The sequence below is a fragment of the Plebeiibacterium marinum genome (assembly GCF_026013615.1).
Taxonomy (GTDB): Bacteria; Bacteroidota; Bacteroidia; order Bacteroidales; family Marinilabiliaceae; genus Saccharicrinis; species Saccharicrinis marinus_A.
Window position 1 is genome coordinate 1 of record NZ_JAPDPI010000047.1, and the last position, 42,073, is coordinate 42,073.

The window sequence follows — 42,073 nt, forward strand, 5'->3', positions numbered from 1 at the left end:
TAAGATCGGATCCGTAAGTAATAGCTGTTAGCCAATAGCTGATAGGACGGCTGCGCCTTTAGGACGCTACGCTTTAGCTTAAATGCATGCTACTAATACACCTTTTTACTCAGGAAAAACATTCCCGGATCCGTTCTTTATAAGCACCTTGTAATTAAGATCGGATCCGTAAGTAATAGCTGTTAGCCAATAGCCAATAGGACGGCTGCGCCTTTAGGACGCAACGCTTTAGCTTGATTGCTTGCTACTAAAACATCTTTTTTACACAGGAACAACATTCCCGGATCCGATCTTTATAAGCGCTTTGTAAATAAGATCGGATCCGTAAGTAATAGCTGTTAGCCAATAGGACGGCTACGCCTTTAGGACGCTGCGCTTTAGCTTGAATGTTTATACTACAGCATTTTTTGCACAGGAACAACATTCTCGGATCCGATCTTTATAAGCTTCTTGTAAATAAGATCGGATCCGTAAGTAATAGCTGTTGGCCAATAGGACGGCTGCGCCTTTAGGACGATACGCTTTTGCTTGATTGCTTGCTACTAATACACCTTTTTGCACAAGAATAGTATTTCCCCCTTGCCTCAGGGCAAAGAGGAAGATTGGTTTTCGTAGGGGAAGCTACTATCTGCTCTCAACCCTCAGCTCTTTGCACTCTGCACTTCGCCATCTTAATACTTGGTTCTTTTTATAAGCACCTTTAATTAAGATCGGATCTTTTTTACTAAAAACTATATGCTATTTGCTATTTGCCATAAGCCATAAGCTATTTGCTACAGGCTATAAGCTATTACCCCTACAACTCTTTCAGCTTTTGCAAAACTTCTTTATATGACGACATTGGTAAATGGCAACAATTGTTCTTGCACAGGTGAAAAACAACCTCATCACTATCTTTTCCTTTTGCTATGGGTATTGTATGATCACCGGAAGCAATAAAAACAAAAGGATCAAAACGCTTTAAAATATCTTTATGCTCTTTGTCTTTGCTATTACCAGAGAGCACTAACTCAAAATTTTCGTATATAAAAAACAGTTTTAAACGCTGCCAGTTGGCATAATACTTTCCATGCTCATCTATTCGTCCACTCAAATTTTTCAGCATCTGGCATGAAGTATGGTAGGCCTCTTTATTAAGATAATATTTACTCAACCGATACAAATTAATGGCCATTACCGAATTTGAAGCCGGTATAACATTATCTGATGTTTCACTCTTGCGCACAAGCAATGGGTCGTCCTTTACCGAGGTGTAATAAAACAACTGATTGTCATCATTAAAAAAATGTGCGCTTACGTATTCACACAATGTATGCGCCAATTCTATCCATTTCTCTTCAAAACTTGCCATATACAGTTCAATCCAGGCGTCGATCAATAAAGCATAGTCATCTAAAAATCCATTAATCACCCCCTTCTCTCCCTTTAAACTCCTCCAAAGGCCTCCATCATCCCGAAAGGCCGTATCCTTGATAAATTCTGAAGTTTTAATGGCATCCGATAAATACTCCTCTTCCCCTGTAGCCTTGTAGGCCATCACCAAACCTTTAATCATGATGGCATTCCAGGAGGTCAATATTTTATTATCCAATAAAGGCCGCTTTCTACACTGTCTTCTCTCGAAAAGCAGATCCTTACATTTACTTATTTTCTCTTCCAACTCTTCACTTTCAAGGCCTGACCTGACAGCTATATCACCCATAGCACTCGATTGAAACAAAATATTGTTACCACATTCCCAGTTTCCCTGCTCGGTAATATTAAAAACATCACAAAACAAATCGGCATCCCCGGCTAAAACATCACGGATTTCTTGATAAGTCCATACATAAAACTTCCCTTCTCTGCCTTCGCTATCTGCATCCAAGGAGGCAAAAAAACCGCCTTCTTCCGATTGCAGCTCCCGTTTTACAAAGGCAATCGTTTCTTTTACCACCCTCTTATACAATGGATTCCCTGTAACCATATGGGCAATTGAATACACTTCTACCAACTGTCCCTGATCGTACAACATCTTCTCAAAATGGGGAACCTTCCAATATTCATCTACCGAATACCTTGCAAATCCACCTCCAAGGTGATCGTAAATACCTCCCTGAGCCATACGTGTCAGGCTCGTATCAACATAATCGAGAACTACAGGATTGTCCTGCTTTTGTAAATACGAGAATAAAAAATGATACTCAACAGGCATTGGGAACTTGGGTGCCCCTTTGCTTCCACCCCAGACAAAATCAACGTTCTGCATCCAGCCCTCAATAGCCTTTTCCATAACCTCTTTGGTAAACAAGGCAGAATCCTTTACCAGTCCAACAAAATCCATCCGCTCTATCCCGGCTTTTATCTGCATCGACAAATCTTTTAGTCGCAAGGGGTCATTATCATGCAACTTCTTCACTTCTCTTAACAGGTTCATCCATTGTCTTTTCTGAAAATAAGTCCCTGCAAAAAACGGTTGACCATTGGGTAAAGCAATTATATTTAATGGCCACCCTCCCTTGCCGGTAGTCAAGTGCGCCACATCCATAAACACCTGATCGAGATCCGGTCTTTCTTCACGATCTATTTTTATTGACACAAAATGCCCATTCATTACCGAAGCCACTTCTTGATCGCTAAAGCTCTCTTTTTCCATAACATGACACCAGTGACATGCAGCATATCCAATGGATATAACCAATAGCTTATTTTCATTCCTGGCCTTTGTAAGAGCATCTTTTCCCCATGGAAACCAATGTACCGGGTTATGGGCATGCATCTGTAAATAAGGACTATTTTCTTTTGCCAATGCATTTTCAATTTGCATCATCTATAAATACATTTAGTCTTTTATAATTCATAAGTAATGCTGACAAGAAAAGCACCTACACTACCTTATTTATGAATTTTTACTATGATTATCTCTATTTCAAACACATTACCTCCAAATAAGGTTTAAAAGTTTTTTGAGAAATATTATTATAGCTTATAGCTGATGGCTTATGGCTTATGGCTTATAGCTAGTGGCTATTAGCTATCGGCTATTAGCTATTAGCTAATTGCTATAATTTCATATCTTTGCCCAAAAGACAAAGACACATGAACGAAAAATTACTGCTTGATTTAGTAAAAACAAGAATGCCTTTTGGAAAATATAAAGGAACCATATTATGCGATTTACCAGAACCTTACCTGGTCTGGTTTCACCAAAAAGGCTTTCCGGAAGGTAAATTGGGTATGTTGTTGGCAACTTTATACGAGATTAAATTAAACGGACTGGAATACCTGCTTAAACCACTGAGGTAGATCAAAGTTACTTCACTGATATTTATACCTTTACGATTAAACAAATAAAATAATATGGTGGTTACAAAAGTAAACCAAACTATATCTGCTACCAACAAATAACCTTTCCCCAACATCAATTCTCCCCCTCTGATGTTAAAAAAGATGAAATTTGTCATTATTTTACGACATGTGAATACCGCATTAGAGTTGATTTGCTATTTTTGTTTACCGAAAACACAAATTATACTATGGCTAGTAATAGAGAGATCATTCTTGTAAATATCTCCGGTGATGATAAGCCCGGATTAACCTCTTCCTTAACCGAAATTTTATCTCATTATAATGTACAGATCCTGGATATTGGCCAGGCTGTTATCCATGACGACTTAGGGTTGGGCATCTTATTTGAAGTACCACAAGCCTACGAGTCGGCCCCGATTTTAAAAGATCTGCTTTTCAAATCATACGAGATCGGCGTTAAAATTAAGTTTACCCCTATTTCGGAGTCAAGATACGCAGAGTGGGTTATGCACCAGGGCAAAGAAAGGTTCATCATTACTTTATTGGCTAGAAAAATCACGGCTGAACACCTGGCAAAGGTTACCAGGGTGATCTCATCTCAGCAATTAAATATTGATACCATCACACGCCTTTCGGGAAGGATCGACCTGAACAATGAACCAACCCAAAACAAGGCTGTGGTTGAACTTTCGGTACGTGGCAACCCCATTGATGCTGAAATAATGAAAAGCGACTTTATGGAGCTTTCGAGCAAAATAGGTGTGGATATCGCATTCCAGGAAGACAACATTTTCAGGAGAAACCGCCGTTTGGTTTGTTTCGATATGGATTCTACATTGATACAAACCGAAGTTATCGACGAACTTGCTGAAAGAGCGGGAGTTGGAGCTAAGGTAAAAAAGATTACCGAAGCGGCTATGCGTGGCGAAATCGATTTTAACGAGAGCTTTATCCAGCGCGTGAGCCTTCTTAAAGGCCTTAACGAAAACGTGATGAAAGAAGTTGCAGAAAACCTTCCTATCACTGAAGGTGCCGAGCGACTGATGAAAACACTGAATAAATACGGTTACAAAACTGCAATCCTTTCCGGTGGGTTCAATTATTTTGGAAATCACCTGAAAGCAAAACTGGGTGTTGACTATGTTTTTTCGAACGAACTGGAAATTAAAAAAGGCAAACTGACCGGGAAACATGTTGGCGAGATTGTTGACGGCAAGAAAAAAGCTGAATTACTGAAGCTCCTTGCCTTTAAAGAAGATATACATTTGGATCAGGTTATTGCTGTTGGCGATGGTTCCAACGACCTGCCTATGCTCCAACTGGCTGGTTTGGGTATTGCATTCCACGCCAAGCCAAAAGTAAAAGCTGGTGCCGACAATTCAATTTCCACCATTGGTCTCGATGCCATTTTATATATGCTTGGCTTTAGAGACAGGGAGATTAGTATATAGCGGGTAGCCAATAGCAGGTAGCTAATAGCGGATAGCGGATAGCTATTTTGCATTATTTAAAACATAAAACAAAAGGATATTTCCAATTAATATCCTTTTGTCATTTTTATAGAATCACACCCTATCTTAATCTAACCAGAAGCCCATTTATCATTTTAACCACTTCTTCTCCTAAACTTTCCAACTCATTTAATTTCTCTTTAGAAATCCATTTCTTCATATAAAATAAATTTACCAAGGTAAGTGTTTCATATAAAGAGCCTCTTGAATAAGCAAGAAACTTAGCAAAATCTTTATCCGTGGCCCGTCCTTTGCCTTCAGCAATATTTTGAGGAACAGATGCGGATGCCCCCTGGATCTGATCAATTAGCTTGAAGTAGCACTTTTGTGTATCAAGTTGTTCTGTAATATCAATAGCCAAACTAGCAAATTGCATAGCTTTTTGCCACACAACCATTCTTTTAAAATTAAACTCATTGTCCATGGTCAGAATATGATTAGATAAAAAAAGCCTGCCCTTTTCAAAAAGCAGACTTAAATCTATAATATTTTTCAATATTTCACAATATTCTCAAACTCTTGTGCTATTTGCCATAAACTAAAAGCTATTAGCTATTAGCTATTAGCCCTAAGCTATACGCTATAAGCTACCCCCTACCTAAACTTAATAATCTTCTTCATGGTGCCATCATAAATATTGAATTTATGGAAACCACATTCAAGGGCACCATTATATAACCTAAGTTTTTCCAACGGTTTTAAACCAACATTCTTCAAGGCTTCTTTGTTTGATGTAAGCACCCAGGCATCGTATCCTGTAAAAGTATGCTTTAACTGATTACCTATCATCCTGTAAAAATCAACCATATCCTTACCGTTCATTAAGCGCTCACCGTATGGAGGGTTCATTATAATCATCCCTTTAGGGTAATGTGGTTCTAATTTTTCAAAAGAAGAAACTGAAAAATTTATATCCCTGTTAAAGCGGAATCCCAAGGCAGATTCCCTTGCAATATCAATCGCTTTTATTGAGGCATCGCTACCAAAAATTTTAAGACGCGGATGTTCTATCTTGTCCCTGGCTTCTTCCACCACTTTATTCCACAAAGACTCATCGTAATCTTTCCACCCCATAAATCCAAAATGCTTTTTATGAAGTCCCGGCGGGTAATTTCGGGCGTACATTACAGCTTCCATCAAGATAGTACCCGAACCACACATTGGGTCAATCAAAGGCATCTTCCGATCCCATCCCGACAGCAAAACCATTCCGGCTGCCAGCACCTCATTCAATGGTGCCTTATGGTTTCCAACACGATACCCCCTCTTATGCAAAGAATCACCTGAACTATCCAATGATATAGTAGCTTTATCCTTTGCCACATGAATAACCAGACGAACATTAGGATTTTCAACATCTACCGAAGGCCTTTTATCAAATTTATCCCTAAACTGGTCTACAATAGCATCTTTTGCTTTTAATGCCACGAATTTGGAGTGGGTAAATATTTCCGAATACACCACCGGATCGATAGCCAGGGTATCATCCACCCCCATAATTTCAGCCCAGTCGTATTTTTTTACTCCATCATAAAGCTCCTGATCATTTTTTGCAGTAAAAGTATGTATGGGATGAAGCACTCTGATTGCTGTTCGTAGCAATAGGTTTGATTTATACAAAATTTCCTTATCCCCTTCAAATTCAACAGCCCGGTTAACCTCGTTAATCTCCTGAGCTCCAATTCCCTTTAGCTCCTCAGCCAGAACACCTTCCAGCCCATGAAAAGTTTTTGCAATCAGCTTCAATGTAGTATGTCTTAAATGAATAAATAAATGGCAAATCGTTACTGCCTTTTCCGCTGCGAATTTAGATTAATTTGATTGTTTTTGCAAGATAACTTTTGCACTATTTAAAAGGACTAAAAGAAACACAGAAGGACTCCACAGCGTACTTTAAACATGAAGCTATCGGCTATTGACAATTCCATAAGGATCAGATCTTCTTCACATGGCGCTTATACAGATCGCCCCCTAACAACTACCCGCCATAAGCCATAAGCTATAAGCTACGCCCCCCTTATGCTCAACAACATCTGTATTAACGAGTGTTAAAATCTGTTTTAGGATTTAATCTTTGTTATCTTTGGGGACTTTTAAAAAATATCAATAAATCATATATCATGTCTGATTTCAAGTATCAAAAACCGTTTCCTATTTTAAAGGATACAACAGAATATCGACTGTTAACAAAGGATTATGTTTCAACAATAGAAGTTGATGGAAGAAAAATCCTTAAAGTAGATCCGGAAGGATTAAAGATGTTGGCCAAAGAGGCTTTTAATGATGTTTCGTTTTACTTGCGCCCTGCCCATCTTGAAAAACTTACCAATATTTTAAAAGATGACGAGGCTTCGGATAATGATAAATTTGTAGCCCATACCATGTTAATGAACCAGGTGGTTGCTGCAGAAGGAGAACTACCTACCTGTCAGGATACCGGTACTGCCATTGTTGTAGCAAAAAAAGGCGAAGATGTATACACCGGAGCTTGTGATGCAGATTATTTATCGCAAGGGGTTTACGAAACCTATAATGAGCGTAACTTACGCTATTCACAGGTGGTGGCCAAATCCATGTTTGACGAGAAGAATACCGGAAACAACCTTCCTGCTCAAATTGACATTTATGCTGATCAGGGTAATAAATATGAGTTTTTATTCCTTACCAAAGGAGGTGGTTCAGGAAACAAAACTTTCTTGTACCAACAAACAAAAAGTTTATTGACAGAAGAGAACCTCACTAAATTTGTTGAGGAAAAGATAAAGGACCTGGGAACTTCTGCTTGTCCCCCATACCACCTGGCATTGGTAATAGGAGGAACTTCTGCTGAAGCAACCCTGGCAACAGTTAAAAAGGCATCTGCTGGTTATTTGGACCATTTGCCTACCGAAGGAAATGATGGCGGACAAGCATTCCGCGACCTGGAGTGGGAAGAAAAAGTATTGAAGATCTGTCAGGAAAGCCAGATTGGTGCTCAGTTTGGCGGTAAATATTTCGTACATGATGTACGTGTAATCCGCTTGCCGCGTCATGCCGCATCTTGTCCTGTAGGTTTAGGAGTTAGCTGTAGTGCCGACAGAAATATCAAAGCAAAAATCACTGAAGAGGGAATTTTTGTAGAGCAACTGGAGAAAAATCCATCAAGATTAGTACCTGAAAGAGCACCAGAACTTGAGCCTGCTGTGGATATTGATCTGGACCAGCCAATGGAAGAAGTACTAAAGGTACTGACCAAGCACCCAATCAAAACACGCCTGAACCTATCAGGAACTTTAGTTGTTGCCCGCGATATGGCACATGCCCGTATCAAGCAAATGTTGGATGAAGGACAAGAAATGCCTGAATATTTAAAGAACCACCCTGTTTATTATGCAGGTCCTGCAAAAACACCGGAGGGAATGCCTTCAGGTAGCTTTGGTCCTACAACAGCCGGAAGAATGGATCCTTATGTTGATCTTTTCCAAAGCAAAGGCGGCTCAATGATTATGGTAGCCAAAGGAAACCGTTCTCAACAAGTTACCCATGCATGTAAGGTACATGGAGGTTTCTACCTGGGATCGATAGGTGGTCCTGCGGCTATCCTTGCCAAAACAAATATTAAATCGGTTGAGGTAGTTGATTTCCCTGAGTTGGGCATGGAGGCTGTTCGTAAAATCCGCGTAGAAAACTTCCCAGCATTTATTATTGTTGACGACAAGGGTAGTGATTTCTTTAGCGAAATGAAGTAGTTGGTAGCTCTTGGCTTATAGCAGATAGCTTATACTGGGTGCTTGAGAGCACTTTTCACCAAGAGTTATTTAACAATAGATCGTTAGATTTTAGATAATAGACATTAGACTGATTTACAATTCGCTTAAAATAAATAAGATAATAATTTTGTCATAAATTATTCAATATATTTAGAATCAGCACATTATAAAGATTTAACGAACTAATGATTTAACAAACAATATATATAATGCCGTTCCCGAATATAGGAACGGCATTTTTTATGATATCATATATGGATAAAAAATAACGATAGACAATCCTATTTCAGAATAAATAGTGTTTGCAAACTCGATTCTATCCCAACACACACCAGCAAGCCTTTGAACAATATGTCATTCATTCGCTATAAACCATTAGCCATTAGCTATAAGCCATCAGCTATAGGCTATTCGCTATAAGCTATTAGCCATTAACCACAACTAACACCCCGAACAGGAAGAACAACCATCTGAAGAACATGAACTTTTACTCTCAATCATAGCTTCAGTAAAATCTTTCAGCAATCCCCTTTTTAAAAGGGAAATATTTTCCTCCACCAATGATGCGGAAGCTTTGTATACTTCAATTTCGTTTTCAAAAAGTATTTTGGCAGCCATGGGACGAAGGTTTGGGGTAATAATGGCTTCTATTTCAAGTTTCTTAATCTCATCCATCGTCAGATATATAGCACTTGTATCGCTTAACGAATAAATAGACGACTGATCGGTATCAATATCAATGATATTATAGTGTTGTGCTTTGTAAAAATCAGGTGCTAATAACTCTTTCTTTAAAGCACTCTCTCCTAAAATTGGCATACATACTTTCATAATCTTTTGTGTTTTAAGGTTGAACTCTACATTCTGGTAACTCCCAAATTGCATTTTCTACATAATTGTAGGATTAATTGGTTTTGTACTCATTGTTATTTTACTGATTAACAGTAAGTATTATTCTTATTTTGTGTTATTCTGGTTATTATACTGCAAGCAACAGGCCAAGTTTTACAATGATCAATGACCAATTAGCAATGATCAATGACCAACAACCAACAACCAATGACTAATCACTAATGACCAATGGCCAATGACTAATGGCCAATGACTAATGGCCAGTAACAATGATCAATTAACAAATAAGCATCAACCAGCGCAGTAAGCAGTTAAAAAATCAGCCAAACAAAAACAAAAAAAAATACTTCTCCAATAGGGGTAAAAAACCACAGTAATGTCTTTAATATAGAAGAACAAACAGGCAATGGCCAGCTGTAAAACAAAAACAACTTAGTAAAACCTAAAATTTAATATCATGAGAACAGAAAAATATTATAAGCGCAGGATTTTGAATATCCTTATTGCCATAGTTTTTATGGTAGGAATTGTACCCGTATCTATTTTAGCCAATCCGGTTGTTGATGATGATATACTGCCCGATACATTAAACACCATTCAATACCGGGGAAAAATAATCGATAGTGAATCAGGAGCCCCATTGGTGTTTGCAACACTAACCATCGAAGGGACGAATATTGCCACTGTATCCAATTCGGAAGGTGATTTTTTATTGAAAGTACCAAAAGAAATGCCTCTGAATACAAAAATCAGTGTTTCCTACCTTGGATATAAAGGAAAATCGTTTGTATTGTCGGATTTAAAACCTGACAAAAACAAACTAAAACTTGACCTGTTAACAATATCTTTGTCGGAAATTAATGTAGCACCCAAAGATGCACACCAAATTATCAGGGAAGTAATCTCCAGGAAAAAAGAGAATTACATCCAGGAACCTTTGCGAATGACTACCTTTTACCGGGAAACAATTAAGCGAAGGCGGAACTATGTATCTTTGGCCGAAGCCGTGATTGATGTTCACAAACAACCCTACTCCAACTATCGTTTGGATGGGATGAAATTATTCAAGGCACGTAAAGATGCTGATTACAGTAAAATGGATACCCTGACTTTTAAATTGCAGGGAGGCCCCTATTCTACCTTGATGTTAGATATTATGAAAGAGCCTTATTCCATCATTACGGTAGAAGAAATTGATTACTACATCTTTAAATTAGAAAACATCACCAAGGTCAATAACCGCTTGATATATGTTATCAGCTTTGAACAGAAGCCTTATGTAGAAGAACCCTTGTTTTACGGCAGGTTATATATCGATGTGGAATCCATGGCCATTTCAAGTGCAAATTACAGCATCAATATTGAAGATAAGAATAAAGCTTCGGCTATGTTTATTAAGCGCAAGCCTGTTGGCGCCGTGGTTTATCCTACCGAAGCCAGTTACCTTGTAAATTACCGTCAGCACCAAGGCAAGTGGATGTATGGCTATTCGCGGGGACAGATTACTTTTAAAATTAACTGGAAGAAAAAACTGTTCAACACAAGCTATACTTCTACTATTGAAATGGCGGTTACCGATTGGCGCAAAGCCACCGAACGTCCGTTTAAAGTGAGCGAACGCCTGAACCAAAACATTATTTTACAGGATAAGGTAGCCGGATTCAGCGATCCACAATTCTGGGGCGACTATAACGTTATAGAACCGGAAGCTTCTATTGAGTCGGTAATTAAGAAGATAAAGAAAAGATTGGATAAGGTGGCCGAGAGTGAGTAGTTTATGGCGGAGGGCAAAGAGCGGAGGGCTGAGAGCAAAGAGCAGAGGGCAAAGAACAGTTCCTTCTCCTATGAAAAACAATCTTCCTCTTTGCCCTGAGGCAAGGGGGAAGTACTGTTCCTGTGCAAAAAAGGTATATTAGTAGCATGTAATCAGGCTAAAGCGCAGCGTGCTAAAGGCGCAGCCGTCCTATTGGCTAACAGCTATTACTTACGGATCCGATCTTATTTACATGGCGCATATAAAGAACGGATCCCGGAATATTGTTCCTGTGCAAAAAGGTGTATTAGTAGCTAACAATCAGGCTAAAGCGTAGCGTCCTAAAGGCGTAGCCGTCCTATCAGCTATTGGCTAACAGCTATTACTTACGGATCTGATCTCATTTACAATACGCTTATAAAGATCGGATCCGGGAATATTGCTCCTGAGCAAAAGATGCTGTAGTAGCGAGCAATTAAGCTAAAGCGCAGCGTCCTAAAGGCGCAGCCGTCCTATCAGCTAATAGCTATTAAAACCAATCTTCCTCTTTGCCCTGAGGCAAGGGGGAAGTACCATGCAGCAAGCATGGGGATGGGGGTCATTTAGAGAATAACTCTTTAGACGTACGCCCATAAGCTAAAACACATTATAGAGGCAGGACTTCTCTTACGGATCCGATCTTAATTACATGGCGCTTATAAAGATTGGATCCGGGAATATTGTTCCTGTGCAAAAAGGTGTATTAGTAGCAAACATTCAAGCTAAAGCGCAGCGTCCTAAAGGCGGAGCCGTCCTATTGGCTAACAGCTATTACTTAAGGATCCGATCTTAATTACAAGGTGCTTATAAAGAACGGATCCGGGAGATGTTGTTCCCATGCAAAAGGTGTATTAGTAGCAAGAAATCAAGCTAAAGCGCAGCGTCCTAAAGGCGAAGCCGTCCTATCAACTATTGGCTAACAGCTATTACTTACGGATGCGATCTTATTTACATGGCGCTTATAAAGATCGGATCCGGGAGATGTTGTTCCCATGCAAAAAGTGTATTAGTAGCAAACAATCAAGCTAAAGCGCAGCGTCCTAAAGGCGGAGCCGTCCTATCTGCTAATAGCTATTGACTATTGTCAATTGCTTCCCCCCTCCTCTTTCATCACGGTTGCCTCTTCCAGGTTTACTACCAGTGTATAACCAATATTTGAAATGTTCAGGTACAGTTTTTTGGTTCCCTGAATGGTTTCTACCGTACCTTTTATCCCTTTCAACGGACCGGAAGTAACGGTAATCTCCTCTCCCTTTTTAATATTTCGTGCCTCAACATCAAAAGCAATCTTGTTTTCAATGGTTCTGCGCATGGCTTCAATTTCATATTCAGGAATATTAACAGCCTTGCCCTTGTACGACACATAAGCCACTATTCCATTTACCTGAAAAACATCATTATACCTTTCCTTAGGAATTTTAATGAAAATATAGGAACTGATCGCAGGTACCTCAACCCACTTTTTACGGTCGCTCCACTGGCGCAATTCCCTTTTTATGGGCAGGTAGTTTATAATCCCAAGCTTATTAAGCTCTTCTGCCACTTTCTTCTCTGCCCTCGACTTGGTATACAGGGCATACCAATAGTTTGCTGTTGTTGTGCTTTCTTTCAAAATCCTCTAATTTTCTCAATTATGCAAATGTAATTTTTTTGAAATAAAAACTATTCAATCACCAACAAATTATTGCGAAGAAATCCGACGTGACATATAACCATGGAGCAGTTTCTTGAAAAGAATCGAGTAGCAAGATGGCGGAGCGCGGAGTGCAAAGAGCTGAGGGCGGAGAACAGTGCCTTCTCCTATGAAAAACAATCTTCCTCTTTGCCCTGAGGCAACGGAAAGTACCATGCTGCAGTGTATGGGGATGGGGGTCATTTAGCGAACAACTCTTTGGACGTACGCCCATAAGCTAAAACACATTATAGAGGCAGGACTTCACTTACGGATCCGATCTTATTTACAAGATGCTTATAAAGATCGGATCCGGGAATATTGCTCCTGTGCAAAAAGGTGTATTAGTAGCTAACATTTAAGCTAAAGCGCAGCGTCCAAAAGGCGGAGCCGTCCTATCTGCTATTGGCAAATCAGTATCAATATTGCGAAGTGCGAAGTGCAAAGAGCTGAGGGCAGAGAACAGTGCCTCCTCCTACGAAAACCAATCTTCCTCTTTGCCCTGAGGCAAGGGGGAAGTACCATGCAGCAGGCATGGGGATGGGGGTCTTTTAGAGAACAACTATTGGGACGTACGCACATAAGCTAAAACACATTATAGAGGTAGGACTAATACGCAGCAAGCCTGTTATATGTTATTTAAGGATCCGATCTTATTTACAATACGCTTACAAAGATCGGATCCGGGGAAATGTTGTTCCTATGCAAAAGATGCTATAGTAGCAATTAGTTAAGCTAAAGCGCAGCGTCCTAAAGGCGCAGCCGTCCTATCAGCTATCAGCTATTAGCTAACCCCTACCCCACCAAGCTCTACCTCTAACATTCTACTCACTTTTTCGAAAAAAGAAACTTCTAAAATTACTTTGTATTTCCCGTAACAAAACTAATTTTGCACCGTATTTCTCTCTTGGTTTGGGTGGTTTGCTGTAACTCACCGTGCCGTAGGCATACCCGGCGGTCAACAATGACCAATTAGCAGTTATCAATAACCAATGACTATTGACCAGTAACCACCATTCCTGTATGAAAAACAAAGATATACGTTGGAAACAACGACTTTCAAATATTTTAAGCTTTTATCTGAGGATAAATAAAAAACCGCTAAATAACAATTATATCCATGAACTCCGATCAACTTAAATACATAATAGCTCAAGGTGAAAATGAAGCGGTTGAGTTCAAATCTTCTTTTAACAAAGCCGCAATTGAAACTATAGTTGCATTTTCAAACACAAAAGGAGGCTTGGTTATCATTGGGGTTTCTGATAATATGGAAGTAACAGGGGTTAATACTAACAACGAATCTATTCAAAACTGGCTAAATGAGATAAAACAAAAAACCGAACCTTCAATCATCCCAAATAAAATAGAAGTTGGAGTTGATTCAAAAGAACTGGTAGTCTTATCTATTCCTGAAGTCCCGGTAAAGCCTGTAGCCTTGCAAGGTCGTTATTATTTAAGAAAAGGAAATTCGAACCACTTGTTAAATGCAGATGAAATTGTTGAATTACGAATGGAAAGTATGAATCTCTCTTTCGATGCATATCCGGTAAAAACAAAATTTAAAGCGCTCAACAATGCTGCATTAAAACTGTTTTCCACCAAAACCAAAGAAAAGGGGCGTTACATACCTTCACCAATATTAGAAAACGACTTTCATAAATTGGGATTAATTCAGAATGATACACTAACACGAGCTTGCGAACTTCTATTTGGCTTGCATCACACGTCAATACATATAGGCAGATTTAAATCATCGTCCACAATTATTGACGACATACTCATTAAAAGCCCATTAATCCAAGCTGTTGAAGAAGCTATGGATTTTATAAAAAAGAATATAAGGTTAGGTTATGAATTTACAGGAGACCTTAGCCGCAAGGATAAGTGGCAATTCCCTTTACAGGCAATTAGAGAACTATTGCTTAATGCTATAATCCATAAAGATTACCGAAATCCAACAGATGTGATCATAAAGATATATGACAATGAAATTCAGTTTTCAAACCCGGGTAATTTATTTGGTAACTTAACTATCGATGAATTAAATACGGATAGCTATCAACCTAGACATAGAAACAGGTTATTAGCTGAAGTGTTTTATTTAATGGGAGAAGTAGAAAAGTACGGTACCGGTTTTAAAGAATACGCGATTGGCTTAAAGAATACCCAAATCTTACTTATAGGATCGAAAACATGAATGATTTCACACGGATTATACTTAGACAAAAGCATGAAACATTTGCTTCAGATCAAGTAAATGTCCCCGTAAATGTCCCCGTAAATGTCCCTGTAAATGTCCCTGTAAATGAAAGACAACAAAAAATATTAGAGATAATACCAACCACCCCTTATATAACAAGTCAGGAGTTGGCAAACCTATTAAACGTAAGTCTGAAAACAATAAAAAGAGACTTAACCAAACTTAAGAATATCAAACTAATACAAAGAGTTGGTTCGGATAAAACAGGATACTGGAAAGTAATTAGTAACCTATATGCTAAGAGATAAGAGCAGAGAGATGAGTTGTTTTACAAACCAGTAACCAATGACCAGTGACCAATTAGCAATTATCAATAACCAATGACCAAAAACCAATAACCAATAACCAATGACCAGTAACCAATTAGCAGTTATCAATAACCAATGACTATTGACTATTGACCAGCAACCAGTAACAAGTAACAAGCAACAATGAAAAATAAAATAGCCGTAGTTGGGTTAGGATATGTGGGACTACCACTAGCCGTAGAATTCGGAAAAAAATATCCAACTGTAGGATTTGATATCAATATACAAAGAGTAACAGAACTTCAAACGGGGCATGACCATACCCTGGAAGTGGAAAATGACTACCTTCTGGAAGTGATCAACAACTCAAACGGAAATTCCGGTATACAATTTACTGCAGACAGTAAAAACATTGCCGACTGCAACTATTATATTGTAACAGTTCCTACCCCAACCGACAAAAATAACCGTCCTGTTTTAACTCCTTTGATTAAAGCCAGTGAAACCATTGGCCGGGTGCTCAAAAAAGGGGACATTGTTATTTACGAATCAACAGTATATCCGGGACTAACCGAAGAGGAATGCATCCCTGTACTGGAAAAAACATCAGGTCTGCAGTACAACAAAGATTTCTTTGCTGGCTACTCGCCGGAGCGTATCAATCCCGGCGACAAAAAGCATACAGTTACCAAAATTCTTAAAGTTACCTCAGGCTCTACCCCTGAAGTAGCTGAAAAAGTGGATCAACTATATCAATCCATTATTGTTGCAGGAACACACAAAGCACCATCAATAAAAGTAGCAGAGGCTGCTAAAGTTATTGAAAACAGCCAGCGCGATATTAACATTGCTTTTGTAAATGAGCTGGCTAAAATATTTAGTTCTTTGGGCATTGATACACAGGATGTATTGGAAGCCGCCGGAACAAAATGGAACTTCCTTCCTTTTAAACCTGGCTTGGTTGGGGGACACTGTATAGGCGTGGATCCCTATTATTTGGCCCAAAAAGCACAGGAGGCAGGCTATAACCCCGAAATTATTTTGGCAGGCCGTCGCATGAACGATGGCATGGGGGCCTGGGTAGCTTCACAGGTGGTTAAGCTCATGATAAAAAAAGGACACACCATCATCAAAAGCCGTGTTTTATGTTTGGGTATCACCTTTAAAGAAAATTGTCCGGACATACGCAACACCAAAGCTATTGATGTAATTAATGAGCTAAAGGATTATGGTTGTGCTGTAGATGTATATGATCCCTGGGCTGATAAAAAGGAAGTTGAGGACGAGTATAATATAACACTTATCAATAGCTACGAAAACAAAGCATACGATGCCATTGTGCTAAATGTAGCTCATAATGAATTTAATGAATTGGATATCGCATCTCTTAAAAACGGGAACAATACTGTAGTGTATGATATTAAAGCTGTTTGGGATGTGGATATGGTGGATGGGAGGCTGTAAGGGATAGCTTTTAGGACGGCTACACCTTTAGCTGATAGGACGCTGCGCTTTAGCTTCATATGTCGCAACCAAAACACAGTTACAGAGCATTTCTGTCTAAAATAAGAGTTGAAAACCAGAATCCAGTAACCTATATGCTAAGAGCAGAGAGATGATTGATTTTGCAAACCAGTAACCAATGACTATTGACTATTGACTATTGACCAGTACACTAAGAAGTGAGAAGTGAGTTATGAAAAAAAGATAAAAACTATTAAAGCCAGAATTAACCAGAAACCAGCAACTAGAAACCAGTACAAAAAATGAACAACCTTATATTCTCAACAATAAAACGTATTCTACAAGTATTACCACCCGGGTATAAAAAGAAAAGTGCAAAAATGATGATACTTCTTTTTATTAACTCAGTGATGGAACTTTTTGGGTTGGCGGCTTTCCTCCCTCTCTTCTCTGTTATTTTACAAGATGGAGTAATTCAAACGCATCCAATAATTAGTAAAGTGTATAATAGTGGGGGTTTTACTAGCGAAAACCAATTTATACTCTTCTTAGCTGGATTTATTGTTTTTGCGATAATCTTTAAAAACATAATGAGTCTGTATATACTACGATCACAAGCTAGTTTTTCATTATCATTGTATCAAAACTTTGCCATACGGTTACATCAACTATATTACAGAAGAGGCTTTGCCTATTTTAAAAGTACAAATAGTAATGTAATTATGCGTGATGTGAATGTTATCCCTAAATTATTTTCAAATAACATTGTATTACCAATTTTTAATTTCCTAAATGAACTATTTGTACTAGGTTTTATAATAGTAAGTTTGGTATTATACGATTGGAAAGCCATTGTATTATTAAGTTTTACTATTTTACCAATTTTCCTATTATTCTACAATTGGGTAAAAGGGCGCAGTGCAAAAATTGAACAAGAATCTAATAGAATTCAGCCTCTACTAGGGAAAAGCATTTTTCAGAGTATTTTTGGATTTATTGATGTGGAAATAACCAATACGCAAAGACAATTTAGAGAAAAAATAAAGTACTATCTAAATAAAATGGTTACTTTAAGTATTAAGCGAACTATTTATGCACAAGCGCCTACAAAAGTTATTGAGGCAGGTATGGTTATCACTATTTTTGCTATTACTGCTTATGGTTTATACTTTATTCCCGAGCGTACCGGACTTGCAGCTCTTTTAGGATTATTTGCCTTGGCTGCGTACCGTATTCTTCCTTCTGTCAATAGAATTATGATAGCTCTGATAAGTATTAAGGGTCATCAATTTACTTTTGATACAATTAAAGACATCAAGGGTACTAAGTTTTCAGACATGGATGATAAACCTATATCATTCGACAAAAGTATTCAATTAGAAAACCTTTGTTTTCGTTTTCCCGATCAAAAAAATAATTTACTCAAAAATATCAACTTTACTATTAACAAGGGTGACAATATTGGCTTTATTGGACCATCTGGAGCTGGAAAAACAACTTTAATGAATCTTCTTTTGGGTTTTTGGCAGCCAAACGATGGACAAATTACCGTTGACAATATTATTTTGGATAAATCTACCTTAAGACATTGGCGTGATAAAGTTGGTTATGTACAACAAGAAGTTTATATATTAGATGGAACTATTGCTGAAAATATAGCTTTTGGTGAAAATACAACCGAAATAGACAATAATAAACTGGAACATGCGCTTAAACAAGCCAGCTTATGGGATTTTGTTAATACGCTTGCGAAAAGAGCCAATACAATTATTGGCGAACGTGGTGCCAAACTTTCAGGTGGTCAGCGACAACGAATAGGTATTGCCAGAGCTATATACTCTGGAGCTTCTGTACTTTTTTTTGATGAGGCAACCTCTGCCCTTGATACTCAAACAGAGGAAGAGATTACGGAAAGTATACGACAACTTAGTAATGGAGAATTAACTTTGGTTGTTATAGCACATAGAATTAGCACATTAAAGTATTGTGACAAGATAATTGAAATCAACCAAGGTATTATTACAAAAGAAACAAATTACAAAGAAATTAACAAATAAGTATTTATATCATGGCTTTAAATTATAAATCAGTATTAATTACAGGTGGAACAGGATCTTTTGGTAAAAAATTTACTGAATTAATACTTAAAGATTATCCAGAAGTAAAGCGAATTGTTATTTATTCAAGAGATGAATTAAAACAATTTGAATTACGCCAGAAATATCCCCCGACACAATATCCTCAATTACGTTTTTTTATTGGCGATGTTCGTGATAAAGCAAGATTAACAAGAGCTTGCGAGGGAATAGACGTGATTATCCACGCTGCAGCGATTAAACAAGTGGATACCGCAGAATATAACCCAACAGAATGCATTCGCACAAATGTGGATGGTGCCGAAAATGTTATAGATGCAGCCTTGTCTTGTGGTGTTAAAAATGTAGTAGCCTTAAGTACAGACAAAGCATGTGCACCAATTAACTTATATGGCTCTACTAAACTAACATCAGATAAGTTATTTACCGCTGCAAATAATATTAGCGGATCAAAAGACATACGTTTTTCTGTTGTTAGATATGGAAATGTTATGGGGTCACGTGGTTCTGTTATTCCGTTCTTTATGAATAAAAGAAAAGAAGGAGTTCTACCTATCACTCATATGGAAATGACTCGATTTAACATCTCGTTAGAAGAAGGAGTTCGTCTTGTGTTCTTCTCGATTGAAAATGCCTTAGGTGGGGAAATCTTTGTTCCTAAAATTCCATCTTATAGAATTACTGATGTTGCCAAAGCAATTGCACCCGAATGTAAATTAAAAGAGGTGGGAATACGTCCAGGTGAAAAATTGCATGAAGAAATGATTACGGAGACTGATTCACTAAATACGATTGAGCTCGGCAAATATTATGCAATATTACCTTCTGTATCATATAAGCATACAAAAGAAGATTTTATTAAGCATCATAGAGCCAATCCTGTTCCGTTTGGATTTAAATATAACTCAGGAACTAATACAGAGTGGGAAACAGAGGAGACATTAAGAGCAAAAATTAAAACATACGTAGATCCAAATTTTACAGTTTGATTATGAAGCCAATTTCGTACGGAAGACAATCTATTGCTCAAGAGGATATTGATGCCGTGGTAGAGACATTAAAATCAGAATACCTAACTCAAGGACCCCAAATAAAAGAATTTGAGGAGAAATTTGCAAAATATGTAGATACTAAATATGCGGTGGCAGTGGCTAACGGAACTGTTGCATTGCATTTATGTGCAATGGCTTTGGATGTTCAACCTGGAGATAAATGGTTGACAACTCCAATCACATTTGCTGCAAGTGCAAACTGTATAAAATATTGTGGTGGTGAAATAGAATTTGTTGATATTGATCCTGAAACGTATTGTATTGATATAGATAAAATCGAACAAAAGTTAATTTCTGCACCTGCAGGAACATACAAAGGCATTATTCCTGTCGATTTTGCTGGCTATCCTGTTGATATTGAAAAAATATACGCTGTTGCAAAGAAATATGATCTGAAAATAATTGAGGATGCTTGTCATGCTCCAGGAGGATATTTTATTGATTCTAAAGAAATAAATCAAAAATGTGGTAATAGTCGGTTTGCTGATTTAGCAATATTTTCTTTTCACCCAGTTAAACATATAGCAACCGGAGAGGGGGGAATGGTAACAACAAACGATAAAGAATTATATGATAAACTTTGCCTTTATAGAACTCATGGAATTACCAAAGATGAAAATCTGATGGATGAAAATCATGGAGGTTGGTACTATGAGATGGTCGAATTAGGATATAATTATCGCTTATCAGATATGCAAGCTGCTTTAGGGATATCTCAATTGAAACGAGCAGCTGAAGGAGTTTCTCAACGACAAAAAATAGCTGATTCATATACAAAAGCTTTCTCGGAAATTGAAGAAATACAAACTCCTGTTGTTCCCAAAAATGTTAGCCATGCCTATCATTTATATGTAATTCAGGTTGATGACAGAAAAGGATTATACGAACACCTGAGAGAAGCAAAAATATTTAGTCAGGTTCATTATATTCCTGTTCATACTATGCCATATTACAAAAAGCAAGGTTGGAAAAAAGGAGATATGCCTGTTGCAGAAGCTTATTACAAAAAGTGTTTAAGCTTGCCAATGTTCCCGACTTTATCAAATGAGGAACAACAATATGTTATCAATAAGGTAATAGAATTCGTAAGCAAATGAATAAGTCAATCGCAATAATACCTGCTCGTGGCGGAAGTAAGCGGATACCGCGAAAAAACATAAAAGAGTTTTGTGGGAAACCCATTATTGCATACTCAATTGAAGCAGCATTGCAATCAAATCTTTTTGATATTGTAATGGTTTCAACCGACGATGAAGAAATCGCTGAAGTCGCAAAGAGCTTTGGAGCTCAGGTTCCATTCTTCAGATCAGAAGATAGTGCTAACGATTATGCACCTTTAGCAGTTGTTGTTGAAGAAGTTTTACAATCATTCGCAGAAATAGGTGAGACTTTCGACTCGTTTTGTTGTATTCTGCCAACTGCTCCATTTATAAATGCTGATTTTTTAATATCTGCTTACGATAAATTAAGTAAGACTGATTGTACTGCAGTTTTTCCGGTTGCACAGTTTTCTTACCCTATACAACGAGCTTTGCATTTCGATGAAAATAGAATCAAGATGATTCACCCTGAAAATATGCAAGCTCGCTCTCAGGATTTGGAAGATACATTCCATGATGCTGGTCAGTTCTATTTCTTAAAAACAGATGCTTTTTTGAAAGAGAAGGTGTTGTTTACAAAAAATGCCTCATCTGTAATTTTGCCGGAATTGATGGTTCAGGATATTGATACAGAGGTTGATTGGCAAATAGCAGAATTAAAGTATAAACTCGTAAATGAGCAATAATAAAAGAACAGTATATCTCAGAGTTGATGGAAGTAAAGTAATAGGATATGGGCATATATTCCGTTGTATTGCTTTAGCTCAGATGTTAAACACTGAGTTTAACTGCATTTTCGCAACTCGCATCTTTGATTCATTTCTAAAAAATACAATTTCACAAGTAGGATTTGACATTATTGAATTACAGCAAGATGAATCTCATTATAGTGAATTTTTAGATAAGTTAGCAGGTGATGAGATTGTTGTTCTTGATAATTACTTTTTTGAGACGTCGTACCAGATAGATATAAAACAAAAAGGCTGCAAATTAGTTTGTATTGATGACATTCACAACAAACACTATACTGCAGATATTGTTATTAATCATTCAGAAGGGATAAACCAAGAATCTTATTCTATAGAAAAATACACAAAGCTTTTATTGGGATATAAATATACTTTATTACGTCCAGAGTTTTTAGAAGCTTCCAAACAAGAGAAAATAATCTCGAATAAAAAGAAGGATGTATTAATCAGTTTAGGGGGAACAGATCCTGAAGATTTAATAATAAAGATTGTAAATACATTCTTGAAACATCCTATTATTAATTCGATTTCTTTAATTTCAAAAATAGATTGTAGTAAATTTGACAATCCAGACAATAAAGAAATAAAAGAATATTGGGAATTAAATGCCTCTGAATTATATAATACAATGTTAAATTCAGATATTGGATTTCTCCCTGCAAGTACTATTTCTGTAGAAGCATGTGCATGTAAATTGCCGTTTATCGGAGGTTGGTTTGTCGATAATCAGGTAAATATTTATAGAGCCATTATTAATAAAGGATTAGCTCTTGGGATAGGAAATATCAATGAACTGAGCGTAGGAGAATTATATAAAGCAATTTCTGATATTTCAATACATGAAAATGCAACAAGAATAGCTTCTCATCAATCAAGAGTTATTGATGGAAATTCAGGTGCCAGAATATTAAAAGCATTCAAACAAATATGTTAATGACCGAATTATCATACAGACGAGCAACTATTGGTGATGCTAAATTATTATACGAATGGGCTAATGAACCATTGGTTCGTAAAGCATCGTTTTATTCCGATACTATAATTTGGGAGAATCATGTTGCTTGGTTCAAAAGAAAGTTGAAAGATTCTAATGCTCAAATATTAATATTTGAAAGCGAAAACAGAGCTGCCGGACAAGTCAGAATTGAAAATGGAGAAGAAGCGATTATTGGTATTTCTATAGACGAATATTTCAGAGGGAAAAAACTTGCTCCTATGATACTGAAAATGTCCTGTAAAGAATTTTGGAAAAACAATAATAATCCAGTTTTTGCATATATTAAAACAGACAATACTGCTTCTGTAAAATCGTTTAAAAAAGCAGGTTTTAAGTTCGAACGAAACGATTGTGTTAATGGGAATGATTGTTTTGTATATAAAGTTAAAAACTATTAATGAAAAAACTTTAATTATAAAATATGCAAATTGGAGATTTCAATATCAATTCAGGAAAGACTTTCATTATAGCTGAATTATCAGCTAATCATGGACATGATATCAATATTGCCATAGAAACCATTCGAGCAGCAAAACGTACCGGAGCAGATGCAATAAAACTACAAACATATACTCCTGATACCTTAACGATTGATTGTGACAATGAGTATTTTCAGGAATTGCTAAAAGGAACAATTTGGGAAGGTAAAAAATTTTACGATTTGTATAAAGAAGCTTACTTACCATGGGAGTGGCATGAGACGCTTTTCTCTGTGGCAAAAGAAGAAGGGCTAATCTGTTTTTCATCTCCATTTGATAAAACAGCAGTTGATTTTCTTGAACAGTTTAATCCTCCGGCATATAAAATTGCATCGTTTGAAATTCAGGATATCCCATTGATAGAATACACGGCTTCTAAAATGAAACCAATTATTATCTCTACAGGAATGGCAGAAAAAGAAGATATTGCTTTAGCTGTTGAAACATGTCGTAATGTTGGGAATAACGATATAATACTTTTAAAATGTACATCATCATATCCTGCCCCAATTGAAGAAGCCAATCTTGCAACAATTCCCGATTTAAAAAAAATATTTGGCGTTGAAGTCGGACTTTCTGATCATACAATGGGATTTATAGCTCCTGTTACAGCTACATGTCTTGGCGCACAGGTTATTGAAAAACATTTTATTCTCGATAAATCTATAGGAGGACCTGATGCTCCTTTCTCCCTCGATGAAAAGGAATTTACAGATATGGTTGCTGCTGTTCGGCAAGCGGAAAGCGCAATTGGTAAAGTAAATTATGAATTAACTGAAAAAGCTCAACAGAATAAAAAATTTGGACGATCACTTTTCGTTGTAAAAGACATAAAAAGAGGTGATGTCTTTACAGAAGAAAATATTCGTTCCATTCGTCCATATTACGGATTACATCCAAAGTACTTAAAAGAGATTATTGGCCAAATTTCAAATATTGATATAAAAAAAGGAACCCCATTATCCTATAAGCTAACACGCAAATAATTCCATATATGATAGATATTTTAAATCTTGAATGGTATTCTGGTGCAAGACGAGATAACTATATTTCAACATTAATCTGCAATTATCTAAATCTTTGTGGATACAATGTATTGAGAGGTTGCATATTTGAGGGTAAACAACTTATTTATAAAAATAGACCAAGAATAGTATTTCTTGCAAATGGAATCGGAGCTCCTGAAAATATAAGCATTGTTAAATTTGCAAAATCATTTGGTTGCATGGTTATTACTGGAACCTCTGAAGGTAATATAAAAGAATTTGCAGTTGAACAAATGTTTTGGGGATGGAATAAGAAAAAGATCCTTATAGAAGATATAAATTTGCAATGGACATTTAGAGCAAAAAAACTGATTACTACCCAATACCCACACCTTGAACAATACATAAAAGTATGTGGTGGTATTGGTTTTGATCTTTATAAGTTAAAATCTAATACCAAGAAAGTTAAAAGACTGGTTAAAGACGGATTAAACATTCCCAAAAACAAACCTCTAATTGGTTTTGCTTGTTGGGATTTTGGAATTTTGTATCCTCAAGACCATAGATTTAAAATTACAAAAAAACACTACTCTCAAGATCAAATAATTAGATTTCAAGAAGATGGAAAAAAACTAAATAAGATCCTCTACAGTATTATTAATAGTAATCCTCAATATTATTTTCTTATAAAAGAACATCCAGGTTCTTTATTGGGAGACAAGGCTTCTGCTATAGAAGGTTTGAGAGGATTGGATAACGTAATAATTTTAAAAAATGAAGAGTCAATTGAAAATTGTATCAAAGCTAGTGATATCTGGTTAGGTTATGAAACAACTACGTGTCTAGAAGCTTGGTTATGTGGGTTAAATACTATATTGATTAATCCATCAGGTTCTGATTTTAAAAGAGATCAATTATATAAGGGTTCTGTTATAGTTAATACATATAAGGACTTAAATGCAATTTTAAAGAAGTTCTTTTCCTCTCCCACCCAAACACTTCCTGAGTTTCAATCTTTAGCTAATGTTAGAACAAGGGAGATTGAAAATGTAATACAATGGACTGATGGTTTAAATCATAAACGAGCAGGTGATTATATAGTTGAATTACTTAAAAATGGAAAAAACAACCTTAACTCATACAGACCTGATATTCTTTATCAAGTAATAAAAGAATTTGCGATAAACAATAAGCTATTAGGATCTATAATTAATAAAGGACGTCATGCCTTTGTTGCAAACAAACTGAAAGCTTTTAGCCATTATGAACTAAACAGTTTAGAAAAGGAACTGATGATTTATCAAAAACAACTATATTGAAATGAATATAGCAGCAATAAATTTCTATCACCCATATCAAAAAGAAGCTATTGAATTAATATTGGATAAACTTGATGTTAAAATATTTTACCAATTCACTTACCCTCAACTAATAATAGAAAATACACAAGTCGATATACAAACTTATGATCTTTTTGCCCTTTACTTCCCGTTACACATTGATGATTACTACAAATCTATTCCATTAGTAAATAATACAGAGGTATTAAAGTACATCCAATCCCTGAATCAAGAAACTAATATCTATCAAATGATGGATAGATTAGTTCATCCCGATTCTGTATTCTTTCTTAAAACATATTCAAAATCCAATATTTTACAGAGATATATAAGCGATCCTGATTACTTCAATAAGTATATTAGTTCTTTATCATTGGACGAAAAAATGTTAACACTAAAGTATTATATCTCTTTCTGGACCAATTTCTATCTATCTAGTAAACTTGATACAATACTATTTCAAGAAGCTCCATCAATGCCGTTTGATTTTGTTGGATATCTTGTTGCACATTATTTTAAGATTAAAACAATTTTACCGGAGCACACTCCAATACCCGGAATGCGAGTATTCATAAAGAATATCGATGAACATGCCGTGCAATTAAACGAGTACATACAAAACATGGGTGATATGAATGATAAAAAATTCTTATCCCTATTAAATCCAGAATTTAAGAAAGAAATTGAAAGAGTATATTATAAACAACACTATAAGCAACAACCATATTATATGTCTGGTATTAAATTCAGTAAAATTAGGAAAGCTCCTAATATATTGAATATATTTAGAAATCTTAACATTGATTACTTTTACGCAAAACTCAAAAAGATCACTAACCAATATTCTCAAGATAATTTTATCAGGCAACATTATAATAAACTAGCTAATACAAATCTTGATTTAAGTAAAAAGTTTATATATTTTCCTTTACATTTACAACCAGAAAAGACAACACATCCACTTGGTGGAATTTTCGCAGATCAATTAAATGCCCTAACTTTATTGTCTGAAACTTTACCAAAAGATGTATTTATATATATTAAAGAAAATCCCAAACAAACTTCAGCATTCAGAACATCTCATTTTTATAATTACATTTCAAAGCTTAAAAATATTGAGCTCATACCAATCTCATTCGATACATTCAAATTGATAGATGAATGTATTGCTGTTGCCACAATTACAGGTACAGCTGCATGGGAAGGATTGTGGAGAGAAAAACCAGCACTTTTATTTGGCAGTTCATGCCTCAATTACTGTAATGGCGTATACAAAATTAATACTAAGAATGATCTTGAATTTTTCTGGAAAAACCATCATAAGTTAAAAATTAATATTAGTGAATTAAAAAAATTCACATTATCACTCCAAAACATTACATATAGTTTACCCTATTATTATGCTTATGAACAAGATAAAGCAACTTGGATAGATGAATATTTTAAAGGTTATTCAGGTTTAATGATGGAAAACAAATGAAGAAAAAAATTTATTTCCTCACAAGATCTTATGATGGTTTTCATCAAGGTGGAGGACCTAGAGCAAGGCGTTTCCAAGTAGAAACACTTGAAAATAACGGCTTTAATGTAATTATAGTAATTCCAAATTTTACAATTAAAGAAGTTAATGTTACCAAAAATATTATTCAAGTTCCCGCTAAGTATAACGAAAAAATAACTTATAAGAAAGTATCATTCGGATTAAAATATGATTATTTAGATAATTGGATAAGAAATTCATATAAATATCTCAAAGATAAAGTTTATAAGAACGACATTATATTCGCCACAACAGGAAATGAATTAGCCAGTTTCATACTTGGTTTAAAACTAAAAAAGATAAGTAAGGCAAAGTTGGTTATCAACTATCATGATCCAATAGATCCATTTAGTTCTAATAAGAAAATTATAAAATATTTTTTATATAAGAACAGAATAAGTATAGAGAAAAAAATTATAAATCAGAGCGACCTTATTATTACATCAACTACCTCTCAAAAAAAGAATATTTTACAATCTAACAAGAAAGTTGACTATCAAAAAGTCGTCAATATTAACTTTGGTTATTTTGAGAAATCATTGCAAATAAACAAATCAAAATTCAATACAAAAAAACTTATATTTGGATATGGAGGAAGCATGGGAAGTGCACAAAGAATTGATAAAGTTTTAAATTTATTTAAAGAAATAGAAGGTCATGAATTATGGTTATTCGGATCATACAAACATAAAGATAAATATAAAAACTACCCAAATATTAAATTCTATGAATGGGTTTCTCAAAAAGAATATGAAAATGTTTTTCTTGATAAAATTAACTACGGAATTGCATCTCTAGGCAACCCAAATTTCTCAGAATGTGTTCCATCAAAAATTTATGATTATATAAACCTATGTATACCAATTCTAGGATTATTTTACAATGGCCAAGCAAAAGAAATTATTGAAGTTAATCAATTTGGAGTTTGCATTAATCCGGACATTAAAAATTCAGAATTTAAAAAAATTATTAAATCGTTAGAAAATGTTGCTAAATTCAATTTTTTCAAACAAAATATTATTAAGCAAAAAGATTCTTGGCATTATAAGAATTTAATGCAACCTGGAATATCTAGATTAAGAAACTTATAAGATAACTTTCATAAAAAAAAGAATATATGCCAATAAAAAAAAGTAAAATTCTTTTAATATTCGGTACACGTCCCGAAGCTATAAAAATGGCTCCTCTTTGTAAATATCTAGAATCAGATCATTTTTTCAATTTAAAAGTGTGCGTTACTGCGCAACATAGAGAAATGCTTGACCAAGTACTAGACATATTTGATATTAAACCAGATTACGATTTAGACCTGATGAAACAAGGCCAAGATTTATATGATATTACCTCCAGAGTTTTGTTGGGTCTAAGAGACGTATTGGATGATTTTAAACCGGATATAGTATTAGTACATGGAGATACCGGAACCAGCACTGCTGCTGCCTTGGCTGCTTTTTACAAACAAACACCTGTAGGTCATATAGAAGCCGGGCTCAGAACCAATAATATTTATTCGCCCTGGCCAGAGGAAATGAATCGACAATTAACCGGACGAATTGCTAATTTTCACTTTGCACCTACTCCATGGTCAAAGCAAAATTTACTTAACGAGAATATAAATGAAGTAAATATTGCTGTAACAGGTAATACTGTTATAGATGCACTCCAATTGGCATTGAATAAAATTGACCATTCAAGCCAGTTAAAACTAGAGATTATCACATTATTGAACAATTATATACCAAATATTGAAACCGAATTAAACAATAAAAAGCTAGTTTTAATCACAGGTCATCGTCGTGAGAACTTTGGTGAAGGCTTTATTCATATTTGTGAAGCCATAAAAGAAATTGCTACTCAACAAAAGGAGGTCTTAATTATTTACCCGGTTCATTTGAATCCCAACGTACAAAGGCCGGTTAATGAAATATTAGGTAATATTAATAATGTACACTTAATTCCTCCTTTGGAATATCTACCATTCATTTATTTAATGAGTCAAAGTTATTTTGTGTTGACCGACAGTGGCGGAATACAGGAAGAAGCACCAGGGCTAGGAAAGCCGGTATTGGTCATGCGAGATACAACTGAACGACCGGAGGCAGTTGAAGCTGGTACAGTAAAACTTGTAGGTACTAACAAGAAGATGATCATTAAAGAATCACTGGAACTTTTAAATAACCCGGCTGTCTATTCTCAAATGTCTAAGGCTCATAATCCTTATGGAGATGGCAATGCCTGTGAGCGAATTATTAAATTTTTAAAAGACAAGTTATAAAATCTCATTAAACAATATACCATTGCACCGTTACACCTCTGTACCGTTGCACCTTTCTAGTAAAAAAACATGCAAACACCAATCGTATCAATAATAGGAATGGGCTATATCGGCCTGCCAACGGCAGCATTAATTGCCAATAATCAGATCAAAGTCAACGGGTTTGATATTAACCAGGAAGTGATTGAAACCATTAATAAAGGAGAAATACACATTATTGAGCCGGGTTTAAAAGAAATGGTGCAAAAAGGCGTTAACAATGACTATTTAAAAGCTAGTATAACCTTACATGATGCAGACGTTTATATAGTTGTGGTACCTACCCCTTTTAAGGGCAATAATGAGCCGGATATTTCATTTGTGGAAGCAGCAACACTCAATGTAATACCCCATTTGAAAGATGACGACCTATTTATTATTGAATCCACTTCACCTGTTTTAACAACGGAAAAGATGGCTGCAATTATTTATGCAGAACGTCCTGAACTAAAGGATAAAATTAATATTGCCTATTGTCCTGAACGAGTATTACCAGGTAAGGCATTGGAAGAACTGGTAAGTAACGACAGAGTAATTGGAGGTGTTAATGAATCATCAACACAAAAAGCCATTGATTTTTATCGTTTGTTTGTTAAGGGACAGCTCCACCCTACTAATGCCCGTACCGCTGAAATGTGCAAGCTAGTAGAGAATTCTTCACGCGATGTGCAGATTGCTTTTGCTAATGAATTATCTATTATATGTGATAAAGCTGGCATTAATGTGTGGGAGTTAATCGAATTAGCCAATAAACACCCTCGTGTCAATATACTTCAACCGGGATGTGGTGTGGGAGGGCATTGTATTGCTGTTGATCCTTGGTTTATAGTATCTGATTACCCAGAACAGGCTCATGTAATCCGACAGTCACGAGAAATTAATGATTATAAAGCAGATTGGTGTGTGGAAAAAACTTTAAAAACAGCTCTTGAATTTGAAGTTCAATATGGACGTCAACCTATTATAGCCTGCATGGGACTCGCTTTTAAACCAGATATCGATGATTTGCGTGAATCACCTGCTAAATACATTACTTCAAAGATTGTAGCAGAAGCACGCGGTGAGGTTTTGGTTGTTGAACCGCATATACGAGAACATGCTAGCTTCTCTTTAACGGAGCAAAAAAATGCTGTTGAAAAAGCCGATATTATTGTTTGGCTGGTTCGTCATACCACTTTTTTGGGAACAAAAACAGATAAGCTGGTGCTGGATTTTTGTGGAATTAAGAAATAATGATAGATTAAAAGATATTTCCCCATAATGAATGGGAATGGTTTTACAGTTACTTCCTAATAATAATCCAATGGGGAAATTGATTAGAAATATGAAAAAACAAATCATCTATTTTACCTTTAATGACCCACCCAATGGCGTTTATAACAGTCAGGTTATAGATGTCGTCAATTTCATAAATACTCTTGATAAGGACGTTAATATTCGTTTATTTGCTTTAATATCACCAAGATCTTTCAAGAAAAACAAAGTGAAAATTAAAGCACTTAACCCACAAGCAACAGTATTACCTACGATTGCCCCACTTAAGTATTGGTACCTGAACAAGCTACTTTTATGGATTGTAAGTTTATTCATTTCTACTAAAAAGGTTATTTGCCGTGGGCCTCTAGCAACATGTCTGGCATTAAATGTGTTTAAAAAGGCTATTGTTGTTTATGATGGCCGTGGGGCAGTCGTTGCTGAACATGAAGAATATGGAGTGTTTGAAAATTCTGGATTAGAAAAACAGCTATTTGAAATTGAGAAAAAAGCCGTCTTAAATAGCGACTTTAGAATTGCAGTAACGGAGAAATTGACTAACTATTGGAAGGAACGTTTTTTTTATAACTCGGACAAACATTTTATTATTCCTTGTACTGTTTCAGATAGCAAAACTAAAACAAATGTACCTCAAGCAATTAAGTCATTCATCCTACAAAATAAGAACAAAGTAATCTATACTTTCGCTGGAGGTAACGGAAAATGGCAAGGTATTGATTTAATGATAGAATTTCTATCGAAGCAATTTGACAATAATGAACAAGCAGCTGCTCTTCTTTTATGCCCAATTAATAATGAATTAAAAAACTTTCAAAAAAGATATAATGAAAGGTTACTAATAACTACTGTTGAGCCAGAACAAGTAAATTCAATTATTTGTCAATGTGATTATGGATTATTACTGCGTCATTCTACTATTACAAATAAAGTTGCTTCTCCGGTCAAAATAGCTGAATATTTGCAAGCCGGCTTAAAGGTGATCATCTCTTCATCAATAGGTGATTATTCAAACTTTATTGAAGTTCATAAATTAGGTTATATTCACAGCGACAATGAAACACCTATCTATAATAAAGTACCACCCTCATTAAAGGATCATTGCAAGAATATTGTTGAAAGCAAACTGAGAAAAAATTCCAAAGAAATTAAATTAAAGTATAAAAGTCTTTTAAAATGATATTAGGAAGGTATGTAATTGCAAAATTACCAAGAACAGGATTAGGAAACAGACTATTTGTATTATACAGAGCCCTATCTTATGCATATTTAAACAATTCGCAATTGCTAATAACAAATATATACTCAATATCTATTGGTCCATTTATAAGAAAAGAACAAAGAAAAAGGATATATTTATTTAGTTTCAATTTTTCACCATTTATGTGTATAAAGGGAAAAACAAAAATGATTTTAGCTAAAAATAAAATATATGATCCCAATTTTGCAGATAAAAAAATTGACAAATCTTCTTTAATAATATTCCACTCTCATATATATAAAGGTATAGATCATAGTGACCTTTTTAAAGATATTCGTCCTTTTCGATCACAGATAATTTCACATTTTTATTCTCACCTCAGTAAAAATGAGAATAAAATTATTGCAAATTTATATAAACCTGTAATAGGAGTCCACTTAAGAAGGGGGGATTTTAAATTTGTTAATTGGGAATTAACTTCTATTGAATATATTATTAAGACAATTAATAATATTAGAATGGTCGGCAATAAAAATTTCTCGGTAACTATTTTTACAGATGCGCATAAAGAAGAAGTAAAAGAATTACTTTTATTAGAAAATATAGCTTTATCTCCATCTTATTCCGACTTATCAGACCTTGTACATCTCAGTAAAAGTAAAATTATTATTGCGTCGAAAAACAGCACTTTTAGTTATTGGGCTGGTTTTTTTTCTGAGGCTGCAATAATACTAGATAATGAATCAAAAAAGATAAGATATTGCGAGGATACAAAAGATAAAAGAATTTTTGAAGGAAGTATACCCAATAATCCCAAGTTATGGCCTAAAAATTTAATACAATACATTAAAGAATTATCATAATATGACCATCGCACTCCTTACTGACGGCTTTTATCCATTTACTTTAGGTGGTATACAAAAACATAGCTATTATCTGGCTAAATACTGGGCTAAGCAAAACCATAAAGTGCACGTTTACCATCCGAATCAATACTATAAAGACGAGCTGAAAACTTATTTTAACTCAGAGGAATTACAAAACATCTCATTTATCCATGTAGCTCACCCTTCCTCTATTCGCTTTTTCGGTCATTATATTTATAATAGTTACTGCTATTCGAAAGCTTTATATCAAGCTCTTCAACAAAACACCTATGATGCTATATATGCTCAGGGTTTTACTAGTTGGTATTTCCTAAAGAAAAAACCCTTTGATAAAAAGATAGTGACAAATCTGCATGGCATAGAAATGTATCAGAAGGCGATTGATGTAAAGAATAAATTACAGCATTATTTGCTGCGCTTAGCGGCAAAACCCATAATCCATAATTCAAATAAACAAATATCTTTAGGCGGTAAATTAACCGATTTACTATATCAATATGGAGCTAAGTTGCATTCGGTTTACAACGTCCCCAATGCCATTTCGCCGGAGTGGCTTAAACCCAACCTGACAGCGTCATCAGACCTGTTGGCGTTAAAAGGTTTAAGACGCTTTATTTTCATCGGTCGTTACGAACGCCGAAAAGGTATAGAAGAAATCAATACAGTTTTACAACAATTGATTAATGAAGCCCAGTCGTTTGAATGTCATTTTATAGGGCCGATACCAGAAAATAAAAAGGTACAAGGGTGCAACGGTACAAAGGAAGAAGCATTAAACACAGTAAAAGATTCTAACCTTTGTACCATTAAACCATTAAACCGTTATACCATTATATATCACGGTTCTATTACTGATCAACAAAAGATTCAGCAATTATTAACCGAAAGTGACATTCTACTCTGTCCCTCCTATTCTGAGGGTATGCCTACTGTAATATTAGAGGCGATGGCCTGTCAATGTGCCATAATAGCAACAGATGTTGGTGCTTCCGGAGAATTAGTAAATGAAAACAATGGTTGGTTAATAAATGGGGATAACATTGTTAGCGGATTAAAAAAAGCAATGATGGAAGCAATTAATATAAACAATGAAATACTTGAACAAAAAAAAGAATATTCATTTAATAAAGTTAAAACAAAATATACCTGGGATATTGTAGCCAAAAAAACGCTGGAAATTATAAAAATTAGGATATAGGATTTAGGGTTATTTCATCCCCCCTATACCCTAAGTCCTATTTCCTAAACCCAACAACCTACAACCTAATATTTACCATTGTACCTCTATACTCATTTACCTTTGTACCATTACACCTTTGCACCATTAAAAATACATGATTGATTATATACAAAAAGAAAAAAAACTCTTCCTCACCCTCCTATTCTGGATGCTAGTAGGAATATTTTCTGCAACTGCAGCAATGGTTATTATACCCATACATATCTTTCTACACAGAAAGAAAGAATCATACCTCTTACTTTTATTAGGCTTATGGTTTTTATTTATATTATCCGATAGTCGTCAGTATATTTTTCATTTTGCGCAATCAGTAAAACCACTGGCAATGGTTGTAACTGCATTTTTAATATGGGAAGAACGTAACTATTGGCCGAAACATAATTTTTATATACCTTTTACTCTATTCTTTATAATTACTTTATTTTGTCTACAATTTAGTCCAATTAAATTCAAATCTTTACAAAAAATGTTATCGTACTTTTTATTGCTGTATATAGTACCACATATAGTGCAGCAAGCATTATATTTAAATAAGGTAAGATTTTTGAAAGGGATAATAGCTACGGGAGCATTAATCCTTATAATTGGATTAGCGTTAAAATATATTTCACCAAGTTTAGTAATGTTTAAAGGGGGACGGTATAATGGTTTATTAGGAAATCCAAATGGTTTAGGAATATTTGCGTTTTGCTTTTTTATGATGTATTTGCTTATCTACAAATATCACAAACATTATTTTTTTAAAAGCGAACATTTAATCATACTGTCTATCATAGGCCTTTCACTTATATTAGCGGGTAGTCGTGGAGGCATATTTTCATCTAGCTTATTTCTTATTGGCTATTTTCTATTTGAACGTTCTATAACATTAGGCTTTATTGTATTAAGTTCAACCTTTATATCATATCAATTAGTAACAACTAACCTGATCGAAATAATTGATTTTTTGGGCCTTCAAGAGTACTTTAGATTAAATAGTCTTGAGGAAGGTTCAGGAAGATTAGTGGCATTTGAATTTGCATGGAAACAAATTCAAAACAATTATTGGATAGGAAAAGGTTTTGGTTATACAGACTACCTCATGTATCAATATAAAGATTACTTCCTAGGAAAAGGTCATCAAGGCAATGTACACAATAGTTACTTAACAATCTGGTTAAACTCAGGACTACTTGGATTACTTGCATTCTTATGGGGATGGCTGAAAAACTTTTATATAGTCTCACTCAAATCGCCATTGGTTTGGGCTGTTCTTTTTGGAGTTATTCTTTCCACCACCGTAGAAAGCTGGCTGGCTGCCAGTATGAATCCTTTTACTATACAATTAGTCATTATTTTATCATTGTTAGGGAATCCACTTTTTTATAAACAAGAAGAAAAAGAGGAGTTAGGGCTTAGGATTTAGGATAAAAAAGGGTGCAAGGGGAATAAAGGAGTAGGGGTACAAAAAAATGGGTGCAAGGGTATAAAGGAGTAGGGGTACAAAGGTACAGAGGGACAAGTAGATTAAAGGGACAGAGGGACAAGGGTGCAGAGGGACAGAGGTAAAGAGGTGCAAGGGAGCAGAGGTCACCATTAAACCATTGAACCACTGAACCTTTACACCTTCATACCTTTACACCTATGAACCATTGAACCATTACACCCTTAACCCATTACACCTAAAAAAAACACATCATGGGTAATTTTAAAGAATTAAAAGTATGGCAAATATCAAAAGAACTTGCTGTAAATATTTATAAAACATGTAACAAAGGAAATCTGTCTAAGGACTTTGGTTTAAAAGATCAATTACAGAGAGCTGCAGTTTCAATTCCCTCAAACATTGCAGAAGGAGATGAATTAAATACTAACAAACAATCGGTAAAACACTTTTATATAGCAAAAGGATCCTGTGCCTAACTTGAAACCCAACTCATAATAGCTGCAGAAATTGGTTATATTTCAACAGAAGAGGCAAATTCTTTAATAAATCAATGTAAAATAATCTCAACAATGCTTCTAAAATTAATCAGAGCCCGACAATAAAACCATTATCCTCTGAACCATTGCACCATTACACCTTTGAACCTCTAAACCGTTGCACCTCTGAACCGTTGCACCTCTGAACCCTTAAACCTTTGCCCCCCTAAATATTTAGACCTTTTTTAATTTTATGAAAACATTATTCCTATACACCGAACTCGCCGGGTATGTCATGAGCTGCTTTAAAGCACTGGCAGAAAAAAACGTTGAAGTCCATGTGGTTCGATGGCCGGTCAACAAAGAAGCTCCCTTTGAATTTGATATTCCTAAGGGAGTTACTATTTATAACCGTACTGATTATACCAATAAAAGTTTATTGGAGCTGGTAAAAAATATAGATCCGGATAAAATTATATGTAGCGGTTGGGTTGATAAAGGGTATCTTAAAACAGCAAAGTATTATAAAGGTAAAATCCCAACCGTACTTACATTAGATAATCAATGGTTTGGCGGTATTAAACAACAAATAGCCCGCATTATTTCGCCTTTTTATCTAATAAAACACTTTTCACATGCCTGGGTACCTGGAGAACCTCAGGCAAAATATGCCCGCAAACTAGGATTTGGAGAAAATATATATACAGGTTTTTACAGTGCCGACATAAACAACTTCAACAATATATACAAGGAGAAAAACAATAAAGAAATTCCCAAACGACTATTATATGTAGGTCGCTATATCCCACAAAAAGGACTTGATTTATTATTTGATGCTTTTATCGAATTACAAAAAGAATCAGCTAACGATTGGGAATTATGGTGCTTAGGAACCGGGGAGCTATACGATCAACGTCCCTCCCACCCCAAAATAAAACATTATGGCTTTGTACAGCCCACTGATATGCCCAAATACCTTAAAGAAACAGGTGTCTTTGTATTACCCAGCAGGTTTGAACCCTGGGGAGTAGTAGTTCACGAAATGGCTGCAGCAGGCTTTCCCATGGTATGCTCATCAGCCATAGGCTCAACCTCTCAATTCCTTATGGAAAACCAAAATGGCTATATCTTTAAAAATGAAGATAAAGAAGAATTGAAACAGGCTCTAAAAAAGATCATGCAACTTGATCAGGAAGAATTAAAATGCATGAGCCAACAATCCAACAAACTGGGTATCAGCCATACACCGGAGAAATGGGCGGAGGTTGTTTTGAGGATATAGGGGAGTAAAAAGGAGCAAAGGTATAAAGGAGTAGGGGGACAGAGGTAAAGAGGTGCAGAGGTGTAAAGGTACAGAGGTACAGAGGTACAGAGGTACAGAGGTAAAGAGGTAAAGAGGTAAAGAGGGACAGAGGTAAAGAGGGACAGAGGGACAGAGGTGCAAAGGGACAGAGGTGCAGAGATAGGACATAGGGTTTAAAATGTAGGGCACTTTGTGGGTTGGAGGTTCTCCCATTAGGCAGTTAGAGGGTACTGTGTGGGGTATAACGCACTTTTCTTTGAGAGACTATTTAATCATTGATTTTTAGAAGATTTCTGAGAAAAATAAAAAAACAAATAATGAATATTTCATAAAAATAGAATAGTTATTACTATTTTTGAGATGAATAAAATGATAATATATGAAGGAGAAGGATCAAATAAAGTTGTTGGTATCTTTAGCAAAAAAGATTAAATCGGAAGTAAAAGACAGGGAAAAAGTGATTACTTCTTTACAAGAAGCACACATTTTAACTAAAAATGAAAACTTTACTACCCAATACACAAATCTCAAAAAAGTCGTTATCACGAAATAAATGTACCGTAGAAGACCAAACCTAATGCTCGGATTTCATGGATGCGATGAATCTGTCAGAGACAAACTTGTTAACTTTCCAAATAATGTAAAAAAAAGCGCAGAATCCTTTGACTGGTTAGGTAATGGATTTTATGTGTGGGAAAACAACTATCAAAGAGCATATCAATGGGCTCTGGATAAACAAAAAAGAGGTAACTTAGATAAACCATCTGTGATTGGAGTAATCTTTTTACTTGATAACTGTTTAGATTTTACAGACATGGAATATATAGATATACTTGCTACTTACTACGGTTTAATGAAAGATGATTTACTGATTACCGGTAAACAACTACCAAAAAACAAAGACCTGCCCAAAGATAAATATCATGATTTAATACTTAGAGAATTAGACTGTGCGGTTATTGAGTATCTTCATCAAAAAATAGACGAACAAATATCTAAGGATATAAAAATACAGGGATTCAGTAATTACAGACATTTTGATACTGTAAGAGGTATATTTACAGAGGGAGGCCCTGCATTTGAAGGAGCTGGCATTCAAACCAAAAATCATATACAGATTTGCATCCGTAACCTAAATTGTATAAAGGGCTTTTTTATTCCTAGAAAAGAATCAAAATTCCCCTAAAAAGCATTTTCGACTATGCGAACAATTAGAGGCATGCTCATGCTCGGTACCACAAAATATTGCTGAAGGGAAAGGTCGTTTTTCAAATAAGGAATTCATTTCTACTATCGGATACAATGTGGTTACTTTTCTTAATAAGTCTGATAATGATGTTATCACTACTAAAGCACAAGAAAAGTGGTCAGAAAAGTGGTCGGAAAAGTAGTCAGAAAAACTTAGTAATAACAACTTGAGATTATAGAGCTTATTAATAATAAAAATACAATTTACAAAAATGAACTTTCAGAAAAAATAAACGCCTCTCACCCTCTGACACCATTACCCCTTTGCACCATTAAACCATTGCACCTTTGTACCATTGCACCATTAAACCTTTGTACCATTGCACCCTTGTACCCTTGCTCCTTTATACCTTTGCCCCTTTTTACCCTTAAACCCTTTTACCTTTTTACCATTTTTGAATAAAAAACATGTGCGGAATAAACGGAATATTTTCTCATAGCAAACAAACATATATACCTCAGGTAACCAACATGAACAAGGCCATGGAACACCGGGGGCCTGACGATCATGGAATATGGTCAGCAGAAGGAATTACACTTGGTCACCAAAGGCTATCCATCATTGATTTATCCTCTGCCGGACATCAGCCCATGAGTACACCCAATGGCAATTTAACCATCGTTTTTAATGGAGAGATATACAACTTTGAAGAAATAAAAAAAGAATTAAACTATCCATTTACATCCCATTCCGACACAGAAGTGATATTGGCAGCCTGGCAACAATGGGGTATAAAATGCCTGGATAAACTCAATGGAATGTTTGCCTTTGCCATATGGGATGAGCAACAAAAGAAAATCACATTAGTAAGAGATAGGCTGGGTATTAAACCATTATACTACTACTACAACAATAAAACACTGGTATTCTCTTCCGAGATACGATCTATACTGGCTAGTAACCTGGTTCCTAAAGCAATAGATACCACAGGAATAGGAGATTATTTAAGGTATCAGACCGTGCAAGCTCCCAACACCATTTTAAAGGATATTTTTATGGTGGAGCCTGGTACATATATTGCAATTCAGACCGATAATCTTTCATTAAAAAAAGAAAAATGGTGGCATATTGATCATTGTAGTTTAAATGTTCCTGATACATATAATGAAATAAAAGAAGAGGTAAGAAAGCAATTTTATGATTCTGTTAAAAGACGATTAGTAGCAGACGTTCCCTTTGGGGCTTTTTTATCCGGAGGAATAGATTCGAGCGCTGTTGTGGGTGCCATGTCAAAAGTTTCAAACAGACAGGTAAAGACATTTAACATCTCCTTTGCCGAGAAAGAATTCAGCGAAGCGAAATACGCTTCACACATTGCAAAATTACATCAAACCGATCATACCGAAATACAACTTTCTCCAAACGATTTCTTACAACATCTGCCACAAGCATTAAATTCCATAGATCATCCATCCGGTGATGGCCCCAATACATGGATGGTATCAAAGGCAACTAAAGATGCAGGAATTACCATGGCCTTATCAGGCTTGGGGGGAGATGAACTATTTGGAGGCTATGCCATTTTTAATCGCATGGCAAAGCTGGAAGGAAACAAATCCCTATGGAAGTTACCTCTACCCTTACGTAAATTATCCGGCACCTTATTACAAAAAGTTAAACCAGGTGTTGCTTCTGATAAATTAAATGCCCTGCTTAATCTGGATAAATACGATTTTATATCGCAATACGCTATATCGCGCCAGGTATTGTTAGACAATAAAGTGAATGAACTCCTGTCATATAACATTAATCAGGAGCACTTACCAATAGAATTAATAAAGAACTATCATCTCGGCAATAAAGAAGTATTAAGCAGAGTATCCATTTCCGAAATTAGCACTTACATGCAAAATGTGCTATTGCGTGACAGTGACCAAATGAGTATGGCTCATGCCTTAGAAGTCCGGGTTCCTTTCCTTGATCATGAATTAGTAGAATTTATGTTATCAGTACCCGATAGATTCAAATACCCTACCTCACCTAAAAAATTATTGGTTGACTCTCTAAAAGACCTATTGCCAGACTATATTGTAAATCGTGAAAAAATGGGTTTTGTATTCCCTTGGAGCGAATGGTTAAAAAAAGATCTTTATGCATTAGCAGACCATCATATTAATGCATTGGCTAACCGATCTTACTTTAATTATAATGCACTCACCAAATTATGGAAAGAGTTTAATAGCAATAATCCTTCTGTTACTTATTCAAGAATTTGGCCACTTGTAGTTCTAAATCATTGGATGGAAAAGAATGGCATTGTATGATGTTGTATGTCTTTTCCATACCTTAAAGCCTTATTAATACAACAACTCCTTATAGCTCTTTTCTAATTCTGGATTGCATATAAATCCATCTGCTTTAGCTCTTGCTCCCTCACACCACTTATCAAACTCATCTTGTTCCATCTCCAATAAATCACTAAGAGCCGTACTCCAATCACTCAACTCTTTCATCTCTCTTCTCTCATTTAACTGGATGTCCCAGCCACACTTTTCATCAATAAGCCCTCTCCAAGGCGTCTGGTCACTAATCAAAACCGGTCTGCCTGACATAAAACTTTCCAATATTACATGTCCAAAATTCTCTCCTCTGCTAGGTAAAAACAATACATGATATTGTTGTATCATCTCCCCTACCTTATCAGCATCAACAAGTCCTTTATGGGTTACTTTAATATTATTTGGTAAATTTGCAATTACTTTTTTACATTCTTCCCAATATTCCTGGTTATACACTTGACCGTATAAATCAAAAACAATTTCTCCCTTCACCTCTTTCAACTCTGACAGTCTTTCTATTGCAAAAAGTGTATTCTTTTCTGGAGAAATACGAGCAAGGCTAACCAATTTTAGCTCCCCTGCTTCTTTATTTATCGCTTTAAAATGCGGTAATTCTTTTTTAGGAAGGTTATCAGCAATTACAACATTTGAATCAGAGCCTATTGACCTTAGAATATCTTCTTTTTCTTTTTCATTGGTTGCATGAAAGACTATACCTTTATAAAGATTTAGCATTTTCACCAATTTTAAAAATAGTTTCTTTTTCCCACCTTTTACATCAATTGCACTTTGCGCCAACATTCCTCTGGAAGCCACAATCTTTTTTCCTTTAAACTTTTTTAATGCTATTAAAGGCATAATAGAATACTTCCACGAATAAATCCCATTTATATAAACAACATCAAAAGGTCCTGCTTCCCTTCTCCCTTCTCCCTTCTCCCTTCTTCCTATTATCTGCTTAAATGATTTAAAGTTTTGAAACTCTATAGAAGCATAAAAAACCTTTACCCCTTCTGCAAAATCAGTCCATACATTAGGAGTAATACCATCATAAGGAGTTGTTTCCGTATAGTCCGTATTCCTTGTCACTATAAAAAACTCATACTCATCCTTTAAATACTCCACCATATTTGCCATCGACCTCACGGGTCCCCCAGCCTTATACCCCGGCAAAAACCAATCAATAAAAATCAGGATTTTCTTTTTCTCTTGCATAAACTATTCAAATTTGCACCTAAAGATAGTTTT

General features: G+C 35.5%; 33 protein-coding genes and 2 pseudogenes. 29 read left to right on the top strand and 6 right to left on the bottom strand.

Annotated features, from left to right (window positions below; translation table 11 throughout):
* Window positions 1-796: 796 nt before the first annotated feature.
* Window positions 797-2,809 carry a thioredoxin domain-containing protein gene (locus OM074_RS17575; RefSeq protein ID WP_301201857.1) on the bottom strand — a complete coding sequence of 671 codons (2,013 nt, stop codon included), beginning with the start codon at window positions 2,807-2,809 and terminating at the stop codon, window positions 797-799.
* Between the two features lie 269 nt (window positions 2,810-3,078).
* Here OM074_RS17575 and OM074_RS17580 point away from each other — a divergent pair, with 269 nt between their 5' ends.
* Together OM074_RS17580 and serB are read left to right on the top strand one after the other, a co-directional pair.
* Window positions 3,079-3,285 carry a DUF3820 family protein gene (locus tag OM074_RS17580; RefSeq protein ID WP_301201859.1) on the top strand — a complete coding sequence of 69 codons (207 nt, stop codon included), beginning with the start codon at window positions 3,079-3,081 and terminating at the stop codon, window positions 3,283-3,285.
* A 230-nt stretch (window positions 3,286-3,515) separates the two neighbouring features.
* A complete protein-coding gene (gene serB, locus OM074_RS17585; protein ID WP_301201861.1) occupies window positions 3,516-4,739 on the top strand; it encodes a phosphoserine phosphatase SerB in 1,224 nt (407 codons plus the stop codon).
* Window positions 4,740-4,860: 121 nt separating this feature from the next.
* Here the strand turns inward: serB and OM074_RS17590 are convergent, their stop codons facing one another.
* Window positions 4,861-5,295, bottom strand: a complete 435-nt coding sequence (locus OM074_RS17590; protein ID WP_301201862.1) for a four helix bundle protein — start codon at window positions 5,293-5,295, stop codon at window positions 4,861-4,863.
* Window positions 5,296-5,393: 98 nt separating this feature from the next.
* On the bottom strand, window positions 5,394-6,545 hold the full coding sequence (locus OM074_RS17595; RefSeq protein ID WP_301201863.1) for a THUMP domain-containing class I SAM-dependent RNA methyltransferase: 1,152 nt from the start codon (window positions 6,543-6,545) through the stop codon (window positions 5,394-5,396).
* 374 nt (window positions 6,546-6,919) lie between these two features.
* On the opposite strand from OM074_RS17595, the gene OM074_RS17600 reads away from it, so the two are divergent.
* On the top strand, window positions 6,920-8,527 hold the full coding sequence (locus OM074_RS17600) for a fumarate hydratase (protein WP_301201864.1): 1,608 nt from the start codon (window positions 6,920-6,922) through the stop codon (window positions 8,525-8,527).
* A gap of 462 nt (window positions 8,528-8,989) precedes the next feature.
* Here the strand turns inward: OM074_RS17600 and OM074_RS17605 are convergent, their stop codons facing one another.
* Entirely contained in the window at window positions 8,990-9,433 is a 444-nt protein-coding gene (locus OM074_RS17605; protein WP_301201865.1) for a NifB/NifX family molybdenum-iron cluster-binding protein, read from the bottom strand.
* 424 nt (window positions 9,434-9,857) lie between these two features.
* Here OM074_RS17605 and OM074_RS17610 point away from each other — a divergent pair, with 424 nt between their 5' ends.
* The gene (locus OM074_RS17610) at window positions 9,858-11,174 is read left to right on the top strand and encodes a carboxypeptidase-like regulatory domain-containing protein (protein WP_301201866.1); all 1,317 of its coding nucleotides are present in this window, start codon (window positions 9,858-9,860) and stop codon (window positions 11,172-11,174) included.
* A gap of 1,102 nt (window positions 11,175-12,276) precedes the next feature.
* Here the strand turns inward: OM074_RS17610 and OM074_RS17615 are convergent.
* Window positions 12,277-12,804, bottom strand: a complete 528-nt coding sequence (locus tag OM074_RS17615) for a UpxY family transcription antiterminator (RefSeq protein ID WP_301201867.1) — start codon at window positions 12,802-12,804, stop codon at window positions 12,277-12,279.
* Between the two features lie 1,180 nt (window positions 12,805-13,984).
* Between OM074_RS17615 and OM074_RS17620 the strand changes: the two genes are divergently transcribed.
* The 25 genes and pseudogenes from OM074_RS17620 (at window position 13,985) to asnB (ending at window position 40,810) form a co-directional block, all read left to right on the top strand.
* Window positions 13,985-15,064, top strand: a complete 1,080-nt coding sequence (locus tag OM074_RS17620) for an RNA/DNA-binding domain-containing protein (RefSeq protein ID WP_301201868.1) — start codon at window positions 13,985-13,987, stop codon at window positions 15,062-15,064.
* The gene (locus tag OM074_RS17625; protein WP_301201869.1) at window positions 15,061-15,375 is read left to right on the top strand and encodes a DeoR family transcriptional regulator; all 315 of its coding nucleotides are present in this window, start codon (window positions 15,061-15,063) and stop codon (window positions 15,373-15,375) included. The genes OM074_RS17620 and OM074_RS17625 overlap by 4 nt, the downstream gene beginning before the upstream one ends.
* 183 nt (window positions 15,376-15,558) lie before the next feature.
* Window positions 15,559-16,839, top strand: coding sequence for a nucleotide sugar dehydrogenase (locus tag OM074_RS17630; protein WP_301201870.1), 1,281 nt, complete (start codon window positions 15,559-15,561; stop codon window positions 16,837-16,839).
* Window positions 16,840-17,141: 302 nt separating this feature from the next.
* Window positions 17,142-18,896: an ABC transporter ATP-binding protein gene (locus OM074_RS17635; RefSeq protein ID WP_301201872.1), complete on the top strand. Its 1,755-nt coding sequence runs from the start codon at window positions 17,142-17,144 to the stop codon at window positions 18,894-18,896.
* An 11-nt stretch (window positions 18,897-18,907) separates the two neighbouring features.
* Window positions 18,908-19,924 (top strand): UDP-N-acetylglucosamine 4,6-dehydratase (inverting), encoded by a 1,017-nt coding sequence (gene pseB / locus OM074_RS17640; protein ID WP_301201873.1) that lies wholly within the window; start codon window positions 18,908-18,910, stop codon window positions 19,922-19,924.
* Window positions 19,925-19,926: 2 nt separating this feature from the next.
* Complete coding sequence (gene pseC / locus OM074_RS17645) at window positions 19,927-21,084, top strand: UDP-4-amino-4,6-dideoxy-N-acetyl-beta-L-altrosamine transaminase (protein WP_301201874.1); 1,158 nt, start codon at window positions 19,927-19,929, stop codon at window positions 21,082-21,084.
* Window positions 21,081-21,773, top strand: coding sequence for a pseudaminic acid cytidylyltransferase (pseF, locus tag OM074_RS17650; RefSeq protein ID WP_301201875.1), 693 nt, complete (start codon window positions 21,081-21,083; stop codon window positions 21,771-21,773). The genes pseC and pseF overlap by 4 nt, the downstream gene beginning before the upstream one ends.
* Window positions 21,763-22,770: a UDP-2,4-diacetamido-2,4,6-trideoxy-beta-L-altropyranose hydrolase gene (gene pseG / locus OM074_RS17655; RefSeq protein WP_301201876.1), complete on the top strand. Its 1,008-nt coding sequence runs from the start codon at window positions 21,763-21,765 to the stop codon at window positions 22,768-22,770. Before pseF ends, pseG begins: the two co-directional genes overlap by 11 nt.
* Window positions 22,770-23,231 carry a GNAT family N-acetyltransferase gene (locus OM074_RS17660; RefSeq protein WP_301201878.1) on the top strand — a complete coding sequence of 154 codons (462 nt, stop codon included), beginning with the start codon at window positions 22,770-22,772 and terminating at the stop codon, window positions 23,229-23,231. The genes pseG and OM074_RS17660 overlap by 1 nt, the downstream gene beginning before the upstream one ends.
* Before the next feature lie 23 nt (window positions 23,232-23,254).
* Window positions 23,255-24,298, top strand: coding sequence for a pseudaminic acid synthase (gene pseI / locus OM074_RS17665; protein WP_301201879.1), 1,044 nt, complete (start codon window positions 23,255-23,257; stop codon window positions 24,296-24,298).
* Window positions 24,299-24,306: 8 nt separating this feature from the next.
* On the top strand, window positions 24,307-25,617 hold the full coding sequence (locus tag OM074_RS17670) for a BFO_1060 family glycosyltransferase (protein ID WP_301201880.1): 1,311 nt from the start codon (window positions 24,307-24,309) through the stop codon (window positions 25,615-25,617).
* A gap of 1 nt (window position 25,618) precedes the next feature.
* Window positions 25,619-27,118: a capsular polysaccharide export protein, LipB/KpsS family gene (locus OM074_RS17675; RefSeq protein WP_301201881.1), complete on the top strand. Its 1,500-nt coding sequence runs from the start codon at window positions 25,619-25,621 to the stop codon at window positions 27,116-27,118.
* On the top strand, window positions 27,115-28,269 hold the full coding sequence (locus tag OM074_RS17680) for a glycosyltransferase family protein (protein WP_301201882.1): 1,155 nt from the start codon (window positions 27,115-27,117) through the stop codon (window positions 28,267-28,269). Before OM074_RS17675 ends, OM074_RS17680 begins: the two co-directional genes overlap by 4 nt.
* A 26-nt stretch (window positions 28,270-28,295) precedes the next feature.
* Window positions 28,296-29,453, top strand: coding sequence for a non-hydrolyzing UDP-N-acetylglucosamine 2-epimerase (gene wecB / locus OM074_RS17685; protein WP_301201883.1), 1,158 nt, complete (start codon window positions 28,296-28,298; stop codon window positions 29,451-29,453).
* A 69-nt stretch (window positions 29,454-29,522) separates the two neighbouring features.
* Window positions 29,523-30,725, top strand: a complete 1,203-nt coding sequence (gene wecC / locus OM074_RS17690; RefSeq protein WP_301201884.1) for a UDP-N-acetyl-D-mannosamine dehydrogenase — start codon at window positions 29,523-29,525, stop codon at window positions 30,723-30,725.
* A 37-nt stretch (window positions 30,726-30,762) separates the two neighbouring features.
* Entirely contained in the window at window positions 30,763-31,944 is a 1,182-nt protein-coding gene (locus tag OM074_RS17695) for a glycosyltransferase family protein (RefSeq protein ID WP_301201885.1), read from the top strand.
* Entirely contained in the window at window positions 31,941-32,828 is an 888-nt protein-coding gene (locus OM074_RS17700; protein WP_301201886.1) for an alpha-1,2-fucosyltransferase, read from the top strand. Before OM074_RS17695 ends, OM074_RS17700 begins: the two co-directional genes overlap by 4 nt.
* 1 nt (window position 32,829) lies before the next feature.
* The gene (locus OM074_RS17705; RefSeq protein WP_301201887.1) at window positions 32,830-34,050 is read left to right on the top strand and encodes a glycosyltransferase family 4 protein; all 1,221 of its coding nucleotides are present in this window, start codon (window positions 32,830-32,832) and stop codon (window positions 34,048-34,050) included.
* 136 nt (window positions 34,051-34,186) lie between these two features.
* Window positions 34,187-35,497, top strand: a complete 1,311-nt coding sequence (locus tag OM074_RS17710) for an O-antigen ligase family protein (protein ID WP_301201888.1) — start codon at window positions 34,187-34,189, stop codon at window positions 35,495-35,497.
* Window positions 35,498-35,769: 272 nt separating this feature from the next.
* Window positions 35,770-36,120 (top strand): annotated as a pseudogene (locus tag OM074_RS17715) (four helix bundle protein).
* Between the two features lie 127 nt (window positions 36,121-36,247).
* Window positions 36,248-37,276: a glycosyltransferase family 4 protein gene (locus tag OM074_RS17720; protein WP_301201889.1), complete on the top strand. Its 1,029-nt coding sequence runs from the start codon at window positions 36,248-36,250 to the stop codon at window positions 37,274-37,276.
* Window positions 37,277-37,676: 400 nt separating this feature from the next.
* On the top strand, window positions 37,677-37,850 hold the full coding sequence (locus OM074_RS17725; RefSeq protein WP_301201891.1) for a hypothetical protein: 174 nt from the start codon (window positions 37,677-37,679) through the stop codon (window positions 37,848-37,850).
* Window positions 37,851-38,483 (top strand): hypothetical protein, encoded by a 633-nt coding sequence (locus tag OM074_RS17730; protein WP_301201892.1) that lies wholly within the window; start codon window positions 37,851-37,853, stop codon window positions 38,481-38,483. It abuts the gene before it with no gap.
* A gap of 46 nt (window positions 38,484-38,529) precedes the next feature.
* Window positions 38,530-38,688: pseudogene (locus OM074_RS17735) on the top strand (hypothetical protein); the annotation flags it as partial.
* A 265-nt stretch (window positions 38,689-38,953) separates the two neighbouring features.
* Window positions 38,954-40,810: an asparagine synthase (glutamine-hydrolyzing) gene (asnB, locus tag OM074_RS17740; RefSeq protein ID WP_301201893.1), complete on the top strand. Its 1,857-nt coding sequence runs from the start codon at window positions 38,954-38,956 to the stop codon at window positions 40,808-40,810.
* Between the two features lie 33 nt (window positions 40,811-40,843).
* Here the strand turns inward: asnB and OM074_RS17745 are convergent, their stop codons facing one another.
* Window positions 40,844-42,040: a glycosyltransferase family 4 protein gene (locus tag OM074_RS17745; RefSeq protein ID WP_301201894.1), complete on the bottom strand. Its 1,197-nt coding sequence runs from the start codon at window positions 42,038-42,040 to the stop codon at window positions 40,844-40,846.
* Between the last annotated feature and the right edge of the window lie 33 nt (window positions 42,041-42,073).

Bases quoted from the DNA above. Each gene is read 5' to 3' on its own strand.
- pseF (WP_301201875.1), top strand. From the start codon at position 21,081: ATGAATAAGTCAATCGCAATAATACCTGCTCGTGGCGGAAGTAAGCGG.
- OM074_RS17605 (WP_301201865.1), bottom strand. From the start codon at position 9,433: ATGCAATTTGGGAGTTACCAGAATGTAGAGTTCAACCTTAAAACACAA.
- OM074_RS17730 (WP_301201892.1), top strand. From the start codon at position 37,851: ATGTACCGTAGAAGACCAAACCTAATGCTCGGATTTCATGGATGCGAT.
- OM074_RS17700 (WP_301201886.1), top strand. From the start codon at position 31,941: ATGATATTAGGAAGGTATGTAATTGCAAAATTACCAAGAACAGGATTA.
- OM074_RS17680 (WP_301201882.1), top strand. From the start codon at position 27,115: ATGAAGAAAAAAATTTATTTCCTCACAAGATCTTATGATGGTTTTCAT.
- OM074_RS17580 (WP_301201859.1), top strand. From the start codon at position 3,079: ATGAACGAAAAATTACTGCTTGATTTAGTAAAAACAAGAATGCCTTTT.
- wecB (WP_301201883.1), top strand. From the start codon at position 28,296: ATGCCAATAAAAAAAAGTAAAATTCTTTTAATATTCGGTACACGTCCC.
- OM074_RS17720 (WP_301201889.1), top strand. From the start codon at position 36,248: ATGAAAACATTATTCCTATACACCGAACTCGCCGGGTATGTCATGAGC.
- OM074_RS17705 (WP_301201887.1), top strand. From the start codon at position 32,830: ATGACCATCGCACTCCTTACTGACGGCTTTTATCCATTTACTTTAGGT.
- OM074_RS17660 (WP_301201878.1), top strand. From the start codon at position 22,770: ATGACCGAATTATCATACAGACGAGCAACTATTGGTGATGCTAAATTA.
- OM074_RS17600 (WP_301201864.1), top strand. From the start codon at position 6,920: ATGTCTGATTTCAAGTATCAAAAACCGTTTCCTATTTTAAAGGATACA.
- asnB (WP_301201893.1), top strand. From the start codon at position 38,954: ATGTGCGGAATAAACGGAATATTTTCTCATAGCAAACAAACATATATA.
- pseC (WP_301201874.1), top strand. From the start codon at position 19,927: ATGAAGCCAATTTCGTACGGAAGACAATCTATTGCTCAAGAGGATATT.
- OM074_RS17635 (WP_301201872.1), top strand. From the start codon at position 17,142: ATGAACAACCTTATATTCTCAACAATAAAACGTATTCTACAAGTATTA.
- OM074_RS17675 (WP_301201881.1), top strand. From the start codon at position 25,619: ATGAATATAGCAGCAATAAATTTCTATCACCCATATCAAAAAGAAGCT.
- OM074_RS17695 (WP_301201885.1), top strand. From the start codon at position 30,763: ATGGTTTTACAGTTACTTCCTAATAATAATCCAATGGGGAAATTGATT.
- OM074_RS17670 (WP_301201880.1), top strand. From the start codon at position 24,307: ATGATAGATATTTTAAATCTTGAATGGTATTCTGGTGCAAGACGAGAT.
- OM074_RS17745 (WP_301201894.1), bottom strand. From the start codon at position 42,040: ATGCAAGAGAAAAAGAAAATCCTGATTTTTATTGATTGGTTTTTGCCG.
- wecC (WP_301201884.1), top strand. From the start codon at position 29,523: ATGCAAACACCAATCGTATCAATAATAGGAATGGGCTATATCGGCCTG.
- serB (WP_301201861.1), top strand. From the start codon at position 3,516: ATGGCTAGTAATAGAGAGATCATTCTTGTAAATATCTCCGGTGATGAT.
- OM074_RS17710 (WP_301201888.1), top strand. From the start codon at position 34,187: ATGATTGATTATATACAAAAAGAAAAAAAACTCTTCCTCACCCTCCTA.
- OM074_RS17630 (WP_301201870.1), top strand. From the start codon at position 15,559: ATGAAAAATAAAATAGCCGTAGTTGGGTTAGGATATGTGGGACTACCA.
- pseG (WP_301201876.1), top strand. From the start codon at position 21,763: ATGAGCAATAATAAAAGAACAGTATATCTCAGAGTTGATGGAAGTAAA.
- OM074_RS17725 (WP_301201891.1), top strand. From the start codon at position 37,677: ATGAAGGAGAAGGATCAAATAAAGTTGTTGGTATCTTTAGCAAAAAAG.
- OM074_RS17625 (WP_301201869.1), top strand. From the start codon at position 15,061: ATGAATGATTTCACACGGATTATACTTAGACAAAAGCATGAAACATTT.
- pseI (WP_301201879.1), top strand. From the start codon at position 23,255: ATGCAAATTGGAGATTTCAATATCAATTCAGGAAAGACTTTCATTATA.
- OM074_RS17575 (WP_301201857.1), bottom strand. From the start codon at position 2,809: ATGATGCAAATTGAAAATGCATTGGCAAAAGAAAATAGTCCTTATTTA.
- pseB (WP_301201873.1), top strand. From the start codon at position 18,908: ATGGCTTTAAATTATAAATCAGTATTAATTACAGGTGGAACAGGATCT.
- OM074_RS17620 (WP_301201868.1), top strand. From the start codon at position 13,985: ATGAACTCCGATCAACTTAAATACATAATAGCTCAAGGTGAAAATGAA.
- OM074_RS17610 (WP_301201866.1), top strand. From the start codon at position 9,858: ATGAGAACAGAAAAATATTATAAGCGCAGGATTTTGAATATCCTTATT.